The organism is Shewanella holmiensis, assembly GCF_025370255.1.
GTDB classification, from domain to species: domain Bacteria; phylum Pseudomonadota; class Gammaproteobacteria; order Enterobacterales; family Shewanellaceae; genus Shewanella; species Shewanella holmiensis.
In genome coordinates, this window is the sequence record NZ_JAMTCD010000021.1 from 1 (window position 1) to 57,671 (window position 57,671).

The following is a 57,671-nucleotide window of genomic DNA, read 5'->3' on the forward strand; positions in this document are numbered from 1 at the left end:
TCAATGACGGGCTTTTTTACGTTTGAAAAATGATTAATTTTATCGATAACTTACATCAAACAGCATTAAATTAGGGGAAAAAACAGTTGTGAACAAACGGTATAGCATGAACATGCAATCGGCCGGTATCAGTGGTGTTAAAGCTTTATCGACTCACCATACAGCTTGCACTGGCGGTTGCCAGTAATCGACCTTGTTTATCGGTTAATGTGGCATCTGCAATGGCTAAACTGGTTGATAAATTAATGAGTTTTCCAGTGGCAAAAACCGCTTGGTTTTTAGGTACTGGGCGCACCATTTTAACGTTTAAATCTATAGTGGCATAACTTGCACCAGCGGGCAGAGCAGAATGCACCGCACATGCAGTTGCTGAATCTAGTACAGTGGCAGCAAAACCGCCATGGACGCCGCCCATTGGATTTAAGTGCCTTTCATCCGCTTGAGCTTCAAAGGTAATCTCACCGTCAGAAACTTGAATTGCTTTCATTGGCATTGTGTGAGTAATTGATGGTGCTGGAATATGGCCATCAAGCATGGCCTGCATGATTTGCAATCCGGTCATTTCACGTAAATTCATTTTTATTCCTTAAATAAAAAAGGGTAAAGCAATGCTTTACCCTTTTGTCATTAAATGCGGTTGTTAAGCTGCTTTTTCTTGTTTAATAGGGGCTTTAATGTTGGCGCGTAGTGTTTCAGTATCAAAATCATCAACATTGATTGACTTCATACGACCAATTTCAGCACGCTCAAGTAAGGCAATTTCGGCTTCACTTAGAATACCTAACGCTTTACCTTCTGCCGCTATCTTATCTAACCACATAAAGGGTAAACGTTTACCTGCTGCTTTACATACTTTGTCGTATAAAGGCTCACAAGCAAGGATATCAATAAATGTTTGCTCTTGAATTCCCACAGCGTTGTGCTCACTGTTAGTAAAGAATTGACCTTTACCTAAACGATCACGGCTAGCACAAGGTGTTTGCATGATTTGTGCAACTTTATGATCCAGTGTATCAGTAGGGCGCTTAACAGGGCGACCGAATGGGAATATAACCCAACGCAATGCGTGGCCTAATCCCATTGGGAAGTTGTTAAGTAAGTCATCTAAAGAATCTTGTAATTTATACAATGAATCTTCAACAGCCCATTGAACCAACGGTAAATCTTCCGTCAAACGACCATCATCCTGATAACGTTTTAACGTGGCAGACACTAGGTATAGCTGGCTAAGTAAGTCACCTAAACGAGCTGAAATACGTTCTTTACGTTTGAGGTTGCCGCCTAATGTGCCCATTGCTAAGTCAGATAGTAACGCTAAGTTAGCACTGAAACGGTTCATTTGCTGGTAATAACGTTTAGTTTTGTCTGAGTAAGGCGCATTTGAGAAACGTGCACCGGTTAAACCCATCCAGAAACTACGGGTGAAGTTAGATATTGCGAAACCAATATGACCAAAAATCGCATCGTCAAAGTTCATTAAACCACGACTTGCATCAGTGTCGAATGCCGATTCCATTTCAGCCAATACATATGGATGACAACGAATTGCACCTTGACCATAGATGATCATAGAACGGGTTAGGATATTTGCACCTTCAACAGTAATAGCAATAGGTGCAGCCTGGTAACCACGACCTAGGTAGTTATTAGGGCCTAAACATACCCCTTTACCACCATGGATATCCATCGCATCAATAATACATTTTTGCATTCTGTCAGTTAGGTGGAATTTAACTATGGCTGAAATTACCGAAGGTTTTTCGCCTAAATCGATTGCCGTTGTAGTTAAGCTTGTAACTGCATCCATAAGGTATGCGTTACCACCAATGCGTGCCATGGGCTCTTCAATACCTTCTAACTTACCGATAGGTAATTTAAACTGACGACGAATACGAGCATAAGCACCTGTCGCGATAGCCGCAGTTTTGACACCACCAGCTGAGTTTGATGGTAGGGTAATACCACGACCTACAGATAAACACTCAACCAGCATACGCCAGCCTTGGCCAGCCATTTCAGGTCCACCAATAATAAAGCTTAATGGCACGAAGACTTCATTACCACGTGTTGGTCCGTTTTGGAACATACAGTTAAGCGGGAAATGACGACGGCCAGTTTCAACTCCAGGAATATCCGTTGGAATTAAGGCACAGGTTATTCCTAGCTCTTCTTCACCACCTAATAGACGGTCAGGATCGCGCAGTTTAAAGGCTAAACCAAGTACGGTTGCCACTGGAGCCAGGGTAATGTAACGCTTGTTCCAGGTTAACTTCATTCCAAGTACTTCTTCGCCTTGGAATTCACCTTTACAGACAATACCAAAATCAGGAATAGAACCCGCATCACTACCCGCTTCAGGGCTAGTCAATGCAAAACATGGAACTTCTAAACCTTTGGCTAAGCGTGGTAAGTAATGATCTTGCTGTTCAGTCGTACCATAATGTTGTAATAACTCACCAGGTCCTAATGAATTTGGTACACCTACAGTCGATGCGAGCTCACTGCTTAAGCCTGCCAATTTTTGTAGCACACGAGATTGTGCATAAGCAGAATACTCTAAACCACCATATTTCTTTTTGATAATCATCGCAAAGAAACCATGGTCTTTTAGGTATTGCCATACTTCTTGTGGCAAGTCGCCTAGCTCGTGAGACACTTGGTGTTGATTAACCATTTTACACACTTCTTCAACTGGGCCATCTATGAAAGCTTGTTCTTCAGCGGTAAGGCGAGATTGAGGATAGTTGTGTAATTTGCTCCAGTTAGGATTACCAGCGAATAGATCCGCTTCCCACCAGGTTGTACCCGCTTCAATGGCTTCTTTTTCAGTAGAAGACATTTCAGGCATGATACCGCGATACACTTTAAGCAGCGGACGGCTGATAAAATTCTGTCTGAATGATTTGATATTAAAAGGTAATGCTAATACTAGGAATACTATCCAAGCAGCAGAACCTACGATGTCCATTGCGCTACCAACACCCAAAACAACAGCCGCAGCTATTGTGGTGGTGACAAGCGATACCCTTAGGTAAGACATTGTGCCGAGCACAAAGATCATAGCGATGATCAGTAGTAGGGTGGTCACTTTACTCTCTCCTTAAAGCCAGTTCCATTGTGTGAAAGGCTAATTTTTATTGATCTTAATCACAAGTATAGACTGTGGTCTGACCTGTGCCACATAAAATTTAACCTTATGCTGCGATGAATACAAGTATTTTTCAAACAATTGTTTAAATTTAATTGTGTCAATCTTGTTCCACTGATTTGCCACTAAAGATACAATATGGATATCAGTAATAATTTGATCAATTAGTAACGAAAAAGGCTTAATAAATGTGCGAATTACTTGCCATGAGTGCCAATGTCCCTACAGATATTGTTTTTAGTTTCACAGGCTTGGCAGAGCGTGGTGGTGTGACGGGGCCACATGTTGACGGTTGGGGAATTACTTTTTATGAAGGCAAGGGCAGTCGCACATTCAAAGATGCTTGTCCAAGCAGCCAATCTCATATCGCGCAGTTAATAAAATCTTATCCGATAAAAAGTGAGATAGTGGTCAGTCATATTCGTCAGGCGAATCGTGGGTGTGTATCCCTTGAAAACACACATCCTTTTACCCGCGAATTATGGGGACGATATTGGACATATGCGCATAATGGTCAGTTAACCGATTACGAAAGCAAATTTAATTTAAGTCGTTTTCAAGCGGTTGGCGACACTGACAGCGAAATGGCTTTTTGTTGGATACTAGAAAAAGTAGTGCTGCAGTTTGGAGATACCGCTCCTGTTGATATGAAACCTGTTTTTGAATATATCGCCACATTAGCGGATGAAATTCGTCAATTAGGTGTGTTTAATATGATCTTGAGTGATGGTATCGATTTAATGGCTTATTGTACCAATAATCTATGCCATATCACTCGTAGAGCACCTTTTGGTCAGGCTAAGTTAATTGATACCGATGTGGTGATTGATTTTCAAAAAGAAACCACCCCTAATGATGTGGTAACGGTTATAGCAACCAGACCGTTAACCAACAATGAACAATGGCAAGTCCTCTCACCGGGTGACTGGCGTTTATTTCATAAAGGCGATATAAAATCGGCTAATGATTTATGATACGAAAGCCAGCAAAACCTGGCTTTCTTATATACTGAATCAAGCGTATTAGTTGATTACCATATCTTTTAAATCAGAAACTTCTTGTTCACTAAACTTATCAGGACTGACCTCATGGTTAATATTAGCTTCTGAATCATCTTGTTTTTCAGTTTCTGCTGATAACGCCTTTTGGGCCATATAGGCGCTGAAAATAGCTTGCTCATGTGCCAGATCCAAGCTTGGTATCTCAGGTAAGGGTTTATCAAAAGTATAATCAGCTAATTGAATATCTAATTGTTTGCTGCCTTTAGAAAAATGACTTAATCTCACCGGTAAATAGGCTAATTTAGGGGCCATCCAGAAAAAAGTTTGTCTTTTAGTGCTATTTCTTACTACTTCAAATTTAACAGTGTCGAAGGTGCCTCCTGCAACGGTTATCGTTTCATTACCGATAATTTTAAAATCATATTCATCAACTTCTTTTTCCTTCACCATTTTGTAATTCAATGGTCTTTTATTACTAATAACATCCATTCTGAACTGTAACTGAACCATCAAAGGGTCGAAAATTGTCTCGTGATAATCCAGTTTCAACGCATCAAGTTTATAAATGGTATGTATGAAGTTTTGTGAACGCGCAAATGCTGTTTGTTCAGTATATTCACTGCCAGTACCTGTGCGCTCATGAACATAGCGAAATGGCACTAATTTACCGTTTTCGAGGGTAAAATCACTTTGTAATTTACGTTCATCCGACAGCATCAATAAACCGACTTCACTTTCAAAATTATATTTGTAATAACTACTATCTGTCTCTGGTAGAGTGAACTTAGCATCCCCTAACTCAAAACTGCCATAATAGGCTTTATAGTGAGCGGTTTGCGGGATCAATGGGGCTAATAATATCTGGTTGTTTAAGGTGCTTGTGTCATCAGTTTGCGGGACGAGAGCGGCTTCGATTTCAATTGCATTTAAAGGAGTGCTATTGGCCAAAGTTGCAGGTGATATTGCAAAGATACCAACCATAAACGATGGCAAAAAAATGGCATTAAAAATTGTGTTTAAATAAGTTATTTGCAATGTGTTTCATCCTAATAAGTACTGTTCCTAAAAAGGAAGAGTCATAACTAATGTAGCTAGATCAGGTTGCCATAAATATTTCGACAATGAAATATTGCCCTGGTTCACTTCTATGCCTTCTAATCTTAATAATTCAGTTTGTTGTTGGAACAAATCACTATTTTTGGGAAATGATATTTTACCTGCTGAATTGATCACTCTATGCCAGGGTAAATTGGCCTCTGAAGGGGCAAGCTTGAGCGCGCGAGACACATACCTAGCACGGCCTGGCAGCCCGGCTAAATCTGCTACTTTACCGTAAGGTAAAACCTTTCCTGCTGGAATGATATTAACAACGAATGAAATTTTTTCAACGGCAGTCCATTTATGCTCGGAATACATATTATTGTATGTTTAGAAACGGATGATTGATTTTGCATTAAAACGTGAAATTTTCATAGCAGATAATAGAACTCAACAACACAGTAGCTGTTGAGTTTTTTGAGACAATGGGTCTAATGTGTAATGACTAAATAGATTGAGAAGAAGTGTGTGAAAGCCCCACCCAGTACGAATAAATGCCAGATTGCATGGTTGTAGGGGATTTTTTTATTCGCATAAAAAATAACGCCTAGGCTGTAAGATAAGCCACCACTGATGAGTAAGTTGAAACTGGTCTGACTCATGTTGGCAATTAAATCATGCATTACAGTCACGCAAAGCCAGCCCATAAGGAGATATAATAGTAAACTGAATGCTTTAAAACGGCCGATAAACAAGGTTTTGAAGACAATTCCGCCCAAGGCTAAACACCAAATAGCGGTTAAAATGGTTAATGCATTATCATTTTGTAATGTAATCAACATTAACGGGGTATAGGTGCCAGCAATTAAAGTATAAATGGCACAATGATCAGCCATTTTGAATCGTTTTCGCCATACAGCTGTGCGGCTAGAGTGATATAAGGTTGAGGCTAAAAACAGTAAAATAATACTGATGCCATAAATGGTAATGCCTGTTAATTGAACTGCACTGAGATCATCTCGTGCATTGATTAGCATAAATGCTAACCCGACTATGCCAGCTAATACTCCCAGCCCATGGGATATAGTATTGGCCAATTCTTCTCTTACACTGTAATCAGATGTGCTGTTAGAACTTGAGTCGTTAATTATCGTGTCTGAAGCTATTGCCATAGTGTTATTACTTATTAATCGCGTAAAATACGTAGCCAGTTTAACAGGGGATAAAATAAAAAACCATACTTAGCTTACAGGTGTAAGCTGAAATTGTGTTGGTTGTGTTGGTTGTGTTGGTTGTGTTGGTTGTGTTGGTTGTGTTGATTGTGTTAATTGTTTTGATGTTGAGTTGTCATCAGTATCAATATTTTTAATCAATCTGAACTTTACACCCGTTTAACATTCAAATTGTTTAGCATTATTGTTTTTTGGAATTGGATTATCTTGCCATATGTTTTGATATGAGATGATGGACCTAAAAGGATATTTTAGATAACAGCGATTATGGGTATAGAAAACAAGCTTCAAAATGAGAATGACGCCTATGAAATCATAACAAGAGGTCATGGCGGCTTACTCAAACCGATTACTGTGGCCATTATTATTCACATCATCTTGTTTGGAATTTTGGCGTTATTTTGGCAGCAAAGTAACCAGCAACGCAAAGAGGTTATAGCCACCATTCCAGAGGAGGTGAAAATAAACAGTTACATTATTACCACTGAACAATATGAAGCTATGGTGAATGCTGCCAAGCCGATAAATGAAAAGTCTCACGATAATCTTGATAATCAGTTGAGTGATATTCCTGCGCAACCATTAAATACTGAGCCTCATTTAATAGAGCCAACAACAATTGTTCCAACGGAAAATAAGGCAGTCGAAAAAGATATTATGCCCAATGAGTCTGACGTCACCGACAAAGCATTACCGCGGAATAAAGATCATCATACGGAATTCAAGCAGGAGACATCTAATAACATGTCCCATGTTGAGAAGAGCTCTGCTATTCCAACGACTTCAACATCGCAAGATATCCGAAATGCATCACGCCAGTATTTACAGCAGATGAAAGAACAGCAGTTTACCGCTCTGGTGGGGCAGCAAACAGCATCGACAAATACGGTGGGTTCTATGAGCGAGATGGATCCCGATTTAGACTTTATTGAAATTCACCAAAAAAAAGATCTGAGTCAACCTCATAGTTACAATCACAAATTAGATCCAAATAGAATCGTTAAGCAAGGTGATTATTGTTACCGAGTGGTCAATTTAGCTACTCAAGTCAATCCTTATGGTGAAGGTTTAGGGTTTGCAGAGTTTTGTGGTATTGATGAACAAAAAGTAGCAATGCAGCAAGCAATCCAAAATCGCATAGGCAAAATTAAGTAAATCATTTTCGATATTTAAAACGATAAGCGACTGTACTCCAAAACAGAGCACAAATTAATCCTGCAAAAACGCCAACAAGGTGTGATTCGGTAGCCACTCTGGCATTGATAAGTTCGGTAATTCCAGCACTCGCGCCAAAGTATTGCTCGTAAGCCACTTTAGCTACAACGCCTAGAAGCAGTAAATATCCTGATCTTAACCCTTTTCGAATATCCATCACGGCACCAAAGGTAAATAATCCGTGTAGCACTCCACTTAAGCCCACATAGGCCTTTAACTCAGGATAAAAAACGTAAAGACCAATGCCTTCTAAAATACAAAGGCTGATAAAAAGCAGAATGAGTTTAGGAGTATGTCTTTTGTAATGTAATTCATGTAGAAAAACAATAACCCACAACCCAGCCAAATTCATGACTAAATGCCAAGCATTAGTATGCAATAAATTGCCTGTGACAATACGCCAAATTTGGCCGTTAGCAATGGCGTCATGTTCAAATTTGAATATCGAATTGGTATCGATAATCATTGGCGAGGTTAAAGTTAATGCAAACAGAACAAGGCAAATTAGGCTAATAATCAGCGTAAAATGATTTGGCTTTACGGTTGATAGTGGTGCTTTAGCCATCAAAAACCTCTATTTTATTGAGTGAGCTTTTGCATTTAACGATTGCATAACTTGTTCAGTGTTTTGTAAATAATCATCTAAGCCGCGTTGACGTAATAAGCATGATGGACAGTCTTTGCATCCGTCGCCAATTATACCGTTATAGCACGTTAATGTTTGTTGCTTTATTAAGTCTAATTGTTGATATTTATCCGCTAAAGCCCAGGTTTCGGCTTTATTTAACCACATCAGTGGGGTAATAATTTTAATCGGTTTATCTAAACCGAGCGCTAAACTTTGTTGCATAGCCTGAACGAAATCATTGCGGCAATCTGGGTAACCTGAAAAATCGGTTTCACATACGCCAGTGATAATAGCATCACATCCTAGCTGATAGGCATAGACGCCTGCTAATGTCAGAAATAAGATATTCCTACCAGGTACAAAAGTATTAGGTAAACCATTGTTCATCAACTCATGTGATACTGGGATGGAATCCCGCGTGAGTGCAGATATTGCCAATTCATTGAGTAAGCTTGTGTCTAATACCTTGTGACTTGCCAACTTAAGTTCTGCCGCTAGGCTTTTCGCCACATCAATTTCTTGCCTGTGTCGTTGACCATAGTCAAAGGTGATCCCATGTACTTGATCATATTCAGCAAGTGCTTGAATAAGGCAGGTGGTTGAGTCTTGTCCGCCACTGAAAACGACTAATGCTTTTGTAGGCGATGAAGATGGTTGCGACATGAGTGATAACCTAATAAGAAATAAACAAGAATGGTCGGTGCCATGAATCGCTATTTTATCGCAGAGTTTGTTGTAATAGCAAAATTAATGCGTCTTTCTCGGGCTGTTTCCTTGATACTGCACTTGAAATACACTATAAATGCCGCCCCAATAAACGAAAGCTGGTGAACAATGAACTATCCTGTAAATGAAGTATTTGAAACGATCCAAGGTGAAGGCAGTTTTACTGGCGTGCCTGCGTTATTTGTTCGTTTACAAGGCTGTCCAGTTGGCTGCTCTTGGTGTGATACAAAACAAACATGGGATGTATTAGTTGAAAACAAAGTGACGCCAGAACAGGTGATTACCGTTGATGGTACCATTGGTCGTTGGGCAGACCATGATGGTCAAAGCTTAATGAAAGCTTTTAATGATAAAGGATTTACTGCTAAACATGTGGTTATTACGGGCGGCGAGCCTTGTTTATATGATTTAACCGAACTAACAGAGCAATTAATTGATGCGGGTTTCAGCGTTCAAATTGAAACCTCTGGCACATTTGAAGTGCAGTGTCATCCTGATGCTTGGGTCACAGTGTCACCTAAAATCAATATGAAGGGCGGATATAAAGTGTTGCCTCAAGCCCTTACGCGTGCAAATGAAATTAAGCATCCTATCGCGACAGAAAAACACATTGAAGAATTAGATGCGCTGCTTAGTAATATTGATTTAACAGATAAAACCATCTGTTTACAGCCTATAAGTCAAAAGCCGCGTGCAACTGAATTGGCAATGAAAATCTGTATAGCCAGAAACTGGCGTTTATCGATTCAAACCCACAAATATCTGAATATTGATTAATACGATTTATTACTTAACAGTATTCTCACTGGGTTTACACAAAATGTTAAATTGGGGATCGTGAAATAGGGTATATCAAGCATTAGCCTAGTTGTTAGGCTAATGCGGATTAAAGTGTCAATTGAGCTCTATCGAAAATACCGCATTAGGGTAATAGATAAGAGAGCTTACCACTAACAATCTAACGTGTTCAATCGGCCCGTTTGATTAAACTCAACTAATTGGGCTTCAAATTGTTTAAAGCAGCCAATGTTATCGTCAATCCACTGCGCATTGTAATAGGTGTCTAAATACCGCTCCCCAGCATCACATATTAGCGTCACAATAGAGCCTTTTTGCCCCTCAGCTTGCATGCGTGTAGCTAATTGCAATGCACCGTAAAGATTCGTTCCAGTCGAAGCGCCTGTTTTACGGCCAATTAAACACTCTAGCCACTGCATCGTTGCGATAGATGCTGCATCAGGAATTTTTTGCATTTCATCAACCACTCCAGCAATGAACGAGGGTTCTACTCGAGGCCGGCCAATTCCTTCTATCTTACTGCCAGCCGTACCGGTTATTGACTTATCTCTGCTATGAAAATAATCATAAAAAACCGAGTTTTCTGGGTCGACAACACATAGTTGAGTAGAAAGTTGTTGATAGCGAATATAACGGCCAATGGTCGCAGAGGTACCACCCGTGCCGGGACTCATTACAATCCAGTGCGGAACAGGGTGAGGCTCACGCTGCATTTGCATGAAGATAGAATCAGCAATGTTGTTATTGCCGCGCCAGTCTGTGGCTCGTTCAGCAAAGGTAAACTGGTCCATGTAATGGCCGTTTAGCGCTTTTGCAAGGCGCTCTGACTCAGCATATATTTGATTGCTGTTATCCACAAAATGGCATTGACCACCGTAAAATTCTATTTGCTGTATTTTCTTTTTTGCGGTTGATTTTGGCATCACGGCAATAAAGGCAAGGCCAATTAAACGTGCAAAGTAGGCTTCAGACACAGCAGTGCTGCCAGAGGATGATTCAATAATGGTGGTGGTTTCATTAATCCAGCCGTTACACAAAGAATATAGGAACAGTGAACGGGCCAAGCGATGCTTTAAACTACCTGTTGGATGAGTACTTTCATCTTTAAGGTAAATATCAATACCTTGAAGCTGTGGTAGATCTAGCTTAATAAGGTGAGTGTCGGCAGAACGCTGATAATCGGCATCAATTTTGGCAATGGCCAAGTTTACCCAGTTCGACGGCATGGTATTTTCTCATCATGATTATTAATGGCTTAATCTTAAAGAAAAAAAGCATTGAAACCTAGCAACAAATAAACAGGAATTCGAAATTGGCAAAATGATGTTAAATGAATATAAAAGATGCAACTGATAATAAGCGTTTTAGAGGGTTTTTAATTAGAAATGGCACAAAACTGAAATAAATATCTGAAGATGTAAAATGGTGGAGGGAGAAGGATTCGAACCTTCGAAGGCTGAGCCGTCAGATTTACAGTCTGATCCCTTTGGCCACTCGGGAACCCCTCCACTGAGATAGATAAATGAGCAAGAAAGATGGTGGAGGGAGAAGGATTCGAACCTTCGAAGGCTGAGCCGTCAGATTTACAGTCTGATCCCTTTGGCCACTCGGGAACCCCTCCACGAATTTCTTTTTCGTCTATCTAAATTTACATCACAAATGGTGGAGGGAGAAGGATTCGAACCTTCGAAGGCTGAGCCGTCAGATTTACAGTCTGATCCCTTTGGCCACTCGGGAACCCCTCCTCAATTGCGGCCGCCATAGTAGACAGAATCCCATTATATGTAAAGTCAAAAAATGAAAATTTTATTAAAGTTATGTTCCGTTTGGTCGATAAAATAGCATTGAGTCGTAATAGTGTTGTTTTTATATGCAAATTGAGTCACTGCTGGTTAATGAATTACAATTAGGCAGTCGTTTAAATGCTGCGGTTGAGCATCAACGCCGAGGCGAATTTGGCTTACTGTTGGCGTTACTTTCAGCCGATAGTACAGACATGGCTCAATTTCAATTCGATAAAGATCTTACAATCCATCAAAAGCTGTATAAAAAATTTGAACTGCCACAGCCACAAGCGCTTGTTGATGACCTGTCTACAACAAGCCGACACAATGACAATGCCTCCGTATTCCACGCACAAGGTCTGCGTCAGTTTCACCTGCAACAAAATTTGACGCCAGAAGCCATTGTCATTCGTGGCAAGCATCAAGACGGAATAGCACAAGTATTGAGTAACACCAGCGTGTTAATTAAGTCAAAATACGAAAATAATTCAATTCAGCCAGATTTACTCGAAGATATGCATTTTATTGAACAATTAGAACGACAACGCCAAATAAGCCAAACCATGCAATTAACGGCGTAAAAACTAGAGTTATATTTACTTTGGTGTTTGTGTATGAAGGTTATTGCTCTATAGATATGTGAGCTAAGCATAAGCAATTTGATATAGGCTAGCTTATGATGTTGTTTTTGGTTAGCTAGTGAAAAAGAGTGAAAAACGAGATGGTTAAAAAAATTCGTGAACAGCAGCAAAATGTGAATGATACTTGCACCGACTGCGGCAGTTTTGTCGATATTGGCGCTGTAATCGATGAGCATGATACAGAGCTAACGTTAATTTTTAATGGCGAAAACGCCAAATTTGATGCTCAAGAAATTGTTAATAAAGCGACACAACGTTTTGAGCATGTCGTTGTTGATCTCAGCGACGTAGACAATAGCATCAAGTTGACGCTCACTTTTGCTGTAACAGTTGAAAAAATGTTGTTCCAACTTGAAAATAGATTCTGAATTAACGTTACACCACAATAATTTGCGGTATAATCTATCGCAAATAACATAATAAACCTGTTAATTTAGAGGGTTAATGATAAGCGTATTTTTAAGCTCCCAATGGGGTGCATTTGAATATCTGCAAGTTACTACAGGGTAACTAGAGCAATAATTCAGCAGAGTAGCAATGCACGATGTCTTTTCGGGAAAATAATGACACAAGAACAGAACCGGCACCTGTTAGAGTTAATTGTAAACTCTAGTGCAAAACAGCAGGGGAATTTTACTAAAACCTCTGAATTGGTTAGTAGACTTTTGCAGGAACATTTTGTTGCCTCATCTGTCTCTGTTTGGCTGTTTGACGAAAAATTTGATAGTGCCCACTCTGCTAATGACAGTAATCAAGTATCATTCAACTCTTGCTCTAAAAGGCAAATCGCCCATTACTGTGAAACCGATTTAAATCAATCAAAGACCATTTTTGAAGATCCACAATCAGAAATTCAATTTAGTTTTTTTGATGAGCTAAGACGTTACCGCTTTATTGCTGCCGATATTATTACCGCTAAAAATCAGTTGATCCATTCTTTTGACTATTATCAACGCCACTCAATACAGAGTACTTTGAATGTGGCAATACGGATCAATGGTCACATTGAAGGTGTATTAACCATTGAATTTAAACAGCCATTTGAATGGCTGCATGATCAAATTCAAATTGTTATTCAGTGTGCTGATCAGCTTGCGCTAACGCTTGCCACACGTTACTCCTACGATAAGTCTGAACAAATCAATTTATTGCGTAATGCCGCGGAGCATTCAGATCATGTGGTCATGATTGTTAATCTTGACACCTTGATGGTGGATTATGTCAATTTTGCCCATCAAAACATGACTGGGCTATTACGCAGTGATATAGAACATCATAGCGTGATGAATCTTGATATTTTTAGAAACAAGCCTGACGTATTGCAATATGTTCTGGATAAGTTGACTAAGAATGAAAGCGTGGTTGGTGATATTAAGCTAAAACGCATCGATAACCGCGAGTATTGGTTGCATTACCATGTGACAGGTTTTACGACGCAATTGGGTAATAGTTACGCATTGGTTTCAAGTTACGATATTTCATCAGAATTTCAACACAAAGCTGAATTAGAACGTTTAGCATGGCATTGTAGTTTAACCGGATTGCATAATCGCTCTTTTTTCACCCCAATACTTGATAGGGCTACTGATGGAGTATTACTGCTTGTCGATTTATTGGGCTTTAAACGGTTTAATGATTCCCATGGGCATGAGCAAGGTGACTCTTTACTCATCGAAGTCGCTAGACGCATTAAACACTTTGGAGCAAACCATCAAGCTATCAATGTAGCTCGAATTGGCAGTGACGAATTTTGCATTTTACTCCCTAAATTACCTCAAGACGTTGTAATAGAGGATATTGTCAGTAAATTGATGGCCAATCTCTCTGCTTTCGCTTTAATAAACCGTGAAAAAGTAGAGCCCAAACCCGCTGTTGCCGTAGTTGATATTGCATCTGTTGTTCATTATTTTTCGCCATTATCATGCGCAGATATAGCGTTACAATATGCTAAGAAAAAGTCTTTAGAACACTATCAATTTTTCAACCAAGATTTACTGGAACAATTCAAAAATAACGCTGAAATAGAAAAAGACCTGCAGTATGCAATTAAAGGTCGTCAATTTGAGTTGTATTATCAACCGTTAATGGATCTTCAAAACCATCGCTATATTGGTGCGGAAGCATTAATTAGATGGAACCACCCTAAAAAAGGCGTGTTGTATCCAGGTGCATTTATCGACATAGCTGAACAATCAGGCATGATTAATGCTTTAGGCGCCTGGGTGCTTGAAAGTGCTTGCAAGCAACTTAACCTTTGGCAGCATAAAAATGTCGATATCACTATGCATGTTAACGTCGCGGCAAGGCAGTTTTTCAGCGGAGATCTTTTTGATCAAGTATGGGATTTATTAAATCGCTATCGCATCAAACCCAAAAGTTTAATTCTGGAAATTACTGAAACAGAGTTGATGGGCGACATACGTTATGCGACCAATTTATGCCAAGAATTAGCAGACTTAGGCGTAGGCATTGCGATTGATGATTTCGGCACGGGTTACAGTTCTATGAAGTATTTAAAACAGTTCCCCATTAGCAAACTCAAAATTGATCGTTCGTTTATCATGGACATTTCATCCAGTAAGCAAAGCCGTGAAATTGTCAGTGCGATCATTGCTATGGCAAAAGCACTTAATATCTCAATTACTGCGGAAGGGGTTGAAACACAGGAACAAGAATCGTTTCTTGAGAAAATGGTTTGCGATCACGCTCAGGGATTTTTATACAGTCCCGCGATACGTGTTAATGATTTCAACAACTTAATATTAGCTAAACTGCAATAGTAACTGCGATAGAGTGGCTTTATATGCTAAGTAAGGTATTTTAATGAGAGAACTTTGTACTTTTCGGAGCCTTCACATGATGTGTGACATAAAAATCTCACTTAATTAGGGGCTTAGTATGCTATTGTAATTTTTAAGAATAAATAAAACGCTTTAAGCTAGTGATAGGTGTGCAACCTCGCAATCTAAGCAAAATTCATTCAACATAGTTTCATTCAACATAGTTTCATTCAACATAGTTTCATTCATTTTAATTGATTCCCTCAGACAGCATGTGTTGATTTTTTTACTGCATTATTAGCTAGAATCACATCAGGTTAACCAGTCTGTAACGCTTTTGCCTCGTATAAATGCCCTTAAACTGCACAAAACAACTTTGAAATGTCAATAAAACCTAGTCAGCTTGATGACAATGTCACAATAGACGATATTTATTGAGTCTTATTCTTCAAAACGTCCTTAGTTTGTAATTTTATAAATTTCGCTGGTAATTTCAGTTGTTGAAGCGACTACAGTTTGGGCCTGACATTTCTTCCTTGAAATGACTATTAAACATTCAGTGGCAACATAGACCATCAATTTCCCAGCCAATGCATACTTTGATCATACTAAATATTCAATGCTTTCGATGATGCCTTGTTCTATGTGGCTCTATAACTTTAGTTAATATTTTATGACTTATGCATACTTGCCTCCTGTCATTCATATTAACTCTTAGGATAAATGCTATAGGTAATCAGGGACACTCACTTAATAAACCTCACTGAAGATTCAAGAGTAGGCAAGATGCTAAGAATCGACTCAAAAACAATTCACTGTTTTAAGATATTTGTAGCTGGCCAACAAAGGTTAGAGTTACTGGTAAGGTTGTTATGGAAATTGGTAATAATAGTTGCGAATGTTGGTAATGTGTAATATAAAGGTGTTTCTTAATAACGATAATAGTAATTGGTATTACCAAGCAAAAGATTTCTTTGGGGGGAATTATGAAGCTAAATTTAATAACCGCAGTATTTCGTAGTGAAAATAAAAGAGCAAATAACGGCGCAATTTTGGGTGCGACCTTAACAGCAATGTTATCCATACCTGCTTTAGCAGCAGAACCTGAGAATAAAGTTCAGGTTGATGAACCTAAAACTAATGACATCGAAGTCATCGCAGTTCGAGGTATTTTCGGCAGTTTAAAAGCAGCTAATTTACTTAAACGCACAGATGATCGAATAGTCGATGCTATTGTAGCTGAAGACATTGGTAAATTGCCTGACAACAATATTGCAGAGGCATTACAACGTATTACTGGTGTATCAATTGAATCAGATTTTGGGGTAGGGGAATCAGTTACTATTCGTGGTGTATCTGAAAACTTAATTTTACTTAATGGCCGATCGACAGCAGGGCCTGGTCGCGGTGGTATTAGTCTGGATGATTTTCCATCAAGTTTTCTAAAAACTGTGGAAGTGATCAAGTCGCCAACACCTGAAATGATCGAAGGTGCATTAGGTGGCACAGTGAATATGCAAACCGTGCGTCCGTTGGAGTTAAGTGAGCCACTTGTCGCTATAACACTTGACGGTGAATATGCTGACAAAACTGAAAATGTTGCACCAAACTTTTCAGCTGCTATGGGAAATAACTGGGACTTAGGAGATGCTGGAACCTTTGGTGCATCTATTAATGCATCTTATCTAGATCGCGAATTACGAAGAGATGAATACTTTAATAAAGTTGATTTACAAGACAATATCGATATTGACGGCGATGGTGTTGTAGATGAATCAAATGCTCCAAATGGAAAATTTATTCGTAGGACCGAGAACACAGTTGAACAAAAAACAGAAGAGCGTGAACGTAGTGCTTATGGTTTATCCTTGCAATGGGCACCAAAGAATATTGATGCCAATATTTATGTTGATTTGAATGCAACTAAATTAGATGGTGGACAGGCTGCTTATTCTATCCTTGATGTTGGTGGTAGTGTTGTACCAAGAAGTGACTCTTATTACGATAGTAATGGTGAATTACACAATTACGATTTAGCAGGCGTACTTGTCATACCAAAAACATGGAGTGACTTTACCACTTCAGATACCACATCCCATGCTATTGGTGGTGAGTGGAATATTACAGATAATATCGAATTATCTGCTGAGTATTCTAAATCTACATCAGAAGATCGCCAAAAAGCCTCGGAATTTAACTTACGTCCAATTGAACGTACAGATCCTACTTTGAAGTTAGTCACCCATACTAGTACCAGCAGTTCAACCAGTGGCGATGGTATACCGTCACATATTTATGCTGATTCTGGCATGTTGACCAATCCAGATAATTTAGTTTTCCGTGAGTTTTATCATAAAACTCTGGATACAGATAACGAAGAACAGGCATTACGTTTTGACTTCAAAATGAGCGATATTGGTTTAGATTTTGTGTCAGCATTTAAAACAGGTGTTCGTTTTACTGACAGAGATTATAGTGCTAATCGCTTTGATTTTAAGCCGAATGGTAACACCCTGAAAGATGTTTATAAGAAAGCTAAAAATGCCGATGGATTATATAGCCCTACTTGGATTGATAATCCTATTATCAGTGATAGTTTTATCACTGTGTCAGAAAATAATTCATTTGACCAAACTGGTATTGCAGGTCAAAACGATTTACTAAGATACAGCGTATATGATGCAGAGCGTTTACAAAACACTGAAGCAACATATTTATTAGTACAACAAATGCTTCAAGGTACTGATTATGCCATGAATGGTGCTTTAGCTGATCATATGCTTGAAGATAATGGAGCTTACAAAGAGATTAATGAAAAAACTAGCGCTATTTATGCTCAATTTCATCTTGATTTCGAAGATTTAACTGCAGTCATTGGTGGTCGCTATATTAAAACTGAATTGGAATCTAGTGTTGTAGAATCTATAGATAGTAACGGCAATAAAGTACTAGATACTGGCACAAATGATTATTCAGACTTTTTACCAAGTTTGAACGTCACTTATACTTTATCTGAAGATACTTTATTAAGGTTTGCTGCGGCTAAAGTCATGCGCCGTGCAGATTTTGACGAGTTAAGCCCTGCATTATCAATAGATAACTCATTAGTTACTGGCACACAGGGCTCATATCAATTAGATCCCTATCGTGTTACCCAGTATGATCTTTCTGCGGAACACTATTTCAGTGACGGTGGAATTGTATCTGCGGCGATATTCTATAAAGATGTTAACTCATTTACTCAAACGGACAGTAGTTGTTTAGCTGATTCAGGCACAATTACAGGACAAAACACCACACAGTGGAATAATATCTGTTTATTGACTACTGCTGGGCAAAGTCAGGGAGATATTATCAATGCAACAGAAGCACAAGGTTTAGCGTTTGTTGATGCTGAAAAAGCTGCTGGTCGTACAGGTATAGTGATTGATACTGATGTGAATGGCGGAAGTGGTGAAGTAAAAGGTTTAGAATTAGGCTATCAACAACAGTTTAATTTTTTACCAGGTCTATGGTCAGGCTTTGGTGTCAATGCAAACTATACCTATGCCGACAGTCAGCAACCAGATGGTAACCCATTGCTTAACATTTCTAAGCATACTGCCAACACTCAATTTTACTGGGAAGGTGAAGAGCTGCAATTTCGCTTAGCATATAACTGGCGTGACCGTTATCTAGATGATCAAAGCACAAAACGTGTTCAAACTGTAGGTGCTTTAGGATATAACGTCTTCAACCAAAACGACCCAACAGCTGATAATTATGACCCTACAGTGGGCAACAGTTATCGTGAAGCACGAGGTCAGTTAGACTTTTCAGTCAGTTGGGATATTAACGAGAATTTTACTGTATTGGCTAACGCAGTCAATCTAACTGGTGAACCGATTGTTTACACTACTGAACTTGATTCAATTTGGGCTTATAGTGAAGCAGACCGTCGTTATACTGTAGGTGTTAGAGCTAAGTTCTAACTTTTAATGTCCATGCAGAGCCTATCAATTTGATAGGCTCTTTAACGTTTAGACACAATGTGTTGTTTTTGATTGTATTAAGTACATGCACAATTTCGCGTTTAAGATTCGAAATCAATTTTCTGCTGAATATGAACATAAAAGGTGTTTCAATCACAGAATTTGTGTGACAAAAACATCATCGCATTGACAATTGCTGACCAAGTGAATACCATATTGTAATACAAATTGGTAAACCAATTGCGATTGAGATTATTTGAAGATTACCAACATCATTTAAACAATGATTAACAGTAATCTGACCACAATCTCATAATAGTAAGATTGATAAAACGATTTATTTTTCTCTATATTTAGCACGAATTATATAGCTTACCTTATCTTGTAAGGTGTGCTTCTTTTACGAAAAGATAACTCAATATTTAGGAGTATATACATGACAAAACCAGTAATAGGTTTCATCGGCCTTGGCCTTATGGGCGGTAACATGGTTGAGAATTTACAAACTAGAGGTTTTGAAGTCGTTGTAATGGATCTTAACCAAGATGCTGTTGCAAGTGTCATTGATCGTGGTAATGCGACTGAAGCTAAAACCCCTGCAGAATTAGCTTCTGTAAGCGACATTGTTATGCTTTGTTTAACAACCTCAGCTGTGGTTGAAAAAGTGGTTTATGGTGACAATGGTATTCTAGCCGGTATTAAAGAAGGTGCAGTACTAGTTGATTTTGGAACTTCAATTCCAGCTTCAACTCGTAAAATTGGTCAAGACCTTGCGGCAAAAGGTGCTGGTATGATCGATGCTCCATTAGGTCGTACACCTGCGCATGCGAAAGATGGTTTGCTTAACATTATGGCAGCTGGTGATTTAGACACCTTTAATAAAGTGAAGCCAGTTTTAGAACAACAAGGTGAAAATGTGTTTCATCTTGGTGCACTAGGTGCAGGGCACACTACTAAGCTGATTAACAACTTTATGGGTATGACTACTGTGTGCGCAATGTCTCAAGCATTTGCTGTTGCTGAACTAGCTGGGGTAGACCGTGCTCAACTATTTGACATTATGTCAGCAGGTCCATCTAATTCACCCTTTATGAAATTCTGTAAAAACTACGCTGTAGATGGTGTGAGTGATCTAGGTTTCTCTATTGCAAATGCTAATAAAGATCTAGGTTATTTTTTACAAATGGTTGAAGATCTTGGTACCCAATCAAAGATTGCTGAAGGTTCATCAGCAAACTTACAGGCAGCATTTGATGCCGGATTAGCTAATGGCAATGTACCAGAAATTTTTGATTACTTTGTTAAATTAAAAAAGTAATAAAAATTAACTCTTTTCATCTGTAGTAAAGCAGATGAAAAGGGTCTTTATAATATAGTTTGTAGCTTCTCCCTTAACAAACATCCTAGCAACCAAAACATCAACCCTTATATAAACATCGCGCTCTTTATACTGCCAATTTATCCTACTGCTCATGTTCACGAGATTTAATTGATACAACTTATCCAGTTAGGACAAAATTGATTTAACTTGAAAGTAAATAAAATCCCATAAGTACTATTTAAAAGAATTTTTGCTTGATGCTATAACACTCAAAAATCCAAAAAACGAGCAATATTGCCAATTATTGAGCCTGGTATAAGCCAATTGTTGTCGGCAAAATAATACTGTAAATGAATACATATTCAATATTTGTTATATTGTAGTACAAATGTCATTTATGTCATGTTATAACGGTATTTCAGTATCAAAACTAAAGGTGTGTTGACGGTGAAAAATAGCTTTTTATTAAGCGCATGTGCTGTAGCGCTGTTATCCAATATGGCCATGGCCACTAGCGAATCAAATCAAGGTGTAGCTGAGTTAGCTAGCAGCACAGAGCCTACACCATACTCTTTTCAAAATCCCATATTCGACAGTGTAACTAAAGCACAATTGCTTGAAAGCAGTCGTCATACCTTTGTAAAACTCAGTGCGGTGCCGCTGGCAACGGATGTACAACTTAATGCACTTAAAAGCCAACTGACTAAAGCTATTGATGGCGAGCAAATTATCATTCCAAGGGGTGATTATCGTAACCTGGGTTTAGTGAATATCAGCGCCAATAAGCTGACTATTAAAGCTCAGAATCCTGGGCAGACAGTATTTTCAGGCTTGGTGCAGCTTGAAGTGACGGGAGATGACGTCACTTTAGATAGCTTAGTGTTTACCAATGGCGGTCCGTTTGAGCGCTTTGGTGGCATTAAGTTAATGGGCGACAATAACCGCTTGGTTAATTCGACCTTTAAAGACTTCAATCATGGTTACCCCTATCAAGCAGATGAAAACCGTCAAGAATATCCGCGTTATTTATGGTTATCTATTTGGGGAAAAAATGCCACCGTTACCCATAATTTGTTTGAGGGCAAAGCAAAGCGCGGCACCTTAATAGGGGTGCAAAAAGATGAAACGCCTGACAATCATGTGATTGAATATAATATCTTTGCGGATATGAAGCCAAATCAATATAACGAGTTTGCTATCGAGCATGCTATTCGTTACAACGCCAATAGCTGGGAAGCTATCCGCATAGGTGACAGTAAGGCATCGCAGTATCCATCTAATACTTCATTTAGCCATAATTTATTGGTTGGCATGGACGGTGAGCGCGAACTTATCTCGGTAAAGTCGGGTAATAATCTGATTACTGGTAACACCATTTTTGAGTCAAGCTCGATGATATCGCTGCGTCATGGTAAAGCTAATCACGTTACTAATAATATTATTTTAGGTAATAACAAAGACCTAACCGGTGGCATTCGTATTTATGATGAAGACCATGTGATCAGCAATAACTACATTAGCCAGCTAAGCGGTAAAGATGGTGGTGTGAAGGGCAACGCTGATTTGCGCGGTGCTATTGTGATTAACACCGGTATTATTGATGTTGAGCATGATGAGGTCTTGTCACAGCAAACCAAGGGTAAAGAGCTTAATAAGCAGTGGACGCCCAAAAATATCACTATTAGTCATAACAGCTTGATTAACAATCAATGGGGCATTATTCATGGTGATCAAGTGCATCGTGTCAGTCTATTTGATAACGCAGAAGTAAAAGATATTTTTGCGGGTGATAACATTCACTTTTCCGCCAATATTGTTTACGCATCACGCCCTGATGGGGTGGTATTAAAAACCAATGCCAAATATCCATTAACCCGCTCAAGCTATAACCAAGAACACTATGTTGGCAGACTTGAGAATGCGGCCAAGGTGAGCGGCTTTGCAAGCCAATTACCTGACAGTTCAAATACTCAATCGGCTAAAAGTGTGGGTGCAGATCTTAGCAAACTAAAGCTTATAACCGCTGATGTGGCAGGGCCAGACTATGTTATAAAAAATTAGCGTTGGGCTTTATCTGTGTATGGTTTTGACCGCTAGGTTAAACCTTAAAAACAGCTGTTATAAAATCCGCCTAGGTTAAACTGGCGGTTTTTTTGTTGTTAAATTTGTGCGCTGCTTCAGTCGGGTTACATAAGCAAAAAAAAAGCTAATCAAACGATTAGCTTTTTTTGGTGATGATGATAATGAGTGATTAGAAGCGGTACTTGTAACCAAGTTCAACTGCGTTATCACGTTTGCCGTACCAATCGTAGTCACTGCTTAAGTGGCTTGATTTTAACAGCTCAGACTTATACTTGAACTTAGCGTAGAATGCATGTGCGCGTGCATCTGGTAGGCGGTATTCTGCACTTACCTCATGCTCCCAAACCGTGTCTTTGTTGTTATCAAACACGTTGTCATCAAGCTTGTCTTTGTAAATAGCATCCCACACAAAGGTAAAATCGTTCCAGCGGTAGGTTAACCATAGGTCGTAACGCATTTCTTTACCGACAGCATCATCATAAGAACCACTACCAACGCTGACTCTTTCTAAGTCGCCAGAGTAACGAGCACGCACTTTCAAGCTGAAGTCTTTGGTTACACGGTAGCCGTAGAAAGCGCCATAACGGACTTTCTTGGCGTTTTCTTTTACTTGGTAATCAAGTAATGGGCCCACTTGGTGCTCGTTGCGATCCCCCCATTTGTGAGTGTAACCTGTTTTTATGGTTAACTCGTACTGCTCAGGAGCAAAGCCTACTTCAGTTTCTTGTTTGCTGCGGTCATATTGCCATACTTGTTCAAAACCGAAGTTAAAGCCGTTATCCATACTGTGGTTAAGCTCAAACTTAGGCCGGTCGGTACGGCCATCAAGCAATTTATGTTCCCATTTAAATGTCATGGTCGTGTTTGCTAATGCACTGGTGCTGAATAGCGCAGAACCACTGACAACGCTTAAAACGCTTAACGCTAAAATTGATTTTTTCATATCTAAAATATCTTCTTATTAGGTAGTCAATACCCGGCATGTGCTAGGCACATGCCTTATTAAATACTGAATTAATGCTGGTGGATGAATACTTAATTAAAAGTATTATCTGTAAATTCGTTGGTGCTTTCTTCAGCTAAGCGAGCAAATATTGCTGCGTCACGGAAACCGCTAGTACCCACATTGTTAGTTATTTCTAACGAATAGCCTGTAAACGTATTGTTGCTTACTGTTACTGCACAAGTGTTTTCATTGTCAGCATCTTTAATCGCGCCGCTGCTAGAATCACCAATCTTAATTGCTGCGGTTTCTTTAGTGCCATCACCGGTAATTGAGAAGGTGTTGCCATCAATTAAGCTCCCCATTTTGCCTTCTTGTGCGCTACAGGTTAGTTTTACATAGTCATTTTGTAGGTTACGACTTTGGCCAATAAACTCACTACCTGTTAGGTTGATAAACCCGTATGAACGGATCCAAGCGCCTTTTTTTATATTTTGAGATTGATCGATGATATTTGACGCATCAAAAATTAAGTCTTTTAACACAATCGGTAAGTTTTCTTCACCGACTTTTTGAATATTAATCACCGCTTCTTTTGCATTATCTGTTGTGCCACATGCTTCCAAAATTTTGTCATTGGTGAAGCTTAGGTTAGAGATTTCAGCACCAGCAGCACCGTCTAACACGTCAATACATGCACTACCTGAAATTTTTGCACCTTCAGCGCCGACAAGTTTGATTGCACGGTCAATGGTGATAACACCTGCAGAGTAGTCATACTCTGCACCTAGAGTAATGGTGTCACCTGCTGATGCCGCTTGAATGGCAGTATTCACTTGTTCAACGTTTTCTGGGTAAGTTGGCTCTGGGCCTGTACCACCTTCGTCATCAAGGGTATTGCCTTCTGCAACCGTGTCACCAAATACGTCATAAAGCGCAGTTGCAATGTCGTCTGTTTCGCTGGTTAATTCAGCAAAGTTTTTAACTGTATTGGTATTGAAGGTTGCTGCACAGTTTTTGTTTTCTTGGCCTAAGTTACTTGGAACACCAATGGTGGCTACTTTAGTCGTACCCGCAGTATTGTCAGCCGCAAGAGCAAATGTGTTACCCGTTAGTATTGAGCCGCGTGGGTCATCATTGTTACCACCGCGAGATGTTGAGCTACCACAGTTGAGGTAAACCATATTTTTTGCATCAGCAGATTTGCCTTCAAACACACTGTCAGAAATATCGACTAAACCACGAGAGTAAACCCAAGCATCGCTATCGCCAGTGGTTTCTTGGAAGCCTTCACCGTTAAAGGTTAGGTACTCTAGCTCAACAGGAGTTTTATCTTTACCGACTTTACCAATATTGATAATTGCGTTTTGAGTATCGGCCGTTCCACATTCACTGATGGTGACATTGCTAAAGGCAAGGTTAGAAATGATAACCTGGTTGGTACCTTTTAAGTCTTCAACAGAATCTGAAGGGACATACATACAAACTGCGCCTGATAATGTGGCTTGATCCATCATTGGGTCAGTGATGTTTCCTTCAGCGTCAACTGACAATAAAGTTACCGCTTTATTTAGCGTTAACAGACCGACATCAGCAAAACTGCCTTCAGTGGTTAAACCAATAATGTCACCAGCTGCTGCATTCGTTATAGCATCTTGCAGCTCTGTAACGTTGGTGACTGTGTGGTCTACATCACCAGGAGTACCAGGATCTGTGCCGCCATCATTTTCTAATGTGTTGTCAGTTTCTGTTGTATCACCAAATACATCGTATAGCGCAGTCGACTGGGTGTTTTCTTCACTGATCAATACGGTAAAGTTTTTAAAGGTGTTTTCAGTAAAGGTTGTCGCACAGTTTTTGTCAGCTTGACCAAGGTTACTTGGTACACCAATGGTGGCCGCTTTTGTTGAGCTGTTGGCATTGGTTGCAGACATGGCAAATGTATTGCCTGAGAAGATAGACCCACGAGGGTCGCTGTTACTACCACCACGTGATGCCGAGCTACCACAGTTTAAATATAAGATGCTGTGAGCGCTTTCAGATTTGTTAGTGAAGCTACTGTTTGAAATATCGACTAAGCCACGAGAGTAGATCCATGCATCACTGTCGCCAGTTGATTCATTAAATGCTGCACCATCAAAGGTTAAGTGGTCTAAAATAACGGCGGTTTTATCTTTACCCACTTTACCAATGTTGATAATTGAATTTGAGGTGCTTTCGCCAGTACCACATGAGTCCATATCAACATTTTCAAAGCCAATGTTAGAAATACGAGCTTGTTCGCCACCACGCAGTATTTCAGCAGCTTCTGTAGGAATATCAATACAAATAGCACCAGAGAAAATGGCTTGCTCAGTGCTTGCGCTGCCAGCTTCTGCTGGGTCGTCAATGTCACCGTCTGCATTTGATGAAATAAGTGTTATTGCTTTATTGATAACAAGAGTGCCAACGTTAGCAAAATTACCTGCGGTATTTAAACCAATATAATTGCCTGTTTCTGCGTCATTGATAGCGGCAATCAGTTCCGCTTCAGATGACACTACAAAATCAGCTTTATCTGGCGTTTCAATTGGTGGTAGCCCTGGATCAGTACCACCATCTCCAGGAGGTGAGTCGTAAAAATCACAGCCGGTTAATAAACTGGTAGATAATGCCATAGCAACTAGTGCTGCAATCTTATTCACTTTCATCTTTACTATCCCATTTAAAGTTATATTTATTTTTTGATTTGGTAAGCAGCGCCAGTATCATTCGTGGTCAGTACTTTTAGACCACGGGCTCCGCCGTTAAAGTTGGTCGGTTCTAGCAAGCCATTTTCTGCGCGTTTTAATTTAGGATCGCGATAAATCACTCCGTCCCATGGCAGCTCAACGCCTGCTACTGGGCCGTAATACAGGTCGTTTTCGTAAATAGGATTAACCAATGGCGCAGTACTTTCATTGCCCGTTAATGCTAATGTGCGACTTGCTTGCGCATAAGAAAGGTTGTTTTTGAATGTGATGTCAGTGCCAGCAAAAACTGTGGTCACTTTGGCGTTGTCGTATAAGCTCACTCGGTGAGTTTTATCTGAATAAAGAATATTTTGACGAGAATCAACAATGGTATTGTTTTCAACAGTCACTTTATAAGGGGTGGCTTGCTTATTAAGCTCTTTGCCTTTGACATCATCAGATAAGGTTTCACCATTGGCGACGTCAGTAATACCGGTATTTACCGCTAAACCTCCACGAACATTACCGGTACCCATTACCCGCTCAATATAGTTGTTGCGAATGATATGTCCTTCGTCGTAAAAACGGATACCGCCAGACATTTTTTTGTCGTTACCTAAAATAACGTTGTCTTCTACAAGGTTATTTTTTCCATGACGTAGCGAGATCATGGATGCATTTTCGATGAAAGTATTGCCTTTAAGGGTATTGCCACCAGACTTAAATGATACTAGCTCTGTTTCACCATCACATTTAAGGAACAAGTTGCCTTCAATGGTGGAGTTTGACGGGTAGATAGAGCTTTTTGAGTCGCCGATGCGAATCGCTTCCCAACTGTTGCCGTTGTAGCGAACGGCGTCTTGGTTATCAAATTCGTTGAATTGATTGTGCTGTTGGTTATAGAAAAGGTTGCCTTTAATGGTGTGGTAATCAGGTGTGCTATCACTTTTGGCTTTTTGAACCCCAATCAACGTGCCGCGTTTGTGTTTACCTTCGAAGGTGTTGTTCAGTAGCTTATTGTGTTTGCCATATATTGAGATCCATAAATATTTAGGGTACTCGGCACGTTTTTCATCTGGGAGGTATTCGTAATCGTCATTAAAGAAGTAAAAGGTAGAATTGATTAAGGTATTGTTGTCACCGCGAAAAACCACACCGCCCATTCTTTCTGCTGGACCACCTTCAGTAAACACCAGGCCATCTAAAGTAATGTTATTGCCGCGTAAGTTAACTTGAACCAGCCCTGTAAACCAAACAGTGCCAGGTTGTTCTGCTTTAATGGTGATATTGTCAGTTTTAATATCAAATTTACCTAGGTTTTCATATTTACCAGGTTTGATAATTAATGTGTCACCACTTTTTAGCTGTTTAATTTTGGTTGCTAATGCTTGGGCATCTTCATTTTGTAGTGTCGCGGATTCAATAATGGTTTTATTGTTTTGTTCTGCCATTGCAACATTAATGGTTGCAGACTCAGAAACATTGACTGAAGGCTCGGTTGCAGCACAGCCGCCTAATAAAGCCAGTGAAATTGCGGTAACAATAATGCTCTTTTTCATACATCTTTCCCCAGTTTTGTATTACTTAATGTAATTGTATTTGTATTATTAATATTTTTACAACTAAAACTGTGAAGATGTTCAAAGTTTATCTATTATCGATGTGACCCAAGACTAAAAATAATGAGAATATTTATTAAATGGTTATTGACAAGCACTTATGTTAAATTTTTGCGGCGATTATTTAACATGCTCGTTGTTTTGTTAAGTTAATGTTTCATCGTATAATGGTTGGTCTGTTTCTTTAAAAAATCAAATAATGAACTTTATTTGTAATACAATTAGAGGTTTCTATGCGTCAATTTGTAAAGCTTTCATTTTTATATGTATTATTTTTTGGCTTAATGGGATGCCAAGGCAGTAGTGGCTCTTCACCAGAGGAACCTGTGGTTGATCCTCAACCATGTGACGATTGCAATTGGAATATTGAACAATGGAAGTTAACCATACCTGAAAGTCGTGATAATTTTTATGGTTCAGGAGGAAGCAGTGCAGCTGAACTTATTCCAGCGACTTGTAGTAATAATCAAACATTAACTAATGACACTGATATTGCCTATTTTTGGACTGAGGAGAACCCTCGCCAAATGATGTTTAAAGTGGACTTGGGTATCGATGGGGCTACCACGCCAAATACCAGCTATGTTCGTTCTGAGCTGCGTGAACTTTATCGTTATGACACTCAGAGCCGCTGTTCGTCTTCTAATCAAAATTGGGAGATTACCGGTAGCCATCAGCTTGACTCATCATTAACCATTGAACAGTTCCCACAAATATCATCGATAGACCCTAAAGTAATAGTGGGGCAGGTACACGGTAAAGACATTAAACAGGCCTTGGTGAAAGTGTTGTGGGAAGGAGAATCTAAGCCGGTAAGAGTGATTCTTAATGACTCATTTGTACCCAATAATGGCAGCTGTGATACTTGCCAGCCATTTAGCGTAGATCTTGGCACTGCAAAAGCGTACCAAGCTTGGCAGTATCAAATTAAAGTCGATAAAACGGGTATTTTATTATCGACAACGATTTCTGGTAAAACGGTCACTAAAAGCCTTGAATGGGGCAAAAAAGTGACTGCGAATGACGGTAAGCAATACACCTTGTCAACTAACTGGCTAAATGAAGAGTATTACTTTAAAGCTGGTATTTACCCGCAAATCGCCACCGACTCAAAATATAATGGGCAAATATTTGAAGTGGGCTTTGACAATATTGAAGTCACTCATAAGCCGTAATGTGACTTTGTCACAATCAATCTATGATGAGTCTGCTAACATTGAGGCTAATCAATTTCTACTGAGGTCATGATGGACGATTCTTTACTGCCAAATGTTATTCAATTTATCAGCCAGATTGATCCTTTTGATAAACTGCCCAAAAATGTGCTGCGTGAGTTGGCGCAGGTCATCAAGATTATTTATGTATCACAAGGCGAATCGGTAGATTTAACCTCTGATCAGCAAGAAAAGCATTTATATATTGTCCGCTCAGGTGCGATGGAGCAACGTAAAAAGAATGGTGTGCTTAGGGCGCGTCTTGAAACTGAAGATTTATTTGGCTTTACCTTTTTAGATTCAGATGTTGATGATGACCAAGGTTATCAAGCAATCGCCATCGAGCATTGCCTGCTCTATCTTATTCCTCATTCGGCCTTACAAAGCTTATTTAATAAAACCCCTGAATATGCAGAGCATTTTGCATCACAAGCACAGGTAAGGCTTAATTCAGCGCTGGATGTGGTGTGGTCAAACCGTGAAAAGGGTTTATTTATTCGTAAAGTTAGTGATGTGGCTAGTGGCCGTGTGGCTGTGGTGACATCAGATATGAGCATTCAAGCGGTCGCCCATGAAATGCGAATGATCAAGCGCACCTCTTGTGCGGTGATTTATGAAAATGATTTAATTGTTGGCCTGATCACCGACCGTGATATGACTAAAAGGGTGATTGCTGAAGCTTATCCTATAGATAAGCCGATTAAAGATGTGATGACATCGTCGCCATTAATTGTTAGCCCTGATGATTTAGTATTGCATGCGGCATCATTAATGATGCAATACAACGTGCGTAATTTACCTGTGGTTGAAAATAACAGGGTTATTGGTTTATTAACCACTTCACATTTAGTACAAAATCACCGCATGCAGGCGATTTTCTTAATTGAAAAAATCAAATACGCTGTCAGCGTGAAAGAGCTTGTTTTATTAACCCCAGAGCGCCAAGCGATTTTTGAAGCTTTGGTTGAGGGCAAAGTGATCCCTGAAACCATTGGCAAAGTCATGTCGATGATTTTTGATGCCTATACTCGTCGGTTAATTTGCATCATGATCGATCAACTAGGGGAACCGCCATGTGAGTTTGCTTGGATTGTCGCTGGCTCTCATGCGCGTAATGAAGTGCATAGCTTAACCGATCAAGACAGTGCGATTGTATTAGCGGATAACGTGACTGCAAATGATCGCATTTATTTCAAACACCTTGCAGACTTTGTTACCCAAGGACTCGATCGCTGTGATTACCCGCTTTGTACCGGTAATTACATGGCATCGACAGATAAGTGGTGTCAGCCGCTCAATATGTGGCAACAATATTATAAAAAGTGGGTGGCTAACCCTGAATATGAGCGCTTGTTGAATATCAGCGTCTTTTTAGAAATACGAACTGTATTTGGCAATGCTAACTTTGAACAGCTGTTACGTCAGTCATTACACTCTCACATTCTGGCTAACAAAGAATTTTTAGGCATTTTAGTGAAAGATGCTACCCGTACCAATCCGCCATTGGGCATATTTAACTCATTGGTATTAGAAAAAGGTGGCGAGAATAAGAAAACCCTTAATATTAAAAAGTATGCGATTAATTTAATTATCGATTTAGCACGTATTTATGCCCTAGCCGTGGGTAGTGACGCTTTGCACACCGAAGCCCGTTTTGAGGCCGCGAATAAGGCAGGGGTATTAAGTGATGATGCCTTTAAAAATATTATGGGGTCCTACCGATTTATTCTCACCTTCCGCTTTGGCCATCAACTGGCGGCGTTAAAAGAAGGTAAGCTGCCAGATAATCATATTAACCCTGATACCTTTGGCAGCTTTGAACGCAAACATTTGAAAGATGCATTTAGAATTATTGCTGATCAACAAGATGCCGCAAAACTGCGCTTTGGAAGTCATTAATGGCTATTCTTGATTATTTTCATCCGTTATCTACGTTAAAGCGTCAGCGCGAAACGTTTAATAAGCAGCATCAGATCCCTCACACGATTGCTGGCTGTTTGGGGCAAGCATTACCTGCATTAGACAGCTTGTGCGCCGAGCTCACTTATGTGGTTTTAGACATTGAAACCACAGGTTTTAACCCGACTCAGGATGAAATTCTCAGTTTAGGTTGGGTCACCATAACGCAAAATCAAATTGATTTAGCCACCAGTCAGCATGTTTATATTAAGCATTGTGACAAAGTTAAGCCTGAATCCGCCGTTATCAATCATATTACGCCTAAAATGTTGGCCAATGGTGTAACAGTGGATGAGGCGATGCATTATTTTTTCAGCCATTTGGCAGATAAAGTACTGGTGGCTCATGGGTCGGTTATTGAGGCGGGGTTCTTTAATCATTATGCTCGCAAGCATTGGCAGTTACCGACACTGCCTTTACTGTGGATTGATACTCTATGTTTAGAAAAGCATTTCTCGACCGCTATCGATCATTATAATGATGTGGATCTTACCTTGGGTGGCACCCGAAAGCGCTATGGCTTACCAGAATATAATAGCCATAATGCATTAGTGGATGCGTTAGCCGCTGCGGAGTTATTGCTTGCTCAGCAAAAGCGTTTATCGCGGGGGAGTAAAGACAGCTTCGGTCGACTTTATCGGTTAAGTCAGCGTAAGTAACCTGAACTCTGGATAACAACTTGCTTTCTAGAGGCTATTTTTACTGATAACTGTGTTAAATTTGTTTGCAATAGGCCAGCTATTGACGCACAAATTTGCCTTTTTATAAGAAAAAATATCTCTCTAGAATACATGGGTTAGATATATGTTATTTAATTTCATATGTTTAGCTAATCTCTTATTCAGAGTTCAGGTTAAGTAAGTTTTTCGGGCGTCTAGTTGGCCAAGCCCAATAATGGTGCTTGGCATGTCAAACCCTAACCTTATCCAACTTCAAGCCCACATAGCTGTGAGCTTGATAAACATTGTATAGCTTGACTTTTAAAGGTTATTTAACCCGATATAAAAGTTCAATATCTCGCTGCGCCCAAACCTCTGCAAGATTTTTACTCACAGTTGCCTTTTCAAAATCAGCCTCTTTAGCTAAATTAATCCATTGTGGATTATTTAATGCTGCGCCCGCTTTTAGATAAAGTGGTGTCATACGTTCAACTCGGCGGCTGTCTTTTTCAGGGAAAGGCCATTTAACACTTGGATCATGATAGTCGATCATAAATTCGATGCCTTTAGTTAACGAGGCACCTTGTTCATTTTGATAGTTCCATAAATCGATACCGACTTTATCGCCTAATTGGGCAATGCCGACTAATGGATCAAGACTGAAGTAGTGATAATGGTATGAACGAGTACGTTGCGCTTCATGAGGCTGCGAGCCATCTTGGGCAAATTGACTATCAACACGTACTTTACCTTTTTGGACCATTTGTTTGGTTAAATGGATGTTTCCTAAAAAGTAAGCTATGCCTGCGATTTGATAGTCGTACCAAGTGCCGTGGTTATTTGGCGCATAAGCTTCACCTTTAGGGCCGCCACTTAAATCATCTTCAATCATCCAATCAAGGTATTCGCTATACCATTGATTAATGCCTGCTTCATCAGCATCAGTCCATAAAGAGGATTGCGATAAAATGGCAATGGCGTCTAAGTTTCGCTCAACTAAAGTGCGGGTATCAATAATTCCGCTACGACGCCCATCTGCCACGCCAGGTACGCCTTGACCAAAATTAACATTCGGGTTCATGCGGGTATCAGCATTAATATACCAAGTGCGCACCATTTCAATGGCTTTTTTGGCGTAATCGTTATCTTCACTAAAGTAATAAGCCAATGCCAACGCGCGCACACTGCGGGTAAAGGTACCAATACGTACGGAATCCGTTTCATCTGATTTTGACGCTGGATTGGTTTTACCATCATGGCGAATCCAAGGAAGTCCATCAGCTTTAGTTGTATCAGGCCACCAGTATGGACTTATGCTCATATAGTCATGCTTATCGCCACTGGGTGGAGTGAAGCCTTTATGGGTCACACTAAATGCGGCCATGTTTTTACTATTACCCGCTTCTTCTAATAATCGCTGATAGCTTTGTTTCATATTATCAGTGGCTTGCTCACTTTTAAGCAGTGTACGGCTAGCTGCTAAAGTGGCTTCATCTAAAAACACAAAGTTAGCCGCTATAGTTGAACCACTGGTTAATGCTGAAATGATAGCCACAGCACAGATGTTTTTTACGCTTTTCATCGACAACTCCTCTATTAAGTAATACAAATATAGCAGATATATATGGCAGTACAGTGATATTTATCATGATTACAATAGAATTTCTAGATATAAAAACAAACAGAAACCCATGTTTTAAAGGGTTTTCTGTGTTTGTTGGGGTTGTGATTATATTTGTGTGTCGAAATTAGATGTGGGTCTCACAATTCATATTGTATTATGTTAGTATCAATCCCAAGAGGTTTTGATAGGCTATCAAAATCGCTTGTTACTGGTTAAACAGCAAATAATTAAACCTCTTTAAGATATGTGTTTGATTGTGACTTTGGGGCGTCAGTAACAATGCAAGATTTTGCATGGGATGTTTAAACTAGATTAATGCGTTAAAAATTAGTGTTTGAAAAAAACGAGTGCTTTGACGGATTGGTCGTCGTGGCACATTGATATATTCGATTTAAAAATGTGGTTCCCATAAATCTATAATAGATAAGGTTGGCAAGATGGAGCTAAATACACTCATTGTTGGTATCTACTTCTTATTCTTAATTGCAATTGGATGGATGTTTCGTACCTTTACGACAAACACTAGTGACTATTTCCGTGGGGGCGGAAGTATGTTGTGGTGGATGGTTGGCGCTACGGCGTTTATGACCCAGTTCAGTGCTTGGACATTTACTGGGGCTGCAGGTAAGGCTTATACCGATGGCTTTGCCGTCGCAATTTTATTTTTAGCTAACGCGTTTGGCTACTTAATGAATTACCTTTACTTTGCCCCTAAGTTCCGCCAATTAAGGGTTGTCACGGTCATTGAAGCCATCAGAATGCGTTTTGGTAATGCGAATGAGCAAGTGTTTACTTGGACAAGCATGCCAAACAGTATTATTTCAGCAGGTATTTGGCTAAACGGTCTGGCTATTATTGCTTCGGGCATCTTTGGTTTCGACATGACCACCACTATTATTCTAACGGGTTTAGTGGTACTGGTGATGTCTGTTACTGGTGGTTCATGGGCGGTTATCGCCTCTGATTTCATGCAAATGGTCATCATTATGGCGGTTACCATTACCTGTGCGGTAGCGGCATATTTCCACGGTGGCGGTATCACCAATATTATTGAAAACTTCCCAACCGATTCATTTATGACCGGTGGCGACCTTAACTATATGAGCATTTTTGCGGTATGGGCTGTGTTTATTTTCTTAAAGCAGTTCAGTATTACCAATAACATGTTGAACTCGTATCGTTATCTTGCTGCGAAAGATTCAAACAATGCACGTAAAGCCGCTTTATTAGCGTGTGTGTTAATGAGTATTGGCCCCGTTATTTGGTTTTTACCAAGCTGGTACTTAGCGGGTTCTGGTGTTGATTTAGCAGCAGCTTATCCAGAAGCGGGCAGTAAAGCTGCTGACTTTGCTTACCTATACTTTGTACAAGAATACATGCCAGTCGGTATGGTTGGACTATTGATTGCGGCTATGTTTGCAGCAACCATGTCTTCAATGGACTCTGGCTTAAACCGTAACTCAGGTATTCTTGTTAAAAACTTCTATGAGCCAATATTGCGTCCTCACGCTAGTGAAAAAGAGTTGATGTTAGTATCAAAAATAACTTCAACGGTTTTTGGTATTGCAATTATCTTAGTGTCGTTATTTATTAACTCACTTAAGGGGTTAAGCTTATTCGATACCATGATGTATGTGGGCGCGTTAATTGGCTTCCCAATGACTATTCCTGCTTTCTGTGGCTTCTTTATTAAGAAAACACCTGATTGGGCAGCATGGGGTACCTTAGTTGTTGGTGGTTTTGTCTCTTATTTTGTTGGCTTTGTGATCACTGCGGATATGGTTCAAAACGTATTAGGTTTAGACCAAGCGTTAACCGGCCGTGAATGGTCTGAAATCAAAGTAGCGATTGGCTTAATTGCGCATATGGTATTTACCGCAGGCTTCTTCTTGGCTTCAACCTTCTTCTACAAGCCATTAAGTGAAGAGCGCCAAAAGAACGTTGATAAGTTCTTTGAAAATCTACATACACCATTAGTGTCTGAAGGCAATGCACAGAAGCAGTTGGACAACAAACAACGTCGTATGTTGGGTTCGTTGATATCAGTGGCAGGTATCTTCATTATGGCGATGTTTGTTCTGCCTAACCCTATGTGGGGTAGAATGATCTTCGTGTTATGTGGTGTAATTGTATTATTAGTCGGATTACTGTTAGTAAAAGCTGTAGATGACACCGTTGAAAATTCAACAGAAGCAGAAATAGCTTAAGGTAATTTCGTTAAAACAATTTCACTAAAAAGTTAAATGAAAAAAACACTGCCATGAGCGGTGTTTTTTTCATTAAAGTTAGCATCTGTTGAACTTTTAAGGTTTTTACCTAAAACAATTTTCAGTAGCAAAGATCAACAGACCAGAACGACAATCTGTTTTTTGGTTAATGCGTAAGCTCGTGAGACATTGACAACAAATGTTTTTGTGATGCTTCACGAGCTTTATCAGCATTGCCAGCCATAATTGCATCATAAATATTCCGATGTTCTTTCAAACAAGTTCCACCTTCTTGGGAGGCGTGGGCAAAAAAGTTTTCAAATATAGTGGTCAAAATATTGCCAAACGGTAGATAAAAATCATTTCCAGTAGAGAAGAAAATCAAACGGTGAAACTCTATATCAATTTTAATCCAGCCTTGTTGATCTAGCTCTGGTGCGGCATCGATTACACACATTTGTTGAAAAACGGCAGACAATTCTTTGCGTTGTTCTACTGTCGCGTTTTGGGCGGCTAAAGCACAAGCCTCGGGCTCAATTGCACGACGAAAACCTAAAAATTGTGCATAGAATTCTTTTACATCTGTAATGCCTTCCATCCACTCAATAAGCTGTGGGTCAAGAAAGTTCCAGTATTTTTTCTCTACAACTCGAGTGCCAATTTTAGGTCGAGATTGTAATAAACCTTTTGAAGTTAATAATTTAACGGCTTCCCTTAGCGCTGTGCGACTAATACCGAATTGCTCACAAAGCGCCATTTCACCAGGGATAATATCACCCTGAGGTAAGTCTCCAGAAAGGATAGCGCGAGCTATTTCACGTGCAACATGCAAATGTAAACTACGTTTAGAGCCTGAAATAGAACTAAATTGATTTGTCATGTAATAGTAAATGTTGAGAGTTATGGCGTTAATATAACATGATAAAAACTGATGGAAAGGATTGATACTCGTTATAAATTATTCAAAAACAGGCGGATGATGATTGGTCGTTTTTATTTGTATTATTAAATTATCGGTTTTTTTTAGCCATTTAATATTGTGAATCTCAATGTTGTGTTGTTTTCTCTTGATTTTTACAAATATTGAAGTTGACTGCCTAGTATAGTTTTTTAATTAAAGCCATATTTTTAATGGTTTTTTAGGTAGAACAATAATATGCGCTAATATTATGTATTGAATATCTAAGCTGAGCAAAAAAGCATTAATTTATCGAAAATACACAATTGTATGATTAATGATTGTGATGTAAAATAATTAGAAGCTTCAATTAAAATACTTTGCACCTATTTACTGCCATTATTTTTTAACAGAAAGTGTGAGTAAAGTAGCCTCTTTGAGCCATAAAATCGTTTATAGCACTTAAATGTTATTGTATTATGATATCTATTTATTTTGTGTTGCACCTAGCTAGACTTAAGCAATTTTAGGTTGTATTTGCTAACCCTGCCATCAAGCGTAATGATTACTGGGCTGCTTAACATTGCAGTTTGAATTGAATCTTCGCCTGTTAAATGAGCCGTATTTCGACTCGTTGTTGTTTTACGCTAGTCCAAGCCATGTGAAAAGCCGCAAGCATATAATCATTATCAATGGCAGCTAACACGCATTATTAACATCGCCTTTTGTGTATGTTAACCAACTTTAAAGCCTGCTCCGTTTGGCTTTTTTTTATTAGGGAGCCTTAAACGATGTTTGTACAGGTAGAGGATTCTAGCCGACGGATCCATGTCCAAGTTGCGAGACAAATTGCCCGCAAAATATTATCTGGCGAATTAGATGAGCATCAGAAGCTGCCCAGCGAGATGGAGTTGTGCGAAATGTTTGGCGTTAGCCGAACAGCTTTGCGTGAGTCAACTAAATTGCTTTCTGCAAAAGGCTTGATTGAATCTCGTCCTAAAGTGGGCACTACAGTTCGTTCAAGATCAAATTGGCATTTTCTTGATCCTCAATTGCTTGATTGGATTCAAGATCTTGCTAACACTGAAACCTTTTTAAGTAAATTTTTAGGTTTGCGTAAAGCTATTGAGCCTGAAGCCTGCGCACTGGCGGCAACTTATGCCACTATCGAACAGCGTAAACATTTGTCAGTTCTGTTCCAAAAAATGGTCCAAGCTGCTGAAAACTTCGATTACGCCCAATGGACTGAAAACGATCATCAGTTCCATCAAACAATTTATTTAGCTACCGACAATCAGTTTTATATTCCATTTGGCAATATTCTTAGCACCATTTTTAAGTTATTTATTGATCGATCTGCAGAAGGTGGACGCTTTTGTATTGAAGAGCATCGTGGCATTTATGAGTCCATCATGTCAGGTGATGCTGATAAAGCCAGAGCATACTGCCAAGTGTTGTTAAATGATGACAACCAGCGTTTGGCCAATATGATTAATTAGTCGCTAACTCTGAATGTCAGTTGATTAATAGGTTGCTGCGATGATTGTTACCCCAAGCCAAAAGCATTACATCAAAAATAATATTGCCTTAGCGTGGCCATTAGCACTGAATGCATTATTAATGCAGTCGATGTTAATGATTGATACTTTGTTAGTGTCGCCATTAGGAGAGATCCCGCTGGCTGCAATGGGCATAGCAACGACTATTGTCGCGTTTATTATGGGTATTCAAATGGCGCTTGCCAATGGTACTCAATTGGTAATGAGCCGTGCCGTAGGCTCAAAAAATACCCTAGCTCTGGCTAAGTCTTGCTGGTCAGGCATGAGTATCAACTTAGCTGTTGCGCTGCTTTTTTGGGGCTTATTACTGGTATTTGAACAAAGTATTGTTGAACTGATCACCAGTGATAGTCAGCTTCAGCAACAAGTACTTCGTTATCTAAGTGTCGCTAAATATGTGGTGTTATTTAATGCGATAACCCAAGTGTGTATTGCTTTATTTAATGGGCTGGGTAAAACCAAAATTCCGTTTAAAGGCTACTTAATTGAGTTACCAATTAATGCATTATTATCTTATGCACTTATTTATGGTATCGCTTTTTTCCCCGAACTGGGTGTGCTTGGTGCGGCGTGGGGCAGCTTAATCGCTATAGCCGTTAGATTAATTTACTTGGCACTATGCGTTAAAACCTTAGATGTTGATTTATCTCTGACCGAAAAAGGCGCCGCGCTGTTATCCAATATGCAGCGTCATTTTATCGAAATATTTCCTGTCGCGGCCAATGTCACTATTTTGTCGATTGGCACCACTGTGTATCAATTATTGTATTCGCAGTTATCAATAAATGCTTATGTAGCGATTACCTTGGTTTTGCCATGGATCCGTGCCGGTGGGCAGTTTATTACTGCTTGGGCGCACTCATCAGCTATTTCAATTAGTCAGGCGATTGGATCAAAGCAATTAACCGACTTAGAAAACAACGTTAATATCAGCATTAAACTGGCGGTGGTGATTTCATTTTTCACCATGCTATTTTTTGCCATGCTCAGTTTAGTGATTGCAGATGTCTATCCTGATATGGCGCCAGAAACCTACCAAGCTTTAGCGGTTATTGCTCCGCTGTATATTTTGCTTCCATTAGTTAGGGGCTATAACACAGTTCATGGCCATGTACTGCGGGCAATGGGGCGAACAACAGATGTTTTCAAAATTAATTTTACAGGTCAATGGCTTATTTCTATTCCTTTATGTGCATTATTGATTATCTGTTTTGATGTTTCAATATTCTGGGCATTTGCAATTCAACCGTTTGAAGAAGTCATTAAGGCTTTGCCATTTCGATATGTTGCCCGCAAAACACTAAAAGATTTTTCCCAAGAGCATGCTGACAAGCTATCGTATTAATAATAGCTCCAATAATTTATAATGAAGGTTATATTTAAACGGTTAATTTAGTGCGAAAAATTTCATAAAGACAAGATATATGATGGTAGTCTTAGTTACAGACTTCTGTTATTGATTATTTTTGGTAATACCAATTGTAAGGGGATGGTCAACTACGATGTTGGTGTAATTGTCTAATTTAATCCCATAATCATATGAGCTTTATTGTATTTCTAAAGGCGACTGAGTTTTAGTAAAATGAAACATTATAAATATAAGCTAATCAACAACATGTTTGTTTACGAGCTGAATATTAAAAGCAGCTTTTGTACGACAAGCTGCTTTGTATCAATATTAGAGAAAGTGGCTAGCTAATAAATTTTTAGCAGTATTATTTACTTTTAAGGTCGTTTATTAAGCAGGCTCTCAATAGAATAAAGATCTCGATTAGCATTCGTCTTCCTTCTAACTTCTTCTAATGCCTGTGCTTCTAACTTGTCGAATAGTACATTAATTAGCCGATTAAAGTGCTTATGCATGGCCGCTCTTGCCTTCGCTGCGTCGTGGCTTTCTAATGCACAAACAATTTCAGTATGTTCAGCGAGTGTTTTTGCATTATCAGTACTGCAGACGATGTCATAATCTTTAATGATTTCAACACTTGATGAACGCAGGGCCCACATCTCTTCAAACAAGGTTATTAATGCTCCATTTCGTGTCGAATGAGCAATAACTTTATGAAATTTTGTATCCGCTTCTTCGACATTTTTCATGTCTTTCATTAATATAAGTGTCTGTTTAAGCGTCGAAATTTCATCATCTGTGATTGTTTTAGCCGCGAGTGCTGCTATTTCACCTTCAACCAGCGCACGTGCTTGTGTAAGTTCGAATGCATTCACTTTTTTGACCGGTTTTACTGCTTTATTTGGTGAAACCACATATACGCCTGAACCGGTTTTTACTTCTACTTTCTCACGCACTTCAAGGGCGATGATGGCTTCGCGAATGGTTGGGCGGCTTACGTCAAATCGCTCTGCTAATTCACGCTCTGGTGGTAATCGGCTGCCAGCGATAAATTCACCAGAGTCAATACCTGCTTCAATTTTATCGACAATGCGCCAAAATAATCGACGGTTTTTCATGTACCTTCCTTTGAAGAGTAATAGTCATACCATTGCTTGTTGATCATATATTATCTTTTTAAACGCTATGGTTAAACAAAATAATATTAATTTTATACATTTAACCTAACAGAACATGTGACACCTCTTAAAGCTGTTAAGACAAATCTATCACAAATCATCAAGATATTTCAATTGTAGTAGATAATTGGTAATATATCTTGGTTGACATTTTTGCTGTGTCTGGTTAGTTTCTATGCTGGTTAGATGTCGTAATATTTATAATACGCTTTGAAACTTGTACTTCAAAACATGCGGAACAAAAATTAATCGAAATTCGGGGGTAGGATCTTGAAATTAAACACATTCAGAAGGGCCTTAAAAATGAATGGTAAATGATGGTAACTAACGTCAGTTTTAATTATGACCACCACAGCATTCATATTAACGGTACAAGCTTTTACTCAACAAATACTAGATACACAACCAGGCATAAAAAATAATGAGTACACTCTACTCAATTTTTTTAGTCTGAAATGGAAGTAATTTTGGTTATTAAGCAAGGTTTAAAGTAACCAATGCTTTATCAATATCACTAAAAAATACTTTACTTGTAAAACAAGCCTAAATTAATGACTCGTGGTAATTACACAATAGTGGCAAATGATTCTTGGTAGGTTTTTAGAGTAGGGGCTAATTTTTAGTCATAAAGGGTGCCATCAACTCTCGTTTATTTGTTTACCTTTAAAAATGCAAGTTGTCATATTTTTATTACCACCCTTAAATAGAGTTTATCTAGTTGAATTTAAATATGAAAAAAACATTTGGTAAAGTTTCACTTTTATTAATATGTTGTTTTGTAAGCGTTGGACTCTTCGGCGCAACGACAACTGAAAATCATCCAGCGCTGGTCATAAATCATCAAGATGTTGAACAGATGCGTATTGCTGTTAAGCAAAATGATGCATTTAAACAAGCGTATTTTATGCAGAAAGCACGTGTTGATCAAATGCTGCAGACAACAGAAGCGCTGCTTGTTCCACAACCTTTGGATGGTGGCGGTGGCGCTAGCCATGAGCAACACAAGCGTAATTATCAATTAATGTACGATGCAGCAGTGTTATACCAAATTAGCCAACAACAACAATATGCCGTGTTTGTAGCAGATATGCTTAAAAAGTATGCCGATCTTTACCCTACATTAGATTTTCACCCAAAAAAGAAGAAAAACAGTGGCGGTAAACTATTCTGGCAAAGCTTAAATGAAGCGGTATGGTTATTGTATTCTATTCAAGCATACGATTTAGTGTTTGATGCCATCAGTGATGATGACAAAAATCTTATCGAGCAAAATGTGTTTAGACCCATGGCTGATTTTTTATCAAACCAATCACCAAAAGAGTTCAATAAAATTCATAATCATGGCACATGGTCAACAGCCGCTGTTGGTATGACAGGCTATGTGCTTAATGAGCCGATCATGGTTGAGCAAGCTTTATTAGGGTTAGACTTATCTGGCACTGGCGGTTTTTTACGGCAGTTAGATGAGTTGTTTTCGCCGCAAGGCTATTACAGTGAAGGCCCGTATTATCAACGTTATGCTGTGTTGCCATTTATTACTTTTGCCAAGGCCATTGAGCAAAACGAACCCCAGCGTAAAATTTTTAACTATCGAAGTGGTGTGATTGTTAAGGCCATTGAGGTTGCTGTAGACCTGACTTATCAGGGACGATTTTTCCCGATAAATGATGCTATAAAAGAAAAGGGCATTAATACTGCCGAGTTAGTGCAAGGTGTTGCAATTGCTTATAGCATTAACCAAAATCCAGCATTACTTGATATTGCGATTAAGCAAAATAGTCCATTGTTAACCGGTGATGGTTTACGGGTTCAACAAGCCATTGCACAAAATCTAGCCCAACCTTTTATCTTCACCCACAAAGTATTCGGTGATGGCATGGACGGTAAAAAAGGCGCCTTGGTGGTGATGCGTAATCCTAATCAATCATCAAATTCAACTGAACAAGCTTTAGTGTTCAAAGCCACTACGCAGGGTATGGGCCATGGTCATTTTGATAAATTGCACTGGCAGTTTTATGACCAAGGTGCTGAAATTATCTCAGACTATGGTTCGGCAAGGTTTGTCAATGTAGAAGCAAAACAAGGCGGTGGTTATTTAAAGGTAAATCAGTCTTTGGCTAAGCAGACGGTTGCGCATAATACCCTAGTGGTAGATGAAACGAGTCACTTTAATGGTAACCGACGAGTCGCTGAACGCCATCATCCAAAGCTTCAATTTTTTGCTGCTAATGACGAGATGGCTATTAGCCGCGCCAGTATTAATAGTGCGTATGAGGATGTCAGTTTTAATCGCACCTTGGTGATGTTGGCCGAAGATACACAACGTCAGCAAAGTGTCGTGATTGATTTGGTGGATATAACCGCAGCCAAACCACATCAATACGATTTACCGATACATTATCAAGGGCAATTTATAGATAGCAATGCCCCAATGCAAACTGCCACAGCTGCCTTAGTCCCACTTGGCGAACAGAATGGCTATCAGCATTTATGGCTTACAGCAAAGGCCACATTAGATGATAAAAATGCCTTATCGCGAGTGACTTGGCTAAATGATAATGGCCATTTTTATAGTCACTACAGTGTACCTGTTCAAGGTGAACAACGATTATTTACCCGTTTAGGTGCACATGATCCGCTGATGGATTTACGCCCAGAATCTGCCTTTATTCAGCGAGTAACCAATAAGCAAAATCATCAATTTATCAATGTGCTTGTTCGTCATGGGCAATACAATCCCACCGATGAAACCACTCAAGGCGCAGATGCACAGCTAATCGACATTAACACCGGAGTTGATAACCAAGTTCGCTGGGTTAGTTTGCATTATCAAAATGGGTTACAGCAGTTAGTGGCTTTTAACCAAACAGCGCAATCGGCTACAGCTAACCAGAAATTTTCGTATTTAAATCAATCGTATTCCTTTGTTGGCCAAATGGCGATATTCATGTCAAAGGCAAACTAAAATCATAATTAACATCATCGGTAGGAGAGACAATCATGAGTAAAGATATTGGCCAAAGCGAACACTTTTCATTTGCTGAGACAAATCCAATTGAAGATATTGGTGGCGGATTAAAACGCCAGCAATTGGGATATAACCACGAGTTAATGGCGGTTAAAATTTGGTTTGAAAAAGGCGCCATTGGTTATAACCATGCCCATCGTCATTCGCAAGTATCTTATGTGGTTGAGGGCGAATTTCATTTTAATATTGATGGAGTAACCCAAATATTAAAGCCTGGAGATAGTTGTTTTATACCGCCACATACTGACCATGGTGCTACTTGCCCAACCGGCGGTATTCTAATTGATACTTTCAGCCCTGCCAGAGAGGATTTTATTGAGGAAAGCAAATGAAAATAACCAATCTTCGCTGGTGGGTTATTTTTTTAATTGCGGTTGCGACCGTGATTAACTACATCGATCGATCAGCGCTTAGTGTGCTTTGGCCTGATATTGTAGAAGATATATTTCCAGATAAATCTGCACTAGAGCGAAAGCAAATTTACGCCAATATCTCGATTGTGTTCATTTTATCTTATGCTTTTGGTCAAGCCATTTTCGGTAAGATATTTGATTGGGTTGGTACTCGCCTAGGGTTTGTATTGTCAATTGGTGTGTGGTCACTCGTTACTGCTGCCCATGCTTTTGCACAGGGCATGCTGAGCTTTAGTATTTTTCGCGCAATTTTAGGGGTAGCTGAGGCAGGTAACTGGCCCGGTGCAGCTAAAAGTAATGCTGATTGGTTTCCCACTAAAGAGCGTGCGTTAGCTCAGGGGATTTTTAATTCTGGTGCGGCTATTGGTGGCATTATTTCGATTCCAATGATTGCCTATATGACGGTATTTTTCAATTGGCCTATGGTGTTTGTTGTCATTGGTTTAGTTGGTTTGTTATGGCTAATTCCTTGGGTTATTTTGGTTAAAGCACCGCCTAAATATCATCCTTGGATTACGGATCAAGAGCGTGAGTACATTCTAACTGGCCAGCGTCAAACAGAATCATGCAGTGCTAATGATGAGCAAGAATACAACCCGACAACGATGCAGTTGTTATCGCATAAGCAAAGTTGGGGAGTGATTATTGCCTCTGCCGCCATTGACCCTATTTGGTGGTTATTTGTATTTTGGATCCCCATTTACCTTAATGAAGTGTATGGCATGGATGTAAAATCTATTGGCATATATGGTTGGGTGCCCTATGTTGGCGCAATGCTAGGCGCTTGGTTTGGCGGGTTATTGGCTCAAAATAGAATAAAAGCCGGCTGGGATATTAATAAAACCCGTAAATTGACCATTACCTTAGGCTGTTTGATTATGCTGCCTGCACTATTAGCTATGGCTAACCCAGGAGCTCCGACGATAGCTGTGCTGATTATGGCGGTGATTTTATTCGGTTTTCAAACGGCTATTGGTAATGTGCAAACCTTACCAAGTGATTTGTTTGGTAACAAGGCGGTGGGTACCTTAGCAGGATTATCGGGTATGGCAGCAAAATTTGGCGCGTTAGGGTTAACGGCATTGGTGCCTTATTTAACCGCAAATGGTAACTACACCCCCGCCTTTGTGATTGGTGCATCATTAGCGGTTATTGCCATCGTCGCTATTTGGGTGTTAATACCTAAAATTGAACCTGTGAAGGCTTAACCAGAGTAATGCTTAGCCTGTTCGAGTAAATTCACTTGAGGTTAGCGATTGTGAAACAAAAATGGGAAGCTAATGCTTCCCATTTTTTCATTTAATCATCAAGGCTTTAGCTAACAGCATTATACCTTGATGCAATCTCGTAATTACTTCGACGTTGGGTCAACTTCTGACTGTTCAACCTGAGCAAATGCACCTGTCCAAGTGTAGTAGTGAGAGTCAAACTTCACTGTGTGTTCTTGGTTTTGCTGTGCTTCAGCTTGGTTTGAAATAGCAAAGTAGTAATCGTTACCTTTGATGGTCTCAATACGAATAACGGTGCCGATTTCATCATGTCCCATCACGTTAACTGATTTAACTAAACCGCGGGCATTTAATGATGCTTCGGTTGATTCGTTAAAGTAGCCATGGGTTTCCAGCACTGAGGCAAATACATGGTTTTTACCTGATTGACGGAAAATGAACGCAGGTTCGCTGCGTAGGTTAAAGTCAGGATCATTGGCGCCAGTACGGGCAAAAATCACTTGGCTGTCTTCAACCGCACTTGTGACTAAGCTGTAGTAGCTGTTGCCTTGTAACCAAGTGACTAATGAACTTGACTCAACCTTGGCTGAACCGACATTCCATAAATGCTGATAACCATTATCTTCACCTAGTGGACGCAGTTTTGACTCAACGGTGTAATCAAAGTTGGTACGAATGATTTGGCCAGAATAATGTACTGGTAAGTCATATTGATGTTCGTTGTCTGCAGTGATGTTATACACATCAATCACTAATGGTTTTTCAAACTCAGCAATGTCAGCCAAAATCACGCTACGTTGCATGCTGATGCCATCGTAGTAATCTTTGATGATGGCGCTCATGCCTTGCATTGCTGGGTTATCTGCAACAAAAAAGTGCTTCTGACCAAACTTAGATTCTGCGGTTGCGGTATCAAAGTTATTTTGGGTCTTTTGATCAACGGTCACTGTATTATGAGCAACGGTTTGCTTGCAGTATGATTTGTTTTCAGGGATGTAACGTCCGCCAAATTTAGGCTCAACGTTTACCCAGCGACCAAAGCCGTAATCGTTCAGTACTTCTTGGCCACGGTTAAACACACTTAGGTGTAAACCGTCATAGTGGCCGTGATCGAGTGCTGAGTGATATTGGTGATCACTACCATGTTGGCCAAACCAAATTAGCGCCATAGTGTCATCATCTTGTGCGTCGCGGTGACGTAAAATACCAACGCCGCCTTTTTCACCTTCTGGACCATCGGTAACAAATAAGCTACCCCAGTTAAATGCAGGAATGGTTGTTGCCTGAGCCACTGCATTTGACAAGGTTTGACCTGATGAGTGAACCCATACATCTTGCTGGTGGTTAGCCATGCCCAATAATACTTCAGTTTGCTCGTAACGATGGAAGCAAACTGAGGTTGCCATGATAACGCCTTCATCGTTGATCGAAATGGTTTTCGATGAATCGTTTAACGCAGGTAACGTGCCATCAGGGAAGGCGGTTTTAAATACGGCATATGAAGTGGTTTTAATCACTGAGTCGTTAAATGCGTAAATGCCAATTTCTGGTTGACGACGCTCAATAGCTTCGGCAAACAAGTAGATTGGACGCAATGAGAAACGGTGATAGTAAGGTCCTTCCATGTAATAGCCGTCTGGCGAAAACAGTTGGTCAAGCTGCGCTAAAAAGCCGCCGCTGACTTTGTCTAATTTGAGGCCATATAACGCTTTGTCGACTGACTCTTGGTCATTGATTGCGTAGCCACAAATACCCACAGCGGCAACAGCCCATAAACCGTGGTTGTGAACAATGTCAAAGTCATGTGCGTAGGTAACCACAAACATTTCAATCATTTGCTTTAGCAAATCATCTTCAATTAAGCGTTTTTGATCATCGCTTAAGGTGTGGTAAATACAGCTGTATGCGCATGAAGCATATAGCATCCACATGTTTTCGTTCAACGTTTGGTGAAACAGTTTACCCGGTGGGTTTGAGTCTTTACTAACATTGCTTTCAAGAGTTGGATATACCGTTGCATAGGCGGTTAGCATATCAACAATATAATCACGATATTTGGTTTGCTCGGTAATTAAGAACAAACGACCGGCTAAATCCATATGAATATAGTTTTGCTTATGGCGGTTATGCTCGTAACCACCTCCTTCACCATGGCCTGGTACTTCGATACCTACTTCAGCCATGTAAGCGTCAGTTTGTTCAATATCACGACTTAGTGCATTGCCTAGTAGTGTATTTTTACCTAACTCTTTACGAAGTTGGGCGGCTTCATCAAAGCTGATTAATAATGGTTGATAGCTCATGATTACTTCTCCTGGGCAACAGCGCGACTTGAAACAGCATAAAAACCTGTCCAAGAATAAGTTTGGCCGTCGATATCTAAATGATGTTCGGTAGTGTCGGTCGCATCAGCTTGATTGCTGATCATCACAGTTGTCACGCTATTAGCTGTTTCAATTTCTACAACAGAGGCCATTGCATTATGTCCAATCACCTTAATATTTGTGACTTGACCGCGTGCACTCACTGATTGCTCAAACTCTTCGTTAAAGTAACCGTGGGTTTCAACTACCGATGCAAATAAGGTGCTAGCGCCTTTGCTACGAAGGATAAATGCAGGCTCGCTACGAAGGTTAAAGCTTGGGTCGTTAGCGCCGGTGCGGGTGAAAATAACCTGACCATTGTTGTTTGAACTGGTACCTAACCAAGTATAGTAGGTGTTGTTTTGTAACCAGCTCACTAGCGCAGTGCCGCTTACGTCACCATCTGCTACACGCCATAAATGTTGGTAGCCATCTTTGTCACCTAAGGTGTCGAGCTCTTTATGGGTGGTGTAATCAAAGTTAGTGCGTACAATTTGACCGTCATATTGGTGAGCGTAATCATATTGATGCTCGCCTTCACCATCTAAGCGATATAAGTCCAGTAACAATGGCGCTTCTAGCTGCTCAATGTTAAGCATAAATACGCTACGTTGCATGTTAAAACCATCGTAATGGTCGTTGGCAAACGCACTCATACCCTTAATATTGTCATCTTCTACTTTAAAGAAGTGTGGTAAACCGTGAACACTGTCGGCGCGCGCTACATCAAAGTAGTTTTGACACGTTTGGTCAATTGTGACCATGTTATGGGCGATAGTTTGACGTGCATAACTTTTGTTCTCGTCTAAGTAACGGCCACCAAATTTTGGCTCTACGTTTACCCAACGACCAAAGCCATATTCACGTAACACTTCTTGACCACGGTTAAAGTAAGTAATACCTAGGGTGTCAAAGTTACCGTGGCCCATACCATGTTGACCGTAGTTCATCACTAACTGGAAAACATCGTGCTTTTTATCCTGCATACGGATAAAACCTTGCGCGCCATTATTACCTTCTGGGCCTTCGTTTAACTCAACGCTTGGCCAAAATGGCATGCCGATTTCTCTATCTTGAGTGGCGGCCTCATAAGCTTGTGACAAAGCAAGACCACAAGGGTGCATCCATACCGCATCTTGAATTTTAGCCATGCCTAACAAGTTGTCATCTAACCCGTAATGTTTGCTGTAAACGCTAACAGCAACTTGTACGCCCATGTCGGTAATACCCATGGTGCGTGATGCATCATTAAGCGCAGGGAACTCACCATTTGGATAGGCAGTTGAAAGTAGTGCTTGGACTGTATTGCCAATCACACCGTCTTTATATTGGTAGATATTCACTTCAGGCATATGGCGGTGAAGCACTTCAGCAAATACACATGTTGGGCGAATAGCATATCGGTGATAATAAGGCCCTTCCATGTAGTAGCCTGATGGCGCAAACAATTGTGAAATTTGCGCAAGGAAGCCGCCAGTGTCGTTACGGTCAATACCATAAACTGACATTTCTAAGTATTCACGCTTGCCTACGGCTAAACCACAAATACCTACCGCTGCAACAGCCCAGATACCATGGTTATGAATGCGGTCAAAGTCATGAGCATACTTAACTGTGAACATCTCTAGCATTGGCTCAAAAATACGACTGATAACGCGTTGCTGTTGAGCTTCGCTCATTTGCGAAGCAACACAAGAGTACGCAAGGCTGGTGTAGAACAACCAACAATGCTCATTCAAAATTTGATGAAATAAACGCCCAGTTGGGTTGGTGTTTTTTTGAACATGAAAATCGAAAGTAAGATATTTATCAGCGTATTGCTCTAATACTTCAATCACCCAATCAGCATATTTTTGCTGCTTAGTAATAAGAAATAATCTACCCGCTAAATTCATATAGGTGTAATTTTGCTTATGACGGTTATGTTCGTAACCGCCCGCTTCACCATGGCCCGGAATATCAATAGGTAGTTGCATGAATGCGTCGACGTCTTTCTGATTGGCGGCGATGGTTTTACCCATCAAGCTGGTGCGGCCGACTTCTTGACTCAGTTGTTCGATTTCGGCTTCAGTTAGCAATATTGGTTGCGTTGCCATAGGTATGTTCACCTTTTAACAGTCATGAATGTAATGTATTGAGTATAAAGTAATACAATATGCGTAATGATTGTATATAATCCTACCAGAAAAATGAAGCAGATCACATTCAGGCTGATTAATTCTCAGCGAGGTATATCAGCTGTGTAGTCATTATTACTGCTACTTTGGACGGATAAAAGATTAGTTGATATACTTCACACAAATAAAAACATATTGTATTACAAATTGATTATAAGCATTATGATAAAGCAATATTGATGACAAGCAATACTTAACACTGTAGTGGAGAAATAAAATGAACGTATTTTTTAAGGCCGATGACCACGAATGGGAACAAGTTGACCAAGGCATCAAACGTAAAATTGTTGGTTTTACCGATGACCTAATGATGGTGCACTTAAGCTTTGAAAAGGGTGCAGAAGGCAAACCACATACCCACGAAATCCATGATCAAATTGGCTATGTTGCTAAAGGTCGTTTTGAAGCGCAAATCAATGGTGAAAAGCAAATTTTAAAAGCTGGTGATGCCTATATTGCTCGTAAGCACTTCGAACACGGTGCGATTGCATTAGACGATGAAAATATTTTATTAGACGTATTTTCACCATCAAGAGAAGATTTTTTAAAGTAATACTGACCTAAAACGGGCTTTGGATTATGAAAAAACAAAAAATTGCGATAATTGGCGAATGTATGGTCGAGTTACGACCTGTAAATGATTTGCTGGCACAAAGCTTTGGTGGCGACACGTTAAATACCGCTTTGTATCTAGCGCGCCTTACTCAGGATGCGAATTTATCGACTTATTACATTACCGCTTTAGGTCAAGATCCGTTTAGTTTGCAAATGAAGTCGCAGTGGCAAGCAGAAGGGATCCACACTGACGATATTATTCATGTCCAAGGTAAACAGCCTGGGTTGTATTACATTGAAACCGACGATGTAGGTGAGCGCTCATTTTATTACTGGCGCAATGATGCTGCAGCTAAATACCTTTTTGAACAACCTGATAGTGATGCTTTAGCTGAGTCATTATTGGGTTACGACTACATCTATTTAAGTGGTATTTCATTAGCCATTTTAACTGATGAAAGCCGCGTGGCCTTATTTAGTGTGCTCAAGCAGTTTAAGCAAGCGGGCGGTAAGGTTATTTTTGATAATAATTATCGTCCACAGCTATGGCAGCACAAGCAACAAGCCTTAGAAAACTATCAAGTGATGATGGCGATGACTGACATTGCTTGTTTGACCTTTGAAGATGAACAAGCCCTTTACGGTGATACTGACGTTGAGCAATGTATTGCTCGCAGCCAAGATTTAGGTGTTGCTGAAATCGTAATTAAGTTAGGCAGTGAGCCTTGTCTAGTAGTGACCGGTGAAACGCGTATCAGCGTTGCTGCCACTAAAGTTGACAAAGTGGTTGATACTACCGCCGCTGGTGACTCCTTTAGTGCAGGCTATTTAGCTAAACGTTTAACGGGTGGCAACACAGAAGAGGCGGCAATCGCAGGTCATAAACTAGCGGGTACAGTGATTCAGCATGCTGGCGCGATTATCGCAAAGCAAGCCATGCCTGCGATGTAACTGTATTGCTCGGTGGTTCTATCATCAGATCTTTTTTAAATAGTGAGAACAATTGTGACAACCTTAAATGAAAAATTAGCTCAACTAAAAGTAATTCCAGTGATTGCTATTGATAACGCTGATGATGCGATTCCATTGGGACGCGCATTAGTTGAAAATGGTATGAACTGCGCGGAAGTAACTTTTAGAACGCCATGTGCAGCGCAAGCTATTCGTAATATGCGTCAAGCTTTTCCGGACATGCTAATTGGTGCGGGTACTATTTTAACCCCAGCTCAGGTTGATGAAGCCATTGATGCCGGTGTTGATTTTATTGTTAGCCCTGGTTTTAACCCAAAAGTCGTACAGTACTGCCTAGATAAAGACTTTCCAATTATTCCTGGGATCAATAGCCCTAGTTTAGTTGAGCAAGCCTTAGAGATGGGCTTAACTACAGTGAAGTTTTTCCCTGCTGAGCCATCAGGTGGCATTAGCATGTTAAAAGCATTATCTGCAGTGTACCCAGTTAGCTTTATGCCTACAGGTGGCGTGAGTTTAGCAAACGTAGATCAATATCTTGCTATACCAGCAGTGTTAGCTTGTGGTGGCACTTGGATGCTGCCACCTCAAATGATTGCTGATGGTCAATGGGATGAAATTGGGCGCTTAGTCAAAGAGGCGGTTGCACACGTAGCTTAAGCCGTTGGCGAAAGCATGTTAGCAACGCTTTAAAAATTAAAATCAAAACTAAAGCTGATTATTCAGCACTTGCCTAGCTTAGTTGTTTAGTCTTAAGTGATGGCGTTTGCACTGTTAAACCTAGATGCTTGCTAGTGTTTAACAGTGCGTTTTTATTTGATTGTCCCTGTCGCAACACTTTGAGTTAAGTGCAAGATAAACTCTGCTTTTACAAGTGGCTGAAATGGCAAATAAATACTACGTAAAGTGAACGGCTAAAAACGTTGTATTTTTTATTGGAGTATTTTTGACTAGACTACTTGGATCTGTTGAACTTTCAGATTGTTTTTGCAGTGAATTGTTGGTCATATGTACTAGATAGAGACTTTGTGGTGTAGTTATTTACCACAACACAGCTTAAACTTTTTACCGCTATGACAAACACAAGCATCATTGCGTTTGGGCAAAGCCGCTTCCATTTGAACCCCTTGGGTGTAAAACCATTGACCATTTTGTTGCACAAAATGAGAGCGTTCAAAAATTGCATCGACACTTTTACCGTGTTTATACCATGCTTTAAAAGTAACAAAGGCTTGCAGGCTGCTTTCTAAATCTGTTACAAAATCAACGTGATGACTATCAATTAAGCCATGCTCTAACACGGCCAAGCCTAACCACTGGGTGTTACCTAATGCTAATTGCGCAGCCGTTAAGCCGTTGAGATAAGTCTGATGGTGAGTTTTAATGAGATAATCAAATGCATTAACCACAAAGGCACAATAGCGTGATCGCATTAATTGCTCAGCACTTTCGGCTTGTTCGGCGTTTGTATGAAATCCCTGGCAACACTCTTTATAAGCTAGCTGACTGTTACATGGGCAGGGGTGGATTTCGGCAAATGTTTTCATTATGGCTGTGGTGTGCTGTGTTGTATAAATTGGCGGCCATAATACCAATTTGGCATAGGCTTGGCGCTATAATAAAACTCTGGTTTAGAGCGGGTGTTAGAATCAACGCTAATTTTCCATTCGCCTTTTGACGTTCGTGTTGAGACAGTCACAAACTTACCAGCAAACTCACTTACCGGTTCGCCTGAATCGTCACCAGGGTGAAATTTTACCAAATAATAACCAACATCAGTTGATTGATTATCAGAAAACTGTCTCATAACGACTCTAAAATCGATTTCAATTTTGGCTTGTTTATGGCGGATTTTATTGAAGAATTTCTGATATAAATAAATAATTTTTTCACGCCCGAAAACAATGCCTTTGTCTTGTGTTTCAGAAATATACACAGCATCATCAACATAAATATTATTAACAATATCCATGTTCAGCTTTTCAAATCCTTGAGCAATAAACTGGTAGTTTTGATTGAGTTTATCGTTATCCACTTGAGTATTGCCATAGCAAGGAGAAACACTTGCAACAATTAGCAAGCCAAGTAATACGGGGATAAATGACAGTTTAAAAAAATTCATTAAAGCGATTTTCTCATCCGGTTGATCTGAACCACAACATGGCGTGTACTATAAATTATTATGCCGCATCGCAATAGAACATAATCATTACAAATTGTGTAGGAGGTCATTGTGGAACGACTAGATGACAACAGTTTATTTTTTCAAGAGATGGCAGATGTTAAGCCGCTAAAAGCAAGCCAAAAAACACAATCGGATGTATTTACCGTGCAGCTTTCGCCAACATTAGGGCAGTTAGCTAAACAAGCTGCGTTAAATGAACACGAGCTATTAGCCATGCTACCTATTGTACCTTTCGAGTTTCCTACTGTATCGCCCGATGTCGTGGTCAGTGAGAAACATGATGGTATGCAAGACGAAGTCTACAAGAGGCTCAGACAGGGAAAGTATGACATTAAAACGATTTTAGATGTGCATGAATACAGCTTACCACAAGCAAGGAGCAGTTTAGTTAATTGCATATTTTCGGCAATAGCACGTGGCGAGCGAAATATTTTAGTGATTCACGGTAAGGGATATCACAGTAAGCCGTATCCTGGCTTAATGAAGAGTGCTGTTTGTCACTGGTTGTCGGTTATTGATAAGGTAGCTGCTTATCATAGTGCAACACGTGAACAAGGCGGCACAGGAGCTTTATTTGTTCTACTCAAAAAATCATCACAACACAGAATAGAAAACAGTGAGCTAAACAGAAAGGGTGGTGGTTTTAGGTAAATCAAAACGCCAAATGATTTTGGCGTTTTGATTTAATAATCAACAAAGCACTAATACAACGAATAGGCTTAGATTAATATCTGTTGTTTACCAACCGCATTGACGGCTCGCTTGTGTATTTTGTTCATCCAACCACACTTGTAACGGCGCAAAATAATCGAGTACCGCTTTCGCATCCATTTGCTTGGTTCCGGTAACGACATTTAATGCTTCTGGCCATGGCTGACTTGCACCCATTTCCAGCATTTCATTTAATTTCGCGCCAGCTTCTTTATTACCATAAATACTACAGCGGTGAACTGGTCCAGTATCGCCAGCGATATCACATAATGCTTTATGGAACTGGAACTGTAATACGTGCGCAAGGAAGTAACGGGTATAAGGCACATTCCCTGGGACGTGATATTTAGCCCCGGGATCAAAATCCATTTCGGTGCGCGCAATTGGTGCTTTTACGCCTTGATATTTTTCACGTAATTGCCACCATGCTTGGTTGTACTGTTCTGGTTTTATCGTGCCGTTAAAAACCTGCCAACGCCATTGATCAATCATTAACCCAAATGGCATAAAGGCAATTTTATCTAATGCTTGCTTAAGCAATAAACCAATATCTTTATCGGCGTCAGGTACTGTGTCGAGCAAGCCTATTTGTTGCAGATATTTTGGCGTGATAGAAAGCGCTATCGTGTCTCCAATGGCTTCATGGAAACCATCATTGGCAGAGTTTTTAAAGATAAACGGTTGCTCTTTATAAGCGCGCTGATAAAAATTATGTCCTAGTTCATGATGGATGACGGTAAAATCTTCAGATGTTTTTTGGATACACATTTTAATACGAATATCATCGAGGTTATCCAAATCCCAAGCAGAAGCATGACAAACAACATCACGATCTTGCGGCTGAACAAACATCGAACGAGACCAAAATGAATCAGGTAACTTGTCAAAACCCAGTGAAGTAAAGAAACCTTCAGCCTGTTTTACCATTTTGACTTCATCATAATTGTTTTTAGCCAGAAGGGCGGTGACATTATAACCTGGGTCAGCATTGTCAGGGGCAACGGAATTGTAGATTGTGCCCCATTGCTGTGCCCACATATTCCCTAGCAAGTGTGCAGGAATAGGGCCTGTTTTAGGGGCGACCTCATCACCGTACTTTTCATTTAATTCACCACGTACATAACAGTGCAGGGAATCATATAGCGGCTTAATTTGTCCCCAAAGGCGGTCTAATTCAGCAGAAAAATCTTCGGGTTTCATATCATATTGACTACGCCATAATTCAGACAAATCCTGATAACCTAGATCGCGGGCACCTTCATTGGCTAATTCTACTTCACGCTCAAATAATGGTCGCATTGGCTTAGCGATGTCACGCCAGCCTTGCCATGCTTCTAATAGTACAGCCGGATCGTTTGATTCAGCCATTAGATTAGATAATTCTGGTTGGGTTAAACATTTACCATCGGCAAAACAATATTTGCCTTTTCCATATAGGCCGTTAAGTTCAGAACTGATTTTAGCCAGTTCAGCATTTTTTAGCGGATCTAATGGGGCGGGTAACACTAAGCTGCTACGTAAACTGTTCAGCTTACGCGCGTTAATGGGATCTAGCTCCACATTGGCATATTTCGCGGCTTCAGTAGCAAAGCGAACGGATGTAGAGATAACCTTTTCACCCATAGCTGCAGAGAGGGCTGCAGTGTCTTCAGTAATGAAATTGGAATATATCCACTCAGCACGATTTGCTTCTATTGATAGTTGGGCTAAATCGGCCTCAGCTTGATTAATAAATGCAATCGCTGAACTAGCATCAATTGTGTTGGTTTGTTGAGAAACAGCTTTAGTTGGCGCAGCATTACTTTGGCTAACATTATCACTTTCACTACAGGCAGCAGTTCCCAATACCATTGCAACAAGTAATGCAGTTTTAGACGGTCGTTTTAAAGGCAAATTCATTTTATTTTTCCTTATTGTTATTAGTCCTATAGTGTACCTAAAAACTTTGCATATTGCATACAAGTTAAAACCGTTAGCTTTATGTGGGTGTTTGTGGATTTTTTGCTAAATAAATAAGCTAAATTTAAATTGACATCTGTTCGCTCAATGATTAATTTAAACGGGTGTTTAAATTGAGAGTGAGTTAGAGGATGGCAGGTCGTACTGATACGAAAACAAGAATTCTAGACGCAGCAGAAAAACTGTTTGCAGAGCGAGGATTTTCAGAAACGTCTTTGCGTTTAATCACCAGTAAAGCAGAAGTGAACTTAGCATCGGTTAATTATCATTTTGGCTCGAAAAAAGAATTAATACGGGCAGTGTTAGCACGTTACCTAGATGTGTTTATGCCAACGGCTGCCAGTGAAATAAAAAGACTACATTTAGCACCAGAGCATGCATCGTTGAATGAAATATTTTCAGCTTTGATTAAACCACTATTAGAACTTAACAAAGTTCGAAATGGCGGCACGATTATATTTTTACAATTGTTAGGTCGTGGCTATATCGAAAGCCAAGGTCACTTACGCTGGTTTATCACCACGCATTATGGCCAACACTTAACGACATTTGTACAAGCAGTATCAGCAAGTGCGCCTCATATTCCACCGGCTGAAATGTTTTGGCGTTTGCATTTCACCCTAGGCACCATTGTATTCACTATGGCGTCAGCTGATGCATTAAATGAAATTGCCGCTTCAGATTATGGTGAACATAATAATACTGAAGCCATTATCCGAAAAGTAATCCCCTACATGGCAGCAGGTGTTGCTGTGCCAGTTACATCTAACGAGTAAAACTTAAGAAGGTTAAAAATGAGTATTCTTATATTACTAATCATTGCCGTTGCTGTACTCTTTGGTGTGCGCAGTGTCAGGATGCAGGTTATCACGCGTCCCGCATTTACATTTTTCAAAAAAGTGCTGCCGCCACTATCAAGTACTGAAAAAGAGGCGATGGAAGCAGGGGATGTATGGTGGGAAGGTGAGTTGTTCCGTGGTAAGCCTGACTGGAATAAACTTCATGGTTACGCAAAACCGACATTAACGCCAGAAGAACAGAGCTTCTTAGACAATCAGGTGCAAACAGCGTTAACGATGATCGATGATTTTGATATCGTTCATAACCGCAAAGATCTTCCACCAGAGCTATGGGAATACTTTAAGAAAGAAGGTTTCTTTGCGTTAATTATTCCTAAAAAGTACGGTGGCCGCGAGTTTTCTGCTTATGCTAACTCGACTATTGTTGCCACAATTGCCACTCGCAGTGTTAGTGCCGCAGTAACAGTAATGGTGCCTAATTCGTTAGGGCCTGGTGAGTTATTGACTCACTATGGTACCCAAGAGCAAAAAGATCGCTGGTTACCTTCTTTAGCTGTTGGTAAAGAACTACCGTGTTTTGCGTTAACAGGGCCTGAAGCAGGCAGTGATGCTGGCGCAATTCCTGATATTGGTGTTGTCTGCCGTCAAGAGTTTGAAGGCGAAGAAACCTTAGGTATTAGCTTAACCTGGAACAAACGTTACATCACCTTAGCTCCGGTCGCTACCGTACTGGGTTTAGCGTTCCAAATGCGCGATCCAGATAAGCTATTGGGCGATAAGAAAAACCTTGGTATTACCTGTGCGTTGATCCCAACCGATCACGTAGGTGTTGAAATCGGTCGTCGTCATAACCCATTAATGATGGCGTTTATGAATGGTACAACAAGCGGTAAAGATGTGTTTATCCCATTAGATTGGATCATTGGTGGTCCACAATATGCGGGTAAAGGTTGGAGAATGTTAGTTGAGTGCCTATCAGCGGGACGTGGTATTTCATT

Annotated in this window: 43 protein-coding genes and 3 tRNA genes (1 of these 46 running past the window's edge); 24 read left to right on the forward strand and 22 right to left on the reverse strand. The window is 39.9% G+C overall.

All coding sequences use genetic code 11. The features are described from left to right. Positions 1-145: 145 nt before the first annotated feature. Together NE535_RS14545 and fadE are read right to left on the reverse strand one after the other, a co-directional pair. Positions 146-577 (reverse strand): PaaI family thioesterase, encoded by a 432-nt coding sequence (locus tag NE535_RS14545; RefSeq protein ID WP_261299339.1) that lies wholly within the window; start codon positions 575-577, stop codon positions 146-148. 63 nt (positions 578-640) lie between these two features. Further along, positions 641-3,088: an acyl-CoA dehydrogenase FadE gene (fadE, locus tag NE535_RS14550; protein ID WP_261299340.1), complete on the reverse strand. Its 2,448-nt coding sequence runs from the start codon at positions 3,086-3,088 to the stop codon at positions 641-643. A gap of 248 nt (positions 3,089-3,336) precedes the next feature. On the opposite strand from fadE, the gene NE535_RS14555 reads away from it, so the two are divergent. Further along, entirely contained in the window at positions 3,337-4,122 is a 786-nt protein-coding gene (locus tag NE535_RS14555; RefSeq protein ID WP_261299341.1) for a class II glutamine amidotransferase, read from the forward strand. 48 nt (positions 4,123-4,170) lie between these two features. Here NE535_RS14555 and NE535_RS14560 read toward each other — a convergent pair whose 3' ends face one another. From NE535_RS14560 to trhA, 3 genes are all read right to left on the reverse strand, one after another. Then, the gene (locus NE535_RS14560; protein WP_261299342.1) at positions 4,171-5,184 is read right to left on the reverse strand and encodes a DUF3108 domain-containing protein; all 1,014 of its coding nucleotides are present in this window, start codon (positions 5,182-5,184) and stop codon (positions 4,171-4,173) included. Positions 5,185-5,211: 27 nt separating this feature from the next. Further along, the gene (locus NE535_RS14565; RefSeq protein WP_261299343.1) at positions 5,212-5,565 is read right to left on the reverse strand and encodes an MGMT family protein; all 354 of its coding nucleotides are present in this window, start codon (positions 5,563-5,565) and stop codon (positions 5,212-5,214) included. Between the two features lie 113 nt (positions 5,566-5,678). Then, entirely contained in the window at positions 5,679-6,353 is a 675-nt protein-coding gene (gene trhA / locus NE535_RS14570) for a PAQR family membrane homeostasis protein TrhA (RefSeq protein ID WP_371931192.1), read from the reverse strand. A 333-nt stretch (positions 6,354-6,686) separates the two neighbouring features. Here trhA and NE535_RS14575 point away from each other — a divergent pair, with 333 nt between their 5' ends. Beyond that, positions 6,687-7,574, forward strand: a complete 888-nt coding sequence (locus tag NE535_RS14575; protein WP_261299345.1) for a hypothetical protein — start codon at positions 6,687-6,689, stop codon at positions 7,572-7,574. Between the two features lies 1 nt (position 7,575). Here NE535_RS14575 and rrtA read toward each other — a convergent pair whose 3' ends face one another. Both rrtA and queC read right to left on the reverse strand, forming a co-directional pair. Continuing rightward, positions 7,576-8,199 (reverse strand): rhombosortase, encoded by a 624-nt coding sequence (rrtA, locus tag NE535_RS14580; RefSeq protein WP_261299346.1) that lies wholly within the window; start codon positions 8,197-8,199, stop codon positions 7,576-7,578. Positions 8,200-8,208: 9 nt separating this feature from the next. Further along, positions 8,209-8,925 carry a 7-cyano-7-deazaguanine synthase QueC gene (gene queC / locus NE535_RS14585; RefSeq protein WP_280925460.1) on the reverse strand — a complete coding sequence of 239 codons (717 nt, stop codon included), beginning with the start codon at positions 8,923-8,925 and terminating at the stop codon, positions 8,209-8,211. Positions 8,926-9,096: 171 nt separating this feature from the next. Between queC and queE the strand changes: the two genes are divergently transcribed. Then, entirely contained in the window at positions 9,097-9,765 is a 669-nt protein-coding gene (queE, locus tag NE535_RS14590; RefSeq protein WP_261299347.1) for a 7-carboxy-7-deazaguanine synthase QueE, read from the forward strand. Positions 9,766-9,938: 173 nt separating this feature from the next. Here queE and NE535_RS14595 read toward each other — a convergent pair whose 3' ends face one another. The 4 genes from NE535_RS14595 to NE535_RS14610 form a co-directional block, all read right to left on the reverse strand. Then, the gene (locus NE535_RS14595; protein WP_261299348.1) at positions 9,939-11,012 is read right to left on the reverse strand and encodes a PLP-dependent cysteine synthase family protein; all 1,074 of its coding nucleotides are present in this window, start codon (positions 11,010-11,012) and stop codon (positions 9,939-9,941) included. Between the two features lie 197 nt (positions 11,013-11,209). After that, positions 11,210-11,294: transfer RNA gene (locus tag NE535_RS14600), tRNA-Tyr, on the reverse strand. A gap of 28 nt (positions 11,295-11,322) precedes the next feature. Next, a tRNA-Tyr gene (locus tag NE535_RS14605) sits at positions 11,323-11,407 on the reverse strand. A 39-nt stretch (positions 11,408-11,446) separates the two neighbouring features. Next, positions 11,447-11,531 (reverse strand) — tRNA-Tyr (locus NE535_RS14610). Between the two features lie 125 nt (positions 11,532-11,656). Here NE535_RS14610 and NE535_RS14615 point away from each other — a divergent pair. The 6 genes from NE535_RS14615 (at position 11,657) to NE535_RS14640 (ending at position 22,344) form a co-directional block, all read left to right on the forward strand. After that, positions 11,657-12,151 carry a VC2046/SO_2500 family protein gene (locus tag NE535_RS14615; protein WP_261299349.1) on the forward strand — a complete coding sequence of 165 codons (495 nt, stop codon included), beginning with the start codon at positions 11,657-11,659 and terminating at the stop codon, positions 12,149-12,151. A 140-nt stretch (positions 12,152-12,291) separates the two neighbouring features. Continuing rightward, the gene (locus NE535_RS14620) at positions 12,292-12,579 is read left to right on the forward strand and encodes a YfcZ/YiiS family protein (RefSeq protein ID WP_261299350.1); all 288 of its coding nucleotides are present in this window, start codon (positions 12,292-12,294) and stop codon (positions 12,577-12,579) included. Between the two features lie 195 nt (positions 12,580-12,774). Next, positions 12,775-14,991: a bifunctional diguanylate cyclase/phosphodiesterase gene (locus tag NE535_RS14625; RefSeq protein WP_261299351.1), complete on the forward strand. Its 2,217-nt coding sequence runs from the start codon at positions 12,775-12,777 to the stop codon at positions 14,989-14,991. 986 nt (positions 14,992-15,977) lie between these two features. Beyond that, positions 15,978-18,962, forward strand: coding sequence for a TonB-dependent receptor (locus tag NE535_RS14630; RefSeq protein ID WP_261299352.1), 2,985 nt, complete (start codon positions 15,978-15,980; stop codon positions 18,960-18,962). 436 nt (positions 18,963-19,398) lie between these two features. Next, positions 19,399-20,280, forward strand: a complete 882-nt coding sequence (locus NE535_RS14635) for an NAD(P)-dependent oxidoreductase (RefSeq protein ID WP_261299353.1) — start codon at positions 19,399-19,401, stop codon at positions 20,278-20,280. 450 nt (positions 20,281-20,730) lie between these two features. Next, positions 20,731-22,344 (forward strand): polysaccharide lyase 6 family protein, encoded by a 1,614-nt coding sequence (locus NE535_RS14640; protein ID WP_261299354.1) that lies wholly within the window; start codon positions 20,731-20,733, stop codon positions 22,342-22,344. Between the two features lie 190 nt (positions 22,345-22,534). Here NE535_RS14640 and NE535_RS14645 read toward each other — a convergent pair whose 3' ends face one another. The 3 genes from NE535_RS14645 to NE535_RS14655 form a co-directional block, all read right to left on the reverse strand. Then, a complete protein-coding gene (locus NE535_RS14645; protein ID WP_261299355.1) occupies positions 22,535-23,308 on the reverse strand; it encodes an oligogalacturonate-specific porin KdgM family protein in 774 nt (257 codons plus the stop codon). A 92-nt stretch (positions 23,309-23,400) separates the two neighbouring features. Then, complete coding sequence (locus NE535_RS14650) at positions 23,401-25,998, reverse strand: hypothetical protein (protein WP_261299356.1); 2,598 nt, start codon at positions 25,996-25,998, stop codon at positions 23,401-23,403. A gap of 26 nt (positions 25,999-26,024) precedes the next feature. Beyond that, positions 26,025-27,578, reverse strand: a complete 1,554-nt coding sequence (locus NE535_RS14655) for a polysaccharide lyase 6 family protein (protein WP_261299357.1) — start codon at positions 27,576-27,578, stop codon at positions 26,025-26,027. Between the two features lie 293 nt (positions 27,579-27,871). Between NE535_RS14655 and NE535_RS14660 the strand changes: the two genes are divergently transcribed. The 3 genes from NE535_RS14660 (at position 27,872) to NE535_RS14670 (ending at position 31,470) form a co-directional block, all read left to right on the forward strand. Then, entirely contained in the window at positions 27,872-28,813 is a 942-nt protein-coding gene (locus NE535_RS14660; protein ID WP_261299358.1) for a polysaccharide lyase family 7 protein, read from the forward strand. Positions 28,814-28,882: 69 nt separating this feature from the next. Continuing rightward, complete coding sequence (locus tag NE535_RS14665) at positions 28,883-30,751, forward strand: putative nucleotidyltransferase substrate binding domain-containing protein (RefSeq protein ID WP_261299359.1); 1,869 nt, start codon at positions 28,883-28,885, stop codon at positions 30,749-30,751. Then, on the forward strand, positions 30,751-31,470 hold the full coding sequence (locus NE535_RS14670) for a 3'-5' exonuclease (protein ID WP_261299360.1): 720 nt from the start codon (positions 30,751-30,753) through the stop codon (positions 31,468-31,470). The genes NE535_RS14665 and NE535_RS14670 overlap by 1 nt, the downstream gene beginning before the upstream one ends. Positions 31,471-31,798: 328 nt before the next feature. Here NE535_RS14670 and NE535_RS14675 read toward each other — a convergent pair whose 3' ends face one another. Next, the gene (locus NE535_RS14675; RefSeq protein ID WP_261299361.1) at positions 31,799-33,052 is read right to left on the reverse strand and encodes an alginate lyase family protein; all 1,254 of its coding nucleotides are present in this window, start codon (positions 33,050-33,052) and stop codon (positions 31,799-31,801) included. 539 nt (positions 33,053-33,591) lie between these two features. Here NE535_RS14675 and NE535_RS14680 point away from each other — a divergent pair. Beyond that, on the forward strand, positions 33,592-35,301 hold the full coding sequence (locus tag NE535_RS14680) for a sodium:solute symporter family transporter (RefSeq protein ID WP_425347467.1): 1,710 nt from the start codon (positions 33,592-33,594) through the stop codon (positions 35,299-35,301). 166 nt (positions 35,302-35,467) lie between these two features. Here NE535_RS14680 and NE535_RS14685 read toward each other — a convergent pair whose 3' ends face one another. Then, positions 35,468-36,181, reverse strand: coding sequence for a FadR/GntR family transcriptional regulator (locus NE535_RS14685; protein ID WP_261299363.1), 714 nt, complete (start codon positions 36,179-36,181; stop codon positions 35,468-35,470). Between the two features lie 809 nt (positions 36,182-36,990). Between NE535_RS14685 and NE535_RS14690 the strand changes: the two genes are divergently transcribed. Continuing rightward, positions 36,991-37,698, forward strand: coding sequence for a FadR/GntR family transcriptional regulator (locus NE535_RS14690; RefSeq protein ID WP_261299364.1), 708 nt, complete (start codon positions 36,991-36,993; stop codon positions 37,696-37,698). Positions 37,699-37,738: 40 nt separating this feature from the next. After that, the gene (locus NE535_RS14695; protein WP_261299365.1) at positions 37,739-39,103 is read left to right on the forward strand and encodes an MATE family efflux transporter; all 1,365 of its coding nucleotides are present in this window, start codon (positions 37,739-37,741) and stop codon (positions 39,101-39,103) included. 380 nt (positions 39,104-39,483) lie between these two features. Here the strand turns inward: NE535_RS14695 and NE535_RS14700 are convergent, their stop codons facing one another. After that, positions 39,484-40,224, reverse strand: coding sequence for a FadR/GntR family transcriptional regulator (locus tag NE535_RS14700; RefSeq protein WP_261299366.1), 741 nt, complete (start codon positions 40,222-40,224; stop codon positions 39,484-39,486). Between the two features lie 790 nt (positions 40,225-41,014). On the opposite strand from NE535_RS14700, the gene NE535_RS14705 reads away from it, so the two are divergent. The 3 genes from NE535_RS14705 to NE535_RS14715 are packed head-to-tail and all read left to right on the forward strand — an operon-like array spanning position 41,015 to position 44,933. After that, on the forward strand, positions 41,015-43,249 hold the full coding sequence (locus tag NE535_RS14705) for a heparinase II/III domain-containing protein (RefSeq protein ID WP_261299367.1): 2,235 nt from the start codon (positions 41,015-41,017) through the stop codon (positions 43,247-43,249). 35 nt (positions 43,250-43,284) lie between these two features. Next, entirely contained in the window at positions 43,285-43,644 is a 360-nt protein-coding gene (locus tag NE535_RS14710) for a cupin domain-containing protein (RefSeq protein WP_261299368.1), read from the forward strand. Continuing rightward, complete coding sequence (locus NE535_RS14715) at positions 43,641-44,933, forward strand: MFS transporter (protein ID WP_261299369.1); 1,293 nt, start codon at positions 43,641-43,643, stop codon at positions 44,931-44,933. Before NE535_RS14710 ends, NE535_RS14715 begins: the two co-directional genes overlap by 4 nt. Positions 44,934-45,076: 143 nt before the next feature. On the opposite strand, the gene NE535_RS14720 is transcribed toward NE535_RS14715, so the two are convergent. Then, on the reverse strand, positions 45,077-47,257 hold the full coding sequence (locus tag NE535_RS14720) for a heparinase II/III domain-containing protein (protein WP_261299370.1): 2,181 nt from the start codon (positions 47,255-47,257) through the stop codon (positions 45,077-45,079). Between the two features lie 2 nt (positions 47,258-47,259). Then, a complete protein-coding gene (locus NE535_RS14725; protein WP_261299371.1) occupies positions 47,260-49,413 on the reverse strand; it encodes a heparinase II/III domain-containing protein in 2,154 nt (717 codons plus the stop codon). A 298-nt stretch (positions 49,414-49,711) separates the two neighbouring features. On the opposite strand from NE535_RS14725, the gene NE535_RS14730 reads away from it, so the two are divergent. Genes NE535_RS14730 through NE535_RS14740 form a run of 3 tightly spaced genes read left to right on the forward strand, consistent with a single transcriptional unit; the run spans position 49,712 to position 51,678 of the window. Next, a complete protein-coding gene (locus NE535_RS14730; protein ID WP_261299372.1) occupies positions 49,712-50,047 on the forward strand; it encodes a cupin domain-containing protein in 336 nt (111 codons plus the stop codon). A 26-nt stretch (positions 50,048-50,073) separates the two neighbouring features. Beyond that, positions 50,074-51,000 (forward strand): 2-dehydro-3-deoxygluconokinase, encoded by a 927-nt coding sequence (gene kdgK, locus NE535_RS14735; protein ID WP_261299373.1) that lies wholly within the window; start codon positions 50,074-50,076, stop codon positions 50,998-51,000. A 54-nt stretch (positions 51,001-51,054) separates the two neighbouring features. Beyond that, on the forward strand, positions 51,055-51,678 hold the full coding sequence (locus tag NE535_RS14740; protein WP_261299374.1) for a bifunctional 4-hydroxy-2-oxoglutarate aldolase/2-dehydro-3-deoxy-phosphogluconate aldolase: 624 nt from the start codon (positions 51,055-51,057) through the stop codon (positions 51,676-51,678). Between the two features lie 377 nt (positions 51,679-52,055). On the opposite strand, the gene NE535_RS14745 is transcribed toward NE535_RS14740, so the two are convergent. Both NE535_RS14745 and NE535_RS14750 read right to left on the reverse strand, forming a co-directional pair. Then, on the reverse strand, positions 52,056-52,565 hold the full coding sequence (locus NE535_RS14745) for a YchJ family protein (protein WP_261299375.1): 510 nt from the start codon (positions 52,563-52,565) through the stop codon (positions 52,056-52,058). Further along, positions 52,565-53,140 carry a DUF4440 domain-containing protein gene (locus tag NE535_RS14750; protein ID WP_261299376.1) on the reverse strand — a complete coding sequence of 192 codons (576 nt, stop codon included), beginning with the start codon at positions 53,138-53,140 and terminating at the stop codon, positions 52,565-52,567. Before NE535_RS14750 ends, NE535_RS14745 begins: the two co-directional genes overlap by 1 nt. Positions 53,141-53,251: 111 nt before the next feature. Here NE535_RS14750 and smrA point away from each other — a divergent pair, with 111 nt between their 5' ends. Next, positions 53,252-53,854 (forward strand): DNA endonuclease SmrA, encoded by a 603-nt coding sequence (gene smrA / locus NE535_RS14755; protein ID WP_261299377.1) that lies wholly within the window; start codon positions 53,252-53,254, stop codon positions 53,852-53,854. 87 nt (positions 53,855-53,941) lie between these two features. Here the strand turns inward: smrA and NE535_RS14760 are convergent, their stop codons facing one another. After that, positions 53,942-55,813, reverse strand: coding sequence for a M2 family metallopeptidase (locus NE535_RS14760; RefSeq protein WP_261299378.1), 1,872 nt, complete (start codon positions 55,811-55,813; stop codon positions 53,942-53,944). 191 nt (positions 55,814-56,004) lie between these two features. Here NE535_RS14760 and psrA point away from each other — a divergent pair, with 191 nt between their 5' ends. Beyond that, positions 56,005-56,649, forward strand: a complete 645-nt coding sequence (gene psrA / locus NE535_RS14765) for a TetR family transcriptional repressor PsrA (protein ID WP_261299379.1) — start codon at positions 56,005-56,007, stop codon at positions 56,647-56,649. A gap of 18 nt (positions 56,650-56,667) precedes the next feature. Further along, positions 56,668-57,671, forward strand: the 5' portion of a protein-coding gene (locus NE535_RS14770) for an acyl-CoA dehydrogenase (RefSeq protein WP_261299380.1). 1,273 nt of this gene lie beyond the right edge of the window; the window shows 1,004 of its 2,277 coding nt (coding positions 1-1,004); the start codon lies at positions 56,668-56,670; the stop codon falls past the right edge of the window.

What these genes read in the sequence shown, in the direction of transcription:
- NE535_RS14545 (WP_261299339.1), bottom strand. Translation starts at nt 577, where the DNA reads ATGAATTTACGTGAAATGACCGGATTGCAAATCATGCAGGCCATGCTT.
- NE535_RS14555 (WP_261299341.1), top strand. Translation starts at nt 3,337, where the DNA reads ATGTGCGAATTACTTGCCATGAGTGCCAATGTCCCTACAGATATTGTT.
- NE535_RS14565 (WP_261299343.1), bottom strand. Translation starts at nt 5,565, where the DNA reads ATGTATTCCGAGCATAAATGGACTGCCGTTGAAAAAATTTCATTCGTT.
- NE535_RS14575 (WP_261299345.1), top strand. Translation starts at nt 6,687, where the DNA reads ATGGGTATAGAAAACAAGCTTCAAAATGAGAATGACGCCTATGAAATC.
- rrtA (WP_261299346.1), bottom strand. Translation starts at nt 8,199, where the DNA reads ATGGCTAAAGCACCACTATCAACCGTAAAGCCAAATCATTTTACGCTG.
- queC (WP_280925460.1), bottom strand. Translation starts at nt 8,925, where the DNA reads ATGTCGCAACCATCTTCATCGCCTACAAAAGCATTAGTCGTTTTCAGT.
- queE (WP_261299347.1), top strand. Translation starts at nt 9,097, where the DNA reads ATGAACTATCCTGTAAATGAAGTATTTGAAACGATCCAAGGTGAAGGC.
- NE535_RS14595 (WP_261299348.1), bottom strand. Translation starts at nt 11,012, where the DNA reads ATGCCGTCGAACTGGGTAAACTTGGCCATTGCCAAAATTGATGCCGAT.
- NE535_RS14615 (WP_261299349.1), top strand. Translation starts at nt 11,657, where the DNA reads ATGCAAATTGAGTCACTGCTGGTTAATGAATTACAATTAGGCAGTCGT.
- NE535_RS14620 (WP_261299350.1), top strand. Translation starts at nt 12,292, where the DNA reads ATGGTTAAAAAAATTCGTGAACAGCAGCAAAATGTGAATGATACTTGC.
- NE535_RS14625 (WP_261299351.1), top strand. Translation starts at nt 12,775, where the DNA reads ATGACACAAGAACAGAACCGGCACCTGTTAGAGTTAATTGTAAACTCT.
- NE535_RS14630 (WP_261299352.1), top strand. Translation starts at nt 15,978, where the DNA reads ATGAAGCTAAATTTAATAACCGCAGTATTTCGTAGTGAAAATAAAAGA.
- NE535_RS14635 (WP_261299353.1), top strand. Translation starts at nt 19,399, where the DNA reads ATGACAAAACCAGTAATAGGTTTCATCGGCCTTGGCCTTATGGGCGGT.
- NE535_RS14645 (WP_261299355.1), bottom strand. Translation starts at nt 23,308, where the DNA reads ATGAAAAAATCAATTTTAGCGTTAAGCGTTTTAAGCGTTGTCAGTGGT.
- NE535_RS14650 (WP_261299356.1), bottom strand. Translation starts at nt 25,998, where the DNA reads ATGAAAGTGAATAAGATTGCAGCACTAGTTGCTATGGCATTATCTACC.
- NE535_RS14655 (WP_261299357.1), bottom strand. Translation starts at nt 27,578, where the DNA reads ATGAAAAAGAGCATTATTGTTACCGCAATTTCACTGGCTTTATTAGGC.
- NE535_RS14660 (WP_261299358.1), top strand. Translation starts at nt 27,872, where the DNA reads ATGCGTCAATTTGTAAAGCTTTCATTTTTATATGTATTATTTTTTGGC.
- NE535_RS14665 (WP_261299359.1), top strand. Translation starts at nt 28,883, where the DNA reads ATGATGGACGATTCTTTACTGCCAAATGTTATTCAATTTATCAGCCAG.
- NE535_RS14670 (WP_261299360.1), top strand. Translation starts at nt 30,751, where the DNA reads ATGGCTATTCTTGATTATTTTCATCCGTTATCTACGTTAAAGCGTCAG.
- NE535_RS14675 (WP_261299361.1), bottom strand. Translation starts at nt 33,052, where the DNA reads ATGAAAAGCGTAAAAAACATCTGTGCTGTGGCTATCATTTCAGCATTA.
- NE535_RS14680 (WP_425347467.1), top strand. Translation starts at nt 33,592, where the DNA reads ATGTTTCGTACCTTTACGACAAACACTAGTGACTATTTCCGTGGGGGC.
- NE535_RS14685 (WP_261299363.1), bottom strand. Translation starts at nt 36,181, where the DNA reads ATGACAAATCAATTTAGTTCTATTTCAGGCTCTAAACGTAGTTTACAT.
- NE535_RS14690 (WP_261299364.1), top strand. Translation starts at nt 36,991, where the DNA reads ATGTTTGTACAGGTAGAGGATTCTAGCCGACGGATCCATGTCCAAGTT.
- NE535_RS14695 (WP_261299365.1), top strand. Translation starts at nt 37,739, where the DNA reads ATGATTGTTACCCCAAGCCAAAAGCATTACATCAAAAATAATATTGCC.
- NE535_RS14700 (WP_261299366.1), bottom strand. Translation starts at nt 40,224, where the DNA reads ATGAAAAACCGTCGATTATTTTGGCGCATTGTCGATAAAATTGAAGCA.
- NE535_RS14705 (WP_261299367.1), top strand. Translation starts at nt 41,015, where the DNA reads ATGAAAAAAACATTTGGTAAAGTTTCACTTTTATTAATATGTTGTTTT.
- NE535_RS14710 (WP_261299368.1), top strand. Translation starts at nt 43,285, where the DNA reads ATGAGTAAAGATATTGGCCAAAGCGAACACTTTTCATTTGCTGAGACA.
- NE535_RS14715 (WP_261299369.1), top strand. Translation starts at nt 43,641, where the DNA reads ATGAAAATAACCAATCTTCGCTGGTGGGTTATTTTTTTAATTGCGGTT.
- NE535_RS14720 (WP_261299370.1), bottom strand. Translation starts at nt 47,257, where the DNA reads ATGAGCTATCAACCATTATTAATCAGCTTTGATGAAGCCGCCCAACTT.
- NE535_RS14725 (WP_261299371.1), bottom strand. Translation starts at nt 49,413, where the DNA reads ATGGCAACGCAACCAATATTGCTAACTGAAGCCGAAATCGAACAACTG.
- NE535_RS14730 (WP_261299372.1), top strand. Translation starts at nt 49,712, where the DNA reads ATGAACGTATTTTTTAAGGCCGATGACCACGAATGGGAACAAGTTGAC.
- kdgK (WP_261299373.1), top strand. Translation starts at nt 50,074, where the DNA reads ATGAAAAAACAAAAAATTGCGATAATTGGCGAATGTATGGTCGAGTTA.
- NE535_RS14745 (WP_261299375.1), bottom strand. Translation starts at nt 52,565, where the DNA reads ATGAAAACATTTGCCGAAATCCACCCCTGCCCATGTAACAGTCAGCTA.
- NE535_RS14750 (WP_261299376.1), bottom strand. Translation starts at nt 53,140, where the DNA reads ATGAATTTTTTTAAACTGTCATTTATCCCCGTATTACTTGGCTTGCTA.
- NE535_RS14760 (WP_261299378.1), bottom strand. Translation starts at nt 55,813, where the DNA reads ATGAATTTGCCTTTAAAACGACCGTCTAAAACTGCATTACTTGTTGCA.
- psrA (WP_261299379.1), top strand. Translation starts at nt 56,005, where the DNA reads ATGGCAGGTCGTACTGATACGAAAACAAGAATTCTAGACGCAGCAGAA.